The organism is Streptosporangium sp. NPDC050148, from assembly GCF_055586505.1.
In genome coordinates, this window is record NZ_JBVJIA010000014.1 from 10,834 (window position 1) to 64,800 (window position 53,967).

The 53,967-nt window shown below is 71.8% G+C and carries 61 protein-coding genes and 1 pseudogene (1 of these 62 only partly in view); 37 read left to right on the plus strand and 25 right to left on the minus strand.

Annotation, left to right across the window (positions count from 1 at the left end):
• Positions 1-128: 128 nt before the first annotated feature.
• The gene (locus ACZ6RT_RS17450; RefSeq protein WP_399194906.1) at positions 129-1,208 is read right to left on the minus strand and encodes a lytic polysaccharide monooxygenase auxiliary activity family 9 protein; all 1,080 of its coding nucleotides are present in this window, start codon (positions 1,206-1,208) and stop codon (positions 129-131) included.
• A 376-nt stretch (positions 1,209-1,584) separates the two neighbouring features.
• Positions 1,585-2,073 (minus strand): GNAT family N-acetyltransferase, encoded by a 489-nt coding sequence (locus ACZ6RT_RS17455; protein ID WP_399194904.1) that lies wholly within the window; start codon positions 2,071-2,073, stop codon positions 1,585-1,587.
• A gap of 150 nt (positions 2,074-2,223) precedes the next feature.
• On the opposite strand from ACZ6RT_RS17455, the gene ACZ6RT_RS17460 reads away from it, so the two are divergent.
• The gene (locus tag ACZ6RT_RS17460; RefSeq protein WP_470154652.1) at positions 2,224-2,442 is read left to right on the plus strand and encodes an EF-hand domain-containing protein; all 219 of its coding nucleotides are present in this window, start codon (positions 2,224-2,226) and stop codon (positions 2,440-2,442) included.
• On the opposite strand, the gene ACZ6RT_RS17465 is transcribed toward ACZ6RT_RS17460, so the two are convergent.
• Positions 2,443-5,688: a SpoIIE family protein phosphatase gene (locus tag ACZ6RT_RS17465; RefSeq protein WP_470154653.1), complete on the minus strand. Its 3,246-nt coding sequence runs from the start codon at positions 5,686-5,688 to the stop codon at positions 2,443-2,445.
• Between the two features lie 65 nt (positions 5,689-5,753).
• Between ACZ6RT_RS17465 and ACZ6RT_RS17470 the strand changes: the two genes are divergently transcribed.
• Both ACZ6RT_RS17470 and ACZ6RT_RS17475 read left to right on the plus strand, forming a co-directional pair.
• Positions 5,754-6,080 (plus strand): STAS domain-containing protein, encoded by a 327-nt coding sequence (locus ACZ6RT_RS17470; protein WP_399194898.1) that lies wholly within the window; start codon positions 5,754-5,756, stop codon positions 6,078-6,080.
• Positions 6,073-6,477, plus strand: coding sequence for an ATP-binding protein (locus ACZ6RT_RS17475; protein ID WP_470154654.1), 405 nt, complete (start codon positions 6,073-6,075; stop codon positions 6,475-6,477). Before ACZ6RT_RS17470 ends, ACZ6RT_RS17475 begins: the two co-directional genes overlap by 8 nt.
• Positions 6,478-6,639: 162 nt before the next feature.
• On the opposite strand, the gene ACZ6RT_RS17480 is transcribed toward ACZ6RT_RS17475, so the two are convergent.
• Complete coding sequence (locus ACZ6RT_RS17480; RefSeq protein WP_399194894.1) at positions 6,640-6,987, minus strand: STAS domain-containing protein; 348 nt, start codon at positions 6,985-6,987, stop codon at positions 6,640-6,642.
• Between the two features lie 404 nt (positions 6,988-7,391).
• Here ACZ6RT_RS17480 and ACZ6RT_RS17485 point away from each other — a divergent pair, with 404 nt between their 5' ends.
• Positions 7,392-7,871, plus strand: coding sequence for a DUF6789 family protein (locus ACZ6RT_RS17485; RefSeq protein WP_399194892.1), 480 nt, complete (start codon positions 7,392-7,394; stop codon positions 7,869-7,871).
• A 72-nt stretch (positions 7,872-7,943) separates the two neighbouring features.
• Here ACZ6RT_RS17485 and ACZ6RT_RS17490 read toward each other — a convergent pair whose 3' ends face one another.
• Entirely contained in the window at positions 7,944-8,333 is a 390-nt protein-coding gene (locus ACZ6RT_RS17490; RefSeq protein WP_399194890.1) for an isoamylase early set domain-containing protein, read from the minus strand.
• 348 nt (positions 8,334-8,681) lie between these two features.
• On the opposite strand from ACZ6RT_RS17490, the gene ACZ6RT_RS17495 reads away from it, so the two are divergent.
• Complete coding sequence (locus ACZ6RT_RS17495) at positions 8,682-9,314, plus strand: uridine kinase (protein ID WP_399194888.1); 633 nt, start codon at positions 8,682-8,684, stop codon at positions 9,312-9,314.
• 90 nt (positions 9,315-9,404) lie between these two features.
• Here the strand turns inward: ACZ6RT_RS17495 and ACZ6RT_RS17500 are convergent, their stop codons facing one another.
• The 3 genes from ACZ6RT_RS17500 to ACZ6RT_RS17510 form a co-directional block, all read right to left on the minus strand.
• Positions 9,405-9,698 carry a hypothetical protein gene (locus ACZ6RT_RS17500; RefSeq protein ID WP_470154656.1) on the minus strand — a complete coding sequence of 98 codons (294 nt, stop codon included), beginning with the start codon at positions 9,696-9,698 and terminating at the stop codon, positions 9,405-9,407.
• 113 nt (positions 9,699-9,811) lie between these two features.
• Positions 9,812-9,997 carry a hypothetical protein gene (locus tag ACZ6RT_RS17505; protein ID WP_399194884.1) on the minus strand — a complete coding sequence of 62 codons (186 nt, stop codon included), beginning with the start codon at positions 9,995-9,997 and terminating at the stop codon, positions 9,812-9,814.
• A 357-nt stretch (positions 9,998-10,354) separates the two neighbouring features.
• A complete protein-coding gene (locus ACZ6RT_RS17510) occupies positions 10,355-10,879 on the minus strand; it encodes a PepSY domain-containing protein (RefSeq protein ID WP_470154658.1) in 525 nt (174 codons plus the stop codon).
• 275 nt (positions 10,880-11,154) lie between these two features.
• Here ACZ6RT_RS17510 and ACZ6RT_RS17515 point away from each other — a divergent pair, with 275 nt between their 5' ends.
• From ACZ6RT_RS17515 to ACZ6RT_RS17545, 7 genes are all read left to right on the plus strand, one after another.
• Positions 11,155-11,904 (plus strand): hypothetical protein, encoded by a 750-nt coding sequence (locus ACZ6RT_RS17515; protein ID WP_470154660.1) that lies wholly within the window; start codon positions 11,155-11,157, stop codon positions 11,902-11,904.
• Between the two features lie 178 nt (positions 11,905-12,082).
• Positions 12,083-12,997: a helix-turn-helix domain-containing protein gene (locus ACZ6RT_RS17520; protein WP_399194878.1), complete on the plus strand. Its 915-nt coding sequence runs from the start codon at positions 12,083-12,085 to the stop codon at positions 12,995-12,997.
• A gap of 63 nt (positions 12,998-13,060) precedes the next feature.
• On the plus strand, positions 13,061-13,525 hold the full coding sequence (locus ACZ6RT_RS17525; protein WP_399194876.1) for a hypothetical protein: 465 nt from the start codon (positions 13,061-13,063) through the stop codon (positions 13,523-13,525).
• A gap of 267 nt (positions 13,526-13,792) precedes the next feature.
• Entirely contained in the window at positions 13,793-14,017 is a 225-nt protein-coding gene (locus ACZ6RT_RS17530; RefSeq protein WP_344895312.1) for a hypothetical protein, read from the plus strand.
• Positions 14,018-14,131: 114 nt separating this feature from the next.
• Positions 14,132-15,490, plus strand: a complete 1,359-nt coding sequence (locus ACZ6RT_RS17535) for an SMI1/KNR4 family protein (RefSeq protein WP_470154663.1) — start codon at positions 14,132-14,134, stop codon at positions 15,488-15,490.
• A 437-nt stretch (positions 15,491-15,927) separates the two neighbouring features.
• A complete protein-coding gene (locus ACZ6RT_RS17540) occupies positions 15,928-18,177 on the plus strand; it encodes a family 2 encapsulin nanocompartment cargo protein terpene cyclase (protein WP_470154665.1) in 2,250 nt (749 codons plus the stop codon).
• 423 nt (positions 18,178-18,600) lie between these two features.
• Positions 18,601-20,490, plus strand: coding sequence for an RICIN domain-containing protein (locus tag ACZ6RT_RS17545; protein WP_470154666.1), 1,890 nt, complete (start codon positions 18,601-18,603; stop codon positions 20,488-20,490).
• Between the two features lie 70 nt (positions 20,491-20,560).
• Here the strand turns inward: ACZ6RT_RS17545 and ACZ6RT_RS17550 are convergent, their stop codons facing one another.
• The gene (locus ACZ6RT_RS17550; RefSeq protein WP_470154668.1) at positions 20,561-21,808 is read right to left on the minus strand and encodes a YihY/virulence factor BrkB family protein; all 1,248 of its coding nucleotides are present in this window, start codon (positions 21,806-21,808) and stop codon (positions 20,561-20,563) included.
• A gap of 180 nt (positions 21,809-21,988) precedes the next feature.
• Between ACZ6RT_RS17550 and ACZ6RT_RS17555 the strand changes: the two are divergent.
• A pseudogene (locus ACZ6RT_RS17555) lies at positions 21,989-22,153 on the plus strand (siderophore-interacting protein); the annotation flags it as partial.
• Here the strand turns inward: ACZ6RT_RS17555 and ACZ6RT_RS17560 are convergent.
• Entirely contained in the window at positions 22,129-22,383 is a 255-nt protein-coding gene (locus ACZ6RT_RS17560) for a hypothetical protein (protein ID WP_470154670.1), read from the minus strand. The pseudogene ACZ6RT_RS17555 and the gene ACZ6RT_RS17560 overlap by 25 nt on opposite strands.
• A 27-nt stretch (positions 22,384-22,410) precedes the next feature.
• Between ACZ6RT_RS17560 and ACZ6RT_RS17565 the strand changes: the two genes are divergently transcribed.
• The 11 genes from ACZ6RT_RS17565 to ACZ6RT_RS17615 all read left to right on the plus strand — a co-directional run bounded on the left by ACZ6RT_RS17565 (position 22,411) and on the right by ACZ6RT_RS17615 (position 32,746).
• Positions 22,411-22,605 (plus strand): SIP domain-containing protein, encoded by a 195-nt coding sequence (locus ACZ6RT_RS17565; RefSeq protein ID WP_470154671.1) that lies wholly within the window; start codon positions 22,411-22,413, stop codon positions 22,603-22,605.
• Positions 22,606-22,875: 270 nt separating this feature from the next.
• Positions 22,876-23,766 carry a hypothetical protein gene (locus ACZ6RT_RS17570; protein WP_470154673.1) on the plus strand — a complete coding sequence of 297 codons (891 nt, stop codon included), beginning with the start codon at positions 22,876-22,878 and terminating at the stop codon, positions 23,764-23,766.
• A 187-nt stretch (positions 23,767-23,953) separates the two neighbouring features.
• A complete protein-coding gene (locus ACZ6RT_RS17575; RefSeq protein ID WP_470154675.1) occupies positions 23,954-25,342 on the plus strand; it encodes an alpha/beta hydrolase family protein in 1,389 nt (462 codons plus the stop codon).
• A 95-nt stretch (positions 25,343-25,437) separates the two neighbouring features.
• Positions 25,438-26,616 carry a sensor histidine kinase gene (locus ACZ6RT_RS17580; protein WP_470154677.1) on the plus strand — a complete coding sequence of 393 codons (1,179 nt, stop codon included), beginning with the start codon at positions 25,438-25,440 and terminating at the stop codon, positions 26,614-26,616.
• A gap of 205 nt (positions 26,617-26,821) precedes the next feature.
• The gene (locus tag ACZ6RT_RS17585) at positions 26,822-27,490 is read left to right on the plus strand and encodes a response regulator (protein WP_399194856.1); all 669 of its coding nucleotides are present in this window, start codon (positions 26,822-26,824) and stop codon (positions 27,488-27,490) included.
• 88 nt (positions 27,491-27,578) lie between these two features.
• On the plus strand, positions 27,579-27,656 hold the full coding sequence (locus ACZ6RT_RS17590) for a putative leader peptide (protein WP_470154831.1): 78 nt from the start codon (positions 27,579-27,581) through the stop codon (positions 27,654-27,656).
• 251 nt (positions 27,657-27,907) lie between these two features.
• On the plus strand, positions 27,908-28,666 hold the full coding sequence (locus ACZ6RT_RS17595; protein ID WP_470154678.1) for an ABC transporter permease: 759 nt from the start codon (positions 27,908-27,910) through the stop codon (positions 28,664-28,666).
• Between the two features lie 197 nt (positions 28,667-28,863).
• Positions 28,864-29,922 carry a taurine ABC transporter substrate-binding protein gene (locus ACZ6RT_RS17600; RefSeq protein ID WP_470154679.1) on the plus strand — a complete coding sequence of 353 codons (1,059 nt, stop codon included), beginning with the start codon at positions 28,864-28,866 and terminating at the stop codon, positions 29,920-29,922.
• Complete coding sequence (locus tag ACZ6RT_RS17605; protein WP_470154681.1) at positions 29,906-30,919, plus strand: ABC transporter ATP-binding protein; 1,014 nt, start codon at positions 29,906-29,908, stop codon at positions 30,917-30,919. The genes ACZ6RT_RS17600 and ACZ6RT_RS17605 overlap by 17 nt, the downstream gene beginning before the upstream one ends.
• 28 nt (positions 30,920-30,947) lie before the next feature.
• Positions 30,948-31,868 carry a TauD/TfdA dioxygenase family protein gene (locus ACZ6RT_RS17610; protein WP_399194848.1) on the plus strand — a complete coding sequence of 307 codons (921 nt, stop codon included), beginning with the start codon at positions 30,948-30,950 and terminating at the stop codon, positions 31,866-31,868.
• A gap of 59 nt (positions 31,869-31,927) precedes the next feature.
• On the plus strand, positions 31,928-32,746 hold the full coding sequence (locus ACZ6RT_RS17615; protein WP_470154683.1) for an AraC family transcriptional regulator: 819 nt from the start codon (positions 31,928-31,930) through the stop codon (positions 32,744-32,746).
• A gap of 21 nt (positions 32,747-32,767) precedes the next feature.
• On the opposite strand, the gene ACZ6RT_RS17620 is transcribed toward ACZ6RT_RS17615, so the two are convergent.
• Positions 32,768-33,655 carry an NAD(P)-dependent oxidoreductase gene (locus ACZ6RT_RS17620; RefSeq protein WP_470154685.1) on the minus strand — a complete coding sequence of 296 codons (888 nt, stop codon included), beginning with the start codon at positions 33,653-33,655 and terminating at the stop codon, positions 32,768-32,770.
• Between the two features lie 153 nt (positions 33,656-33,808).
• Between ACZ6RT_RS17620 and ACZ6RT_RS17625 the strand changes: the two genes are divergently transcribed.
• Positions 33,809-34,375 (plus strand): NADAR family protein, encoded by a 567-nt coding sequence (locus tag ACZ6RT_RS17625; RefSeq protein WP_470154686.1) that lies wholly within the window; start codon positions 33,809-33,811, stop codon positions 34,373-34,375.
• 127 nt (positions 34,376-34,502) lie between these two features.
• On the opposite strand, the gene ACZ6RT_RS17630 is transcribed toward ACZ6RT_RS17625, so the two are convergent.
• The gene (locus tag ACZ6RT_RS17630; RefSeq protein ID WP_470154688.1) at positions 34,503-35,063 is read right to left on the minus strand and encodes a TetR/AcrR family transcriptional regulator; all 561 of its coding nucleotides are present in this window, start codon (positions 35,061-35,063) and stop codon (positions 34,503-34,505) included.
• 87 nt (positions 35,064-35,150) lie between these two features.
• On the opposite strand from ACZ6RT_RS17630, the gene ACZ6RT_RS17635 reads away from it, so the two are divergent.
• Both ACZ6RT_RS17635 and ACZ6RT_RS17640 read left to right on the plus strand, forming a co-directional pair.
• Positions 35,151-35,795: an FMN-dependent NADH-azoreductase gene (locus ACZ6RT_RS17635; RefSeq protein ID WP_470154689.1), complete on the plus strand. Its 645-nt coding sequence runs from the start codon at positions 35,151-35,153 to the stop codon at positions 35,793-35,795.
• On the plus strand, positions 35,792-36,103 hold the full coding sequence (locus ACZ6RT_RS17640; protein WP_470154690.1) for a DMT family transporter: 312 nt from the start codon (positions 35,792-35,794) through the stop codon (positions 36,101-36,103). Before ACZ6RT_RS17635 ends, ACZ6RT_RS17640 begins: the two co-directional genes overlap by 4 nt.
• Positions 36,104-36,312: 209 nt before the next feature.
• Here ACZ6RT_RS17640 and ACZ6RT_RS17645 read toward each other — a convergent pair whose 3' ends face one another.
• The gene (locus ACZ6RT_RS17645) at positions 36,313-36,858 is read right to left on the minus strand and encodes a GNAT family N-acetyltransferase (RefSeq protein ID WP_470154692.1); all 546 of its coding nucleotides are present in this window, start codon (positions 36,856-36,858) and stop codon (positions 36,313-36,315) included.
• 256 nt (positions 36,859-37,114) lie between these two features.
• Here ACZ6RT_RS17645 and ACZ6RT_RS17650 point away from each other — a divergent pair, with 256 nt between their 5' ends.
• Both ACZ6RT_RS17650 and ACZ6RT_RS17655 read left to right on the plus strand, forming a co-directional pair.
• Positions 37,115-38,143: a DNA-processing protein DprA gene (locus tag ACZ6RT_RS17650; RefSeq protein WP_470154694.1), complete on the plus strand. Its 1,029-nt coding sequence runs from the start codon at positions 37,115-37,117 to the stop codon at positions 38,141-38,143.
• 440 nt (positions 38,144-38,583) lie between these two features.
• Positions 38,584-38,934 (plus strand): hypothetical protein, encoded by a 351-nt coding sequence (locus ACZ6RT_RS17655; protein ID WP_399194832.1) that lies wholly within the window; start codon positions 38,584-38,586, stop codon positions 38,932-38,934.
• A 54-nt stretch (positions 38,935-38,988) separates the two neighbouring features.
• Here ACZ6RT_RS17655 and ACZ6RT_RS17660 read toward each other — a convergent pair whose 3' ends face one another.
• A complete protein-coding gene (locus tag ACZ6RT_RS17660) occupies positions 38,989-39,918 on the minus strand; it encodes a LysR family transcriptional regulator (RefSeq protein ID WP_470154696.1) in 930 nt (309 codons plus the stop codon).
• 105 nt (positions 39,919-40,023) lie between these two features.
• Here ACZ6RT_RS17660 and ACZ6RT_RS17665 point away from each other — a divergent pair, with 105 nt between their 5' ends.
• The 3 genes from ACZ6RT_RS17665 to ACZ6RT_RS17675 all read left to right on the plus strand — a co-directional run bounded on the left by ACZ6RT_RS17665 (position 40,024) and on the right by ACZ6RT_RS17675 (position 41,904).
• On the plus strand, positions 40,024-40,329 hold the full coding sequence (locus ACZ6RT_RS17665; protein WP_470154698.1) for a hypothetical protein: 306 nt from the start codon (positions 40,024-40,026) through the stop codon (positions 40,327-40,329).
• 15 nt (positions 40,330-40,344) lie between these two features.
• Positions 40,345-40,695, plus strand: coding sequence for a DoxX family protein (locus tag ACZ6RT_RS17670; protein ID WP_470154699.1), 351 nt, complete (start codon positions 40,345-40,347; stop codon positions 40,693-40,695).
• 303 nt (positions 40,696-40,998) lie between these two features.
• Positions 40,999-41,904, plus strand: a complete 906-nt coding sequence (locus ACZ6RT_RS17675; RefSeq protein ID WP_399194823.1) for an aminoglycoside phosphotransferase family protein — start codon at positions 40,999-41,001, stop codon at positions 41,902-41,904.
• A 106-nt stretch (positions 41,905-42,010) separates the two neighbouring features.
• On the opposite strand, the gene ACZ6RT_RS17680 is transcribed toward ACZ6RT_RS17675, so the two are convergent.
• Entirely contained in the window at positions 42,011-42,871 is an 861-nt protein-coding gene (locus ACZ6RT_RS17680) for an NAD(P)H-binding protein (protein WP_470154701.1), read from the minus strand.
• A gap of 132 nt (positions 42,872-43,003) precedes the next feature.
• Here ACZ6RT_RS17680 and ACZ6RT_RS17685 point away from each other — a divergent pair, with 132 nt between their 5' ends.
• Both ACZ6RT_RS17685 and ACZ6RT_RS17690 read left to right on the plus strand, forming a co-directional pair.
• On the plus strand, positions 43,004-44,032 hold the full coding sequence (locus ACZ6RT_RS17685; RefSeq protein WP_470154702.1) for an AraC family transcriptional regulator: 1,029 nt from the start codon (positions 43,004-43,006) through the stop codon (positions 44,030-44,032).
• The gene (locus ACZ6RT_RS17690) at positions 44,029-44,172 is read left to right on the plus strand and encodes a hypothetical protein (RefSeq protein ID WP_470154704.1); all 144 of its coding nucleotides are present in this window, start codon (positions 44,029-44,031) and stop codon (positions 44,170-44,172) included. The genes ACZ6RT_RS17685 and ACZ6RT_RS17690 overlap by 4 nt, the downstream gene beginning before the upstream one ends.
• Before the next feature lie 201 nt (positions 44,173-44,373).
• On the opposite strand, the gene ACZ6RT_RS17695 is transcribed toward ACZ6RT_RS17690, so the two are convergent.
• The 6 genes from ACZ6RT_RS17695 to ACZ6RT_RS17720 all read right to left on the minus strand — a co-directional run bounded on the left by ACZ6RT_RS17695 (position 44,374) and on the right by ACZ6RT_RS17720 (position 48,451).
• Positions 44,374-44,895 (minus strand): pyridoxamine 5'-phosphate oxidase family protein, encoded by a 522-nt coding sequence (locus tag ACZ6RT_RS17695; protein WP_470154705.1) that lies wholly within the window; start codon positions 44,893-44,895, stop codon positions 44,374-44,376.
• On the minus strand, positions 44,892-45,554 hold the full coding sequence (locus tag ACZ6RT_RS17700; protein WP_399194813.1) for a DUF899 domain-containing protein: 663 nt from the start codon (positions 45,552-45,554) through the stop codon (positions 44,892-44,894). Before ACZ6RT_RS17700 ends, ACZ6RT_RS17695 begins: the two co-directional genes overlap by 4 nt.
• Positions 45,555-45,718: 164 nt before the next feature.
• Positions 45,719-46,336: a restriction endonuclease gene (locus ACZ6RT_RS17705; protein WP_399194811.1), complete on the minus strand. Its 618-nt coding sequence runs from the start codon at positions 46,334-46,336 to the stop codon at positions 45,719-45,721.
• Between the two features lie 176 nt (positions 46,337-46,512).
• A complete protein-coding gene (locus tag ACZ6RT_RS17710; RefSeq protein WP_399194809.1) occupies positions 46,513-46,776 on the minus strand; it encodes a hypothetical protein in 264 nt (87 codons plus the stop codon).
• A gap of 357 nt (positions 46,777-47,133) precedes the next feature.
• Positions 47,134-47,973, minus strand: coding sequence for an MOSC domain-containing protein (locus ACZ6RT_RS17715; protein WP_399194807.1), 840 nt, complete (start codon positions 47,971-47,973; stop codon positions 47,134-47,136).
• Positions 47,974-48,196: 223 nt separating this feature from the next.
• Entirely contained in the window at positions 48,197-48,451 is a 255-nt protein-coding gene (locus tag ACZ6RT_RS17720) for a hypothetical protein (RefSeq protein ID WP_470154708.1), read from the minus strand.
• 316 nt (positions 48,452-48,767) lie between these two features.
• On the opposite strand from ACZ6RT_RS17720, the gene ACZ6RT_RS17725 reads away from it, so the two are divergent.
• A complete protein-coding gene (locus tag ACZ6RT_RS17725; protein WP_470154710.1) occupies positions 48,768-49,589 on the plus strand; it encodes an SDR family oxidoreductase in 822 nt (273 codons plus the stop codon).
• 102 nt (positions 49,590-49,691) lie between these two features.
• Positions 49,692-50,282, plus strand: a complete 591-nt coding sequence (locus ACZ6RT_RS17730) for a DUF1707 SHOCT-like domain-containing protein (RefSeq protein WP_470154712.1) — start codon at positions 49,692-49,694, stop codon at positions 50,280-50,282.
• 11 nt (positions 50,283-50,293) lie between these two features.
• On the opposite strand, the gene ACZ6RT_RS17735 is transcribed toward ACZ6RT_RS17730, so the two are convergent.
• Positions 50,294-51,334, minus strand: coding sequence for a hypothetical protein (locus ACZ6RT_RS17735; RefSeq protein ID WP_470154714.1), 1,041 nt, complete (start codon positions 51,332-51,334; stop codon positions 50,294-50,296).
• 59 nt (positions 51,335-51,393) lie between these two features.
• On the opposite strand from ACZ6RT_RS17735, the gene ACZ6RT_RS17740 reads away from it, so the two are divergent.
• A complete protein-coding gene (locus ACZ6RT_RS17740) occupies positions 51,394-51,966 on the plus strand; it encodes a TetR/AcrR family transcriptional regulator (RefSeq protein WP_470154716.1) in 573 nt (190 codons plus the stop codon).
• 136 nt (positions 51,967-52,102) lie between these two features.
• Here ACZ6RT_RS17740 and ACZ6RT_RS17745 read toward each other — a convergent pair whose 3' ends face one another.
• The 3 genes from ACZ6RT_RS17745 to ACZ6RT_RS17755 form a co-directional block, all read right to left on the minus strand.
• On the minus strand, positions 52,103-52,279 hold the full coding sequence (locus ACZ6RT_RS17745; RefSeq protein ID WP_470154718.1) for a hypothetical protein: 177 nt from the start codon (positions 52,277-52,279) through the stop codon (positions 52,103-52,105).
• 357 nt (positions 52,280-52,636) lie between these two features.
• Positions 52,637-52,807 (minus strand): hypothetical protein, encoded by a 171-nt coding sequence (locus ACZ6RT_RS17750; RefSeq protein WP_470154720.1) that lies wholly within the window; start codon positions 52,805-52,807, stop codon positions 52,637-52,639.
• 749 nt (positions 52,808-53,556) lie between these two features.
• Positions 53,557-53,967, minus strand: partial view of an NUDIX domain-containing protein gene (locus ACZ6RT_RS17755; RefSeq protein ID WP_399194794.1) — the 3' portion only. Its footprint extends 90 nt past the window's final position; only the last 411 of its 501 coding nucleotides appear in the window; its start codon lies off the right edge, out of view — the gene reads right to left on this strand; its stop codon occupies positions 53,557-53,559.

The following is a 53,967-nucleotide window of genomic DNA, read 5'->3' on the forward strand; positions in this document are numbered from 1 at the left end:
CCACCTCCTCCTCACTCATCCCGTTGTCACCCTTCTATTTGGTGGGGGGGGGTCGGGGGGGGGGGGGGGGGGGGGGGAGCCGCTCCCTCCCCCCCCCCCCCCCCCCCCCCCCCGGGACCCCTCTCCCGTTATGGACTGGTGCAGGTCACGGCAGGGGTGCCGCTGCTGCCCGACGCGGTGAACCCGAAGGTCGTCGAACCGCCGCCGGCCAGTGTCCGGTTCCAGTCGACGTTCCTCACCGTGACGGTCGATCCCGATGTCGTGTGCGTGCCGTTCCACACACTGTTGACGGTGCTGCCGGAGCCGAGCGTCCACCTGGCCGTCCAGCCGTTGAGGGCCGCCGAACCGGTGTTCTTCACGGTCACCTCACCCTGGAAACCACCCGACCAGGAGCTGACGGTCTTGTAGGTGGCGGTGCAGGGGCCGCCCGGGTCGGGCGTCGGCGTGACGGTCGGGGTGACCGTCGGGGTCGGGTCCGGGGTGGGGGTGACCGTCGGCGTCGGGCCGGGGGTGGAGCCGGGCCTTCCGACACCGGTCACCTCGCCCCTGCCGCCGTCGAAGACCACGTCGGAGCAGTTGTAGAACGTCTCCGCGGAGTCGGAACGCTTCCACACCGAGTAGATGATGTGGCGGCCCGTCTTGTTCGAGGGGAGCGTGGCGTTCCAGTAGTAGTTGGCGTCGTTGGTGCCCGGCGAGCCGACGCTCTGCGGGTGGTCGGCCGTGTGGAAGGGCTCACTCTCCAGGTCGTCCCAGGTCAGCGCCCGGTTGGGGTTCCAGCCGTCCTTGGTGATGTAGAGGTAGAACCAGCCGGGGTGGGCGGCCCACTTGTTGTACTTGAACTGCAGGGTCGAGCCCGCGGTCAGGTGCGTGACCGGCCAGTCGGCGCTCGGCAGGTCGAACCCGCTGTAACCGGGGTTGCCGCCGCTGCACACCTTGCCGTCGGGGATGAAGCCCCGGGTCCGCCCCGCTCCGTCGGAGCGCAGCAGGCTGAACCAGTTGTAGAGCGAGTTGTCCCCGCTCTGGGCCACCGCGGCCTTGCACGCCGGGTTGATGGGCACGATGTTCCCCTGCGGGGAGAGGCCGTCCTGCCAGCAGAAGAAGGTCCGGCTGCCTGGCACCATCATGGCGCCGTGCGCCGATGCCGACTGGGGAACGAGAACGACGGCGAGAAGCGCGGTCATCAATGTGACCACACCGGCGACAGCCATGCTTCGCCATTTACTCACAGGATTACCCTCCCTTTCGAGGGATGAAGGGTCGCTGATCGACGGCGGTGAGCGCTCACGCGAGACGGACTCTAGGTGGCTGTTTCCGGGGTGTAAACGCGACCCCTCCGCCGCGCCGTGACGACGTGTCGTCCTGCGAGGTCAGAGGGGTCGCGGGGCGGTCCGGCGGGATGAAAGATTCACGGTGGCCGGAACGCGCTTTCACCGCTCTTTCCCGCGTCCTGGCGGTCCCGTCCCGTGTCCTGGCGGTCCCTTCTCGTCTCCTGGCGGTCCGTGCCCGCGTTCTGGCGGTCCGTGCCCGAGGACGTGCGGGAAACGCCGCGACGGGAGGGCGGGAGAGGGACGGGCGCGCCCGCGGTCACCCCCGTCGTTCCCCCGCGGTCGCGGCGAGCCGCTCCAGCGCGGGGCCGGTGAGGCGGTACTGGTCCCACTCCTCCAGCGGTTCGGCGCCGAGCGAGCGGTAGAAGGCGATGCTGGGGGTGTTCCAGTCGAGCACCGACCACTCGAAGCGGCCGTAGCCGCGCTCCACGCAGATGCGGGCGAGTTCCGCCAGCAGGTCCCTGCCGTGGCCGCCCCCGCGCCGGTCCGGGTGGACGTAGAGATCCTCCAGGTAGATCCCGTGCCTGCCGAGCCAGGTCGAGTAGGACACGAACCAGAGGGCGAACCCCGCGACCTGCTCGCCGTCGGCGGCGATGTGGCAGAACACGCTGGGCGAAGGGCCGAAGAGCGCCTCGTGAAGCCGGTCGGCGGTGGTCTCGACCTTGTCCAGCGCCTTCTCGTACTCCGCGAGTCCGCGGACCATGTCGATGATCGCCGGGATGTCGTCCGGCGTTGCGGGGCGAATCATGTCCGAAGTCTAGGGGGAGGCCACCGGCGTCCCCGAAAGAGGATTTTCGGTGATAAATCCTCTTATATGGGGTCGTGTGGTCGTGCCGGTCGCTCCTCCCGTAAGTTGTCTGCTGATCGAAGCACGGGTCGTTGAGAAAGGCGGGTCACCATGTCGACAGAGCCCAGCGGGGAGCGGTTGGCGGAGCTCAGGCAGGCGTTCACCGCCATCGACACCGACGGCGACGGTTTCATCACCGAACGGGAGTTCGCCGAGCACTTCCCGGCCCTGCCCCCCGAGGCCCTGGGCTCGCTGAACCGCGACGGCGACTCCGACGGCGACGGCCGGTTCTCGTTCGAGGAGTTCGTCCGCCTGGTCGCCGCCGACTGATCAGGCGCGGGCGAAACCGAGCAGGGCCACGTCGTCGCGGTTCTCCCCGTCCTCGACCAGGGTGAGCAGCGACTCCATCATGACGCCGAGATCGAGCCGCGAGGCCGTGGCCATCTCCCCGCGCAACCGGTCCATGCCCTCCAGGATGCTCCACGACCGGCTCTCCACGATGCCGTCGGTGTAGAGGAGCAGCCGGTCACCGTGTCCCAGCCGCGCCGTCCCGGTCGAGAAGACGGTCGAGGGCATGGCGCCGATCAGCGGGGAGAGGGCCCCGCCGAGGAAGTCCGCCTGCCCGCCCGCGGTGCAGAGCAGCGCGGGCGGGTGGCCCGCGCTGGCGTACTCCAGCCGCCCGTCCGCCAGGGAGAGCCGCACGCACAGCACGGTGGCGTGCATGCGGTCGTGCCGCCCGGCGGTCATCCGGTTGAGCCGGCCGAGGGTACGCCCGGGGTCGGGATCCTCCAGCGCGTACGCCCTGAGCGCGTTGCGCATCCGGCCCATCGAGGCCGCGGCCCGCAGCCCCTTGCCGACGATGTCGCCGATGACCAGCACCACCTCCTCGTCGGAGATCCGGACGACGTCGTACCAGTCCCCGCCGACCCCGGCCTCGTCGCTGCCGGGCACGTACCGGCCGACGATCACGGTGCCGCCGATCTCGGGGACGTCCGGGAGCAGGGCCAGCTGCAACGTGGTCGCGATCCGGTGCTCCTGCTCGAACTGCTCCAGGTCCCGCAGCCGGGCCGAGGTGAGCTGGGCGAGCTGGCGCAGCACGGTGTCGTCCGCCACCTCCTCGGGGGGAGCACCGGAGACCGCGATCCGCACCGTCCCGGCCCGCCCGGCCCCGTCGCCACCGGGCGCGTCACCGGTGACCGTCACCCGCACCCCGGAGGTCTCGGCCAGCAGTTCCCCGTACCTCCCGGCCACCCTCAGCACGTCCGCCGCGCTGGAGGCGCCGTTGAGCGCGAGCGCCGCCTCGGTCAGCTCCCGCAGCCGGCGGTTGTGCCGGGACCGGATGGCCGACAGCCGCAGCACGCCCCGCACGCGGGTGAGCAGCTCGCGCGCGGAGAAGGGTTTCACCAGGTACTCGTCGGCGCCCGCGATCAGGCCGGTCAGCGACTCCTCCTGCCCGGCCCTGGCCGACAGGAGCATGATCGGGACGCTCCGGGTGACCGCGTCGGCGCGGAGCCTGCGGACCATCTCCAGGCCGTCCATGCCGGGCATCATCACGTCCGCGACGATCATGTCGGGGAGCCGCTCCCGGGCCGCCCGCAGTGCGGCGGCCCCGTCGGCCACGGCCGTCACCTCCCAGTGCGGGCTGAGCAGCCTCACCAGGTAGCGGCGCAGGTCCTCGTTGTCGTCGGCGACCAGGATGTGCTCCGTCCCGCTCGGCTCCACCGGCGGCGCGGCCCCGTCCGAGGACGGCCGCCCCGAGGACTCGCCGGGCAGCGGCAGCCAGTGCGAGACGTGGTCGGAGCCGGACTCGTACGGGTTCGCCGCCTCGCCCACCTGCGCCGGGGGAAGGTGCGCGGACCCGTACGGCAGCCTGATCGTGAACGTCGTCCCCCCGCCGACGAGACTGCTCGCCTCGATGCGCCCGCCGTGCAGGGTGACCAGCTCGTGAACCAGGGCCAGGCCGATGCCGGTGCCCTCGTCGCTGCGCGCCGGGGAGCCGGGGACCCGGTGGAAACGGTCGAAGAGGTGGGGGATCTCCTCGCCGGCGATGCCGATGCCGGTGTCGGAGACCGTGACCACCGCGTGGTCGCCGCCCGAGCGCACGCCGACCGTGATCCCCCCGGCGAAGGTGTGCTTGACCGCGTTGGAGAGCAGGTTGAAGATGATCCGCTCCCACATCCGCCGGTCGAGGAAGACCGGTTCGGGCAGCGGCTCGGACTCGACGTCCAGGGTGAGCCCGACGCTCTCGGTCGCCGAGCGGAACACGCTCACCAGCTCACCGGTCTGCGCCACCAGGTCGGTCGGCCGGTGGTAGGCGCGGGTCCGGCCCGCGTCGATGCTGGTGACGTCCAGCACGTCGTCCAGGAGGGTGAGCAGCCGCACCGCGTTGCGGCGGGCGGTCCGCAGCACCGCGCTCTGCTCCGGGGCGACGGAGGGGTCCTCCAGCAGCTCCTCCAGCGGCCCCAGGATCAACGTCAGCGGGGTGCGGAGCTCGTGGCTGATGTTGGCGAAGAACGCGGTCTTGTCGGCGTCGAGCCGGGCGAGCCTGCGCGCCTGGACGCGCTCCCGCTCGTGGGCCGCCGCCGCGGCCAGCGCCCGCGACACGCTCGCCGCGATCGTCTCGAAGAAGTCGTCGTACGGCTGCAGCCGGGGGTTCACCCCGCACACCAGCAGTCCCAGCGTCTCGTCGCCGGAGGTGAGCGGCAGGGCGACGGCCGGTCCCCGCGCGCCGAACCGCTCGGCGGGCACGGGAATGACGCCTCGCGCGGGGCGCGTGACCCCCCCGTCACCGCCGGCGACACCGTCGAGGGTGACGGGGATCCGCTCGGGGGCCGTCCCGTCCGGTACGACGATCCGCAGCCCGCTCGTGCCGCCGTCCCCGGCCGGGCCGTTCCCGTCCCCGCCGGGACCCACAAGACCCGTGAGACCCGTGAGACCCGTGAGACCGGCGGGATCGGCGGGACCGGTCTCCTCGGCGAGGTAGGCGAAGGCGAACGGGACGTCGTCGTGCGCCTCGGCCAGGGCCGACAGCGCCGCCCGCGCCACCTCCTCGCGGGTGCCGCCGGTGGCCGCCTCGCCCACCCGGCTCATCGTGCGCATCCTGCGCTCCCCGAGCACCCGCCCGGTCGTCTCGCTGACCAGGCACATCACCCCGCCGACCGTTCCGTCCTCGACCCGGATCGGGCCGTAGGAGACGTCGAAGTAGGTCTCCTCCAGGAAACCGTGGCGTTCCAGCAGGAAGAGGTGGTCCTGGGCCCAGAAGGGCTCGCCGGTCTCCCGTACGTCGTCGAGCAGGGGCTTGAGGACGTCCCAGGTCTCGGACCAGTTCTCCTCGGCGGGCCGGCCGAGCGCCGCCGGGTGCTTCGCGCCGATGGTGGGGATGTACGGATCGTTGTAGAGCGCGACGTAGTCCGGACCGGCGAAGATGACGATCTGGGCGCGGGAGGAGAGCGCGATGTCGACGGCGGCTCTCAGCGCCGCGGGCCAGCTCTCCATCGGGCCCAGCGGTGTGGCGGCCCAGTCGTGGGCCCCGATCCGCCGTCCCATCTCCCCGCCGGCGGGGCTCACCTGCTGCATCTCACTCCCTGACCGTCAGGTACTGTGACGATACCTGGTGGAGCGACGGCTTTCGCGGTGAGGATATGGCCATTCGTCTGGAGCGAAGGATCGACCCCGACGGCTCTCCCGTGCTCGTCCCGATCGGCGAGCTGGATCGGGACTCCGCCGAGCCACTGGCCGCCGCGGTGGACGCGGACCTGCGGAAATCTCCCGCCCTGCTGGTCGTCGAGCTGACGCGCGTGCCGTTCTGCGACTCCTCGGGGATCGTCGCCCTGCTCGACGCCCACGCCGACGCCGAGCGCGCCGGGGTGGAGTTCGTCCTGACCGGGGTGGGCGAGCATCTGCGGCAGCTCTTCCGGGTCTCCGCCCTCGACCAGGTGATCCGGATCGTCGAGGAGTCCCATGGGTGACGGGAGCGGTGCAGAGATCGCTCGCGTGATCTTCCCGATCTCCGGGGACCTCGCCTCCCTCAGGGCGAAGGTCCGCACCTTCCTGGTCCGGGCGGAGTTCGACGAGCTCACCGAGAAGAACTTCGTCCTCGCCCTGAGCGAGGCGGCCAACAACGTGCTCGACCACTCCGGCGGAACCGGCACCCTCACGATGCGCCACCTGGAGGGACGGGTCGTCGCGGAGATCCACGACGACGCCGGTCTGCTGATCGATCCCCACGCGGGCATGAAGCAGCCCCCCGTGGGATCCCGCCGCGGCTACGGGATCTGGCTGATGCGCACGCTGTGCGACTCGGTGGAGATCCTGCACGACCCAGGGGGATCGACGGTACGGCTCACGATGCTGCTTCCGCACTGACCGCTCCGCGCCGACCGTTTCGCGCCGGCCGCTCCGCACTGACCGTTTCGCGCCGGCCGCTCCGCACTGACCGTTTCGCGCCGGCCGCTCCGCACTGACCGTTTCGCGCCGGCCGCTCCGCACTGACCGTTTCGTGACGGCCGCGTGCGCGGCCCGCCGGGATCAGCGCGCGACCGGGACGCCTCCGCCGGACACCTCGCGCAGGGACTCCTCAAGGGTGGAGTCGATGGGGAACGCGTCGCGCAGCCGGGTCAGTTCGAGCAGGCGGCCGAGGAAGCCGTGCACGCCGACCAGGCGCAGCCATCCCTTCCGCTCGTACGCGCGCCGAAGGCTCGTCAGCAGCACCCAGATGCCCGTGGAGTCGCAGAACTCCAGGTCCGTGGTGTCGATGACCAGGTAGACATGACCTCGCCCGATGAACTCCGCGAGCCTCTCCTCCAGCCGCGGTGCCGAGGACTTGTCCAGATCTCCGGTCAGGGTCACCACGGAGAAGTGCGGACGTGTGTCCACGGTGACGGAAAGTCGAGTCATATCGCCCCGCTGTCTACGGCAGATTGGGGACAGCGCCCGGTCGGGAGCCGTACAAGGACGGGTGCCATTCGCCTCCACCGTACGCCCGTGGCTCGTGACAGTTCAACGCCTGATGGCATACCACCGGTGATCAGAAGGCATGGGCGCCGTCGTCCGCCCGCCCGTCCGCAGCCTCGCCGTACCGCCGCCGACGGCCGGTCCGACCTGCCGGGGAGGCCGCCGTTTGCCCGCTCCGGTCCCGGGCACGGCGAGGGAGCGGTCCACCGGTCCGGCGGGGACGCGCGGACCGCGACAGATGGCCGAAAACGGTCAGGAGTGGCAGGGAACGGGGGAGACCGTGAAAACGAAGTCCTGCGAACCGGACACGGCGAAAGGGAACGGTCATGTTTCGTGATCTCGTCAAGGGAGCCGCGGGTGGCGTCCTCGCCACCGCGGCGATGAGCGCGGTGATGCTCGCCGGCGACCGCGCGGGCCTGATGGGCGACCAGCCGCCCAAGAAGATCGTCCGTGCCTTCATGCCCGGGTACCGGCACCGTCCCAAGCGTGGCGAGGGAGTGCTCGGCGCCCTCACGCACTTCGCCTTCGGGAGCGCGTGCGGGGCCGCGTTCGGCGCGTTCTTCGGGAAGGAACGCGCCCCGCTGCCGGTCGGGGTGGGGTACGGGCTGGCGATCTGGGTGGTCAGCTACCAGGGCTGGGTGCCGATGCTGGGGATCATGCCGCCGATCTCCGACGACCGGCCGGGACGCCCGGCGGTGATGGCCGCGGCTCACGTCGTGTACGGCGCGACGCTCACCCTCGCCGTGAACGGCATGAGCCGCTCCACCGGCCCTGCCGGACCGGGGAGCGGCGATCCGCGCGGATGAGCGCGGGGTTCGCGGGGACCGCGGATCCGGCCGTCCCCGCGAACGAGGTCCCGTCCGAGGACGGGCTCCCGTCTACGAGGCGGGGACCGAGGCCGAGGCGGACTGCCCGGCCGAGAGGGTCTGCCGCATCGGCTTGCCCACGGTATGCGCCGCGGTCATGTCAGGCATCTCCGGTACGTCCACCGGGTTGATCCGGCCGCCGTGCTCGTCGTGGTGGTCGGCGTCGGCGTCGTCGAACCACACGCCGCCGTCCGCGAGATAGCGGAAGCGAATGGGCTGCCGGGCGGGAACGACGACGCTCACCTGGTAGGCGCCGTTCTCCTTACGCTCCATGGGGTGGGCGTAGGGGTCCCAGTCGTTGAAGTCGCCGACCAGGGAGACCCCGCCATGGCCCGGGTTCTCCGTTACGGTGAAAGTCAGCTTGACCTGGCCGTTCTTGGTCGGCTTACCGCGCTTGATCACTGAAATCCTCCTGACATCACTGTCTCTGTACGTAATGCGCCGTGATCTCGATTGCGGAAAGCGTGAAGATCACGCCAACTACCGGATCGCGCCGACAGAGACGTGACGCGATCAGAGGCCGACGCCCGGTCACGGCCGAGCCGTCGATCCATATGGTTCGTTACCGCCCATAGCGGCTGGACAACCGGGACACGCCAAGTTTTGAGCGCCATCACGTCCGACCTTGACCAGGTCATGGGGGGCGACCGGCCCGCGACCGTGATCCGGCGCCCGTACCGGCGGGTAGGAACGCGCGAGGTGCCCGCGCCCGCGGGTCCGCCACGGCCGCGCGTCGGCGAGGATGGTGGGGTGCAGCAGATACGGCCGATATCCCCGTCGTCACTGGTGGAGGAACTCGCCGACCGGGTGGCCGCGCGGCCCCGCGGGGAGTGGGTGCGCGTCGCGCTCGACGGAGCCCCGGCGGCACGGCCGGGCGACCTCGCCGACGCGCTCGCCGGCCCGCTCAGGATCCGCGGCCGGGAGGTGTTCCGCGTCTCGGCCGCCGACTTCCTGCGCCCGGCCTCGCTCCGCTTCGAGTTCGGCCGCACCGACCCCGATTCCTTCTACACCGACTGGTTCGACCACGGAGGGCTGACCCGCGAGGTCCTGGGGCCGCTGGACGCGGGAGGGTCGGGCAAGGTGCTCCCCACCCTCTGGAACAGCGTCACCGACCGCGCCACCCGCGCGCCCTACGTCACCGTGCCGGCGGGCGGGGTGCTGCTGCTGGACGGCCCACTGCTGCTGGGCCGGGGGCTGCCGTTCGAGCTGACCGTGCACCTGCGGCTCTCGCCGGGCGCGCTCGCCCGGCGTACCCCCGACGACGAGCGCTGGACGCTGCCCGCCTACGCCCGCTACGAGGAGGAGGTCGGGCCCGCGGAGATCGCCGACGTGGTGGTCCGGGTCGACGACCCCCGGCATCCCGCCCTGGTCACCCCGGCCTGACCCGGCCCGGGGGGACGGGGAACATCAGGGGACATGACGGCGGGGCGCGTCCCTCGACGCGCCCCGCCGTCCGATCATCCGGTGGTGCCGCTAGACACCCGCCCGTGAGGGCATCCTGCCCTCGGAGTAGGAGCTGTGGAGCTGCTCCGGCTCGGAGGGCTGTGCCTCGTCGCGGACCTCCTCCATGCGCAGCGCGACCCCCATCGCGAAGAAGGTGGGCGCCCACTCTCCGATGAAGATCCCCCATCGGTCCGCGCGGTCGATACCCGCCTTCTCCGACGCGTGCGACGTCGCCCAGACCGCGATCGACACGCCGATCGAGGCGATACCGGCGACGTACATCGCGCCGGACTTCACGCCCATCTTGTGAAGCATTTTGATCATTTCGTCCCCCCGATGATGGTTCGTTCTTATGGTTACCCCCTGGGATGATGGATAACCGAATGTCACGAACCGCAGGCGAGGGCTTCACCCGGGACGGGGTCGCGCGGCCCGGGTCACTCCTCGCGGAGGCGTTTGAGCAGTTCCTCGCGTCTGGCGTCGAGCGAGGCGATGAGGACCTCCTGCTCGTCCGCCTGGTTGATCATCATCGACTGCTCCGTGGGGTCGGTGGGACCGACGTCCCCGACCTGACGGCGCATCTCGGCGACCTCGGCGCGCATTCTCTCCAAATCTGCTTCCACTTGACGCAGTTCTTCTTGAAGGCTCATGCGCTCCCCATACCCCTGCTTCGGGCTTCGACTCCACGACCTCGCCCGTGACGGCGCCCTCCGCGGGCCGCGGGTCCCGGGGACGGCCGCCACCGGGGTCGGACGGCACGGCAGCGCGCGGTACGGCAGGGCAGGGCAGGGTGCGGCACCGGGGGCAGGCACGGCAGCGCGCGGCAGGGCACGGTCGCGGGGTTCGGGGCACGCTCGCCGGACGCGGAGCGGCCCCCGAGGTCACGTGGACCCGGGGGCCGGTCGCGCCGGGGGCGAGGTGTGATCGTCCCCGGCCCTTCACGCTCCCCGTCGCGGGGGCGTCAGGGCGGTCCGGTGGTGTCAGTCGTCCTGGCCGCCGGCCTGCTCGTTCTGGTCGTCCTGCTCGGCCGGTTCGGCCTGCTCGTTCTGGTCGTCGTCCTGGCCCGCCTGCTCGGCCTGGTCCTCGGCCTGGTCGGCGGCCCGCTCGGCGGCCGTGCTGGTCTCCTGGTCCTGCTCCAGGATCGCGCCGCTGGTGGCGTCGATGTCGAACTCGTGCTCGACGTCGCCCTGGAGGAGCTCGACCTCCCAGGTGGTGGGGGTCTCCTCGCCGTCGAACTCGGCGTTGACGAGCTTGGCGCCGGGCACCTTGTCCTGGGCGATCTTGACGGCCGCGTCCCGCTTGATCTTGGCCTCGGCCTCACCGGGCTGCGGGGTGGCGGGGGCGGTCTCGGCACCGGGGGTCGTGTTCACCGGGGCGGGGGAGGTCGCCGTGCCGCTCGGAGCCGGGGTGGGCGTCGCGGTTCCGGCGAAGGCCGCGGCGCCGCCTCCGGCGACGACGGCGAGAAGTCCGGCACCGGCAATGGTGATCTTCGTCGTGTTTCGCATGTCCACCACTGTGCCGGGGACCCCGTTAGCGTCACGCTGCGGCAACCCTAAAGGCAGGTTAAGGCCGGCCGGAGCACCGGATCGCGGTGCGAAGGACCGGTGAAGTGCCGGTGCGGGGCCGGGATGAACCCGGCGCGCCGTTCCTGCGTACCTGCGGATGAAAGCGACCCTGGAACCGGCGGTGCGGGCCGGGGCGGCGCTCCCCGGCCCGTGGCCGGACGCGGGCCGCCGTCCCTCGTGCCGCCGTCGCGGATCCGCGCGCTGGAAGGATTGGGATGGACGACATCACGGCCTCCGTCGGCACTCTTCGTCTCCGGGACGGGGTCTCGTGCCCGTCGTGGTGCGAGCGGGAGCACCCCACCACCTACATCACCCACGCGGCCGACATCGCCGAGCTGCGCAACCCGGACGGGTCGACGGTCACAGTCACCCTCTCCCAGCACGTCCAGCCGGGGTACGTGGGGGAGAGGGTGGTGCGGGTCTACACCTGCCTGGGCGAGGAGACCGGCATCGCGGACCTTCCGGCGGAGGCGGCGGAGGCGGTCGGCAGGTCGATCGTGGCGTTCTCCCCCGAGGGGCCGATGCGCGCCTACGGCAGGGCCCTGCAGCGGGCCGCCGCGCACCTGCTGCTCCCCGGGCTGAAGGTGTCCCGTCACCGGGAGGGGGACGCGCCGCAGAGGTCGGCCCGTGACCGGGCCGAGTCGCCCTCGCAGGAGAAGCTGTTCCGGATCGCGTTCCTGTCCGGCTACCTCAACGTGACGAGGGCCCCGGGGCCGCTGAGCGGGGGCGTGGTCGAGCGACGTCTCAGCCAGGTGCTCTCGCCGCGCGAGACGAGCGAGCTCTGCGACATCGTGCGCGGGATGCTCTCCCGGCGTACCGCCAAGAACCGGGGCGTCCCTCCCGGAAAGGCCGACGGGTCCGACGGGTCCGACGGGACCGGCACGGCGGGCTCGGCGGGTGCCGCAGGCTCGGTGGGCTCGACGGGCGGTGTCCGTGGCGCGTACGGGCTCGCGGTGGGACAGTGACCCCGGGGTTTTCGGACGCCGTGACGTTGTCCTGGAATATGTCTTTAAATGACAATTCGATGGCGTATGCACATGCTGTTGCAAGTGCATCGGGCACGTGCGGGCGCGTAGGGCCGTGCAAATCTCACAGTAGTATGGAAAGGTATGACATCGCAGAAAGGTGAGACAGGGAGCCGACATGGCCGGACAGACCGCCGAGGACAGTGACGCGCAGAGCGGCGTCCTCGCCTACTCGGGCGGTGGCGGCCCCACCATCCTGCGCATTCTGCTCGGTTCCCAGTTGCGGCGGCTGCGCGTCGCCAAGAACATCACCCGCGAGCAGGCCGGTTACGCCATCCGCGCCTCCCACGCCAAGATCAGCCGTCTGGAGCTCGGGCGGGTCGGCTTCAAGGAACGCGACGTCGCCGACCTGCTGACGATGTACGGGGTGACCGATACCGAGGAAAGGGCCCCGCTGCTCGCCCTGGCCCGCCAGGCCAACGCCCCCGGCTGGTGGCACAAGTACGGCGACCTCCTGCCCAGCTGGTTCGAGGTCTACGTGGGCCTGGAGGAGGCCGCCTCGGTCATCCGCACCTACGAGGTGCAGTTCATCCCCGGTCTGCTGCAGAGTCCCGAGTACGCGCGCGCCGTCATCATGCTGGTGCACGGCGCCGCCTCGGCGGAGGAGGTCGACCGCCGCGTCTCGCTGCGGCTGGCCCGCCAGGAGCGCCTGAGCAGGCCGCACGCGCCGACCCTGTGGGCCGTGATGGACGAGGCCGTGCTGCGCAGGCCCATCGGCGGGCCCGAGGTGCTGCGCGCGCAGATCGACCACCTGCTCGAGGTCGTCGAGATGCCCAACATCAAGCTGCAGATCATGCCGTTCGAGCACGGCGGTCACGCCGCGGCCGGAGGACCCTTCTCCATCCTGCGCTTCGCCGACCGGGACCTGCCCGACGTGGTCTACATGGAGCAGCTCACCAGCGCCCTGTACGTGGACAAGCTCGAGGAGACCGACCACTACATGCAGGTCATGGACCGCCTGTGCGTCCAGGCGTACTCCCTCTCCGAGAGCAAGCGGTTCCTGCGCGAGCTGCGCGACGAGCTCGCGGGCTGACGCCTCTCACGAGCGGGTGCCGGATGCGGTGAACCCGGCGGGGCCGGTGAGCGTATCTGAAGGATGTTGACACATTCGCGCCGGATCGGTGTCGCCAGGAACATCCGCGTGGTCGCCACCGTGACCCTCGCCCTCTCGTTCTCCCTCGCCTGCAGCGCGGAGCAGCCCCCCGCGGCCCCGGCGGCGGCCGCGGCCGGCAACGCCGCTCCCGCGGGGCCGCCGCTCACCGTGGAGCAGCTGGCCGAGAAGGTCGGCTGCAAGCCCGAGATTCAGGTCGACGCGGTCGACATCCGGACGGGGGCCTGCAAGACCGCCACGGGACGGTTCTTCATCAGCACCTTCGTCACCCAGTCCGGCAAGGACCAGTGGATGGACCAGGCGCCGGAGTACAACCCGCACCTCGTGGGGGACCTGTGGACCGTGCTCGGCGCGCGGAAGGTCCTGGACGAGCTGCGTCAGGAGCTGGGCGGCGACCTGCACCTGACCGACCACCGGGTGAGCCCGACCCCGGCCCCGCCCGCGGGATGAGCGCGACCCCGGAACCACGCACCGGATGAACACGACCCCGAAGGCGCGTGCCGGGTGGACGCGGCTCCGGCGCGCCGGGTGAAGGCGGCTCCTCATACCGCGTGCCGGATGAGCGCGGCCCCGCCGCCGGTCACCGGGTGAGGGACGGGGCCCTCCCGATCCCTGCCGGGCATTCCGCCCTTCCGGATTTCCCGGGAGGGCGGAATATCCCTTAATGAAATGGATACGGCATTGCCTGGTGATTCGGCGATCCGTAGCATCCGTCCCATGTCCATCACACGTGAGTTCGCCTATGCCTCGCCCTCGCGTCCCGCCGACGCCGAGTGCGTGTGGTACCGCTCCAAGGGCGACCTCTACGACCTGATCCGTACGGGCAGCGACGGGGAGTTCCGCTACCACGCCTTCCACGCCCGTGACGGCCGCTACCTGCAGGCCTTCGCCTCCTGGGAGGACGGTCTGGAGTGGATCAGGGAGCGCGTCGGGGACGAGTGAGGGGGACGCCGGCCCGTTCCGCAGGGCCGGGTACGCCGCCGCGCGGGTGAGGTCGCGCCGGTGAGGTCGCGGAACGCCGATCCGGCATGACTGATTCGAGATACTCTGCCGGACGTGCGGCGATTGATCACTTCCCGAGGAGTACGGCTCGCGCTCGCGGTCGGCGCGACGGCGATGGTGGTCATCGCGATCGTCACGCGTCTCCACCGGAGCCGGAGCCCGATCCCGATCCGGGCACACCGGGATTCCGGCCCCCTCCGTCACGACGTCCCGCCCGCCGGGGCCTCGTCTCCGGCGCAGGCCGGGTCCCCGGCCAGGGCGGTGAGCGGGCCCGTCCCGCCGTGGCCCCCGGTCCCGGTCCTCGGCGCCCCCACCGCCGAGGATCTCAAGCGCCACGACGCCGGACCCTCCGCTCTCCGTTCCGCCGTCGAGGGCTTTCTCGCCCGATCGCCGCGAGAGCCGCGAGAGCCGCTGGACGAGACCACCCGGCGCCGGCTGCGCCGCTGGGGCGCCGCCGGGCTCGCGTTCCTCCTGCTGGCGGGCGCCACGCAGGCCCTCGAGTCCGCGGTCTTCCCCTCCGGGACGCCGATCGAGGATTCCGGCCGGTACGCGAGATCGTGCACCCAGGGCCGGGATCCCCTCGCCCTCACCTACGCCTGTACGGATAACGGGCCGAGGGCCGACGCGGTCCTCGGTGAGGAGCCGTCCTCTCCGTCCACGGGGCCGCCGGAACAGTCGGAGTCGCCGGTGCCGGACGTGACGCCGGAGACGCCCGAGCCGGACCACGGGCCGGTTACCGACGCGGACTGCCGGCCCGCCCCCGCCGTCCCTCGCGTGCGGCCGGTCGATCCGAGGGTGACGCGGGCGGTGAACCGGCAGTGGCGGCGGATCGAGAGGTGGTTGAGGACCAACGCCCCCGCGAGCCGTCGCACGCTCGGCAGGCCCGGGAGGGCCCGGACGATCGCGGTGGCGGAGGCGCAGACGGGCCTGCGCTTCCCCGACTCCCTGCGGGCCTCGCTGCTGAGACACGACGGGACCGTCTTCGTGGAGGGCGTCTGGCGATTCGGTTTCCAGGGGGACATGAACCTGAGCGTCCGGGAGATCCGGGACACGTGGCGGATGCTGTGCGGGATCGATTCCGGCGACGGGGGCGAAGGAGCTCTCTCCGATCCGCGATCGGAGTGGTGGGACGGGCGGATGATCCCCATCACCGCCGACGGATCGGGGAACCATCTGGTGGTCGACTCGGTGAGACGCGACGTCGGAGGGACCGATCACGAGGGGAACATGCGCTTCACCGTCGGAGGAATCGCGATCCGCTCGTACTACGCCCTGCTGAAGGCCACCGCGGACGCCCTGGAGACCGGCGGCTCCATCGGGCACATGAGGCCCCGGGCGGTCGACGGTCGGCTGGAGTGGGAGGTCGCCGAGTCGTCACCGGCCACGGACCCGGGCACCTCCGGCTCCCCCTGACGCGACCCTGACGACCCTGACGACCCTGACGGGGCGAACAGACCGGACGAGACCGGGGAACGGGCCGGGTCGAGGGAACGGGCCGTCGAGGGAACGGGCCGTCGCGCCGACCCGCGGGAGCGTCCCCGCGACGGTCGTCACACCCCGGTCGTCGCGGGATCCCCGGCAGCGTGCTCAGGACCGTCGTGCGCGGTCGTGGTCGGCCGGCCCGGGACCCCCGGAACGCGGCGGGGACGCCCTGCCCGAGAGTGACACGGGGATTCGCGGAGAAGGCTTTCACTCTCCGTGGCCATTGCGTAACGTTCTGCGTGTCGAGGGCCCCCGAGGGCGGCCGTCTCGTCGATCCGCCGAGCGTGACCACCTCCCGCTCCGCCGCGTGTCCCGGTGTCCGGCCCGGTCGTCCGCGAGCGGGCCGGGGCAGACCGGAAGGACAGCGCGTGCCCCCCTTCGAGCTCCCCGACTTCTACGTGCCGTACCCGGCCAGGCTCAACCCGCACGTGCAGACCGCGCGCGAGCACACCCGCGGCTGGGCCCACGACATGGGCATCCTCGACGAGGAGCTCGGGATCTGGGACGAGGCCAGGCTGGAGGCCATGGACTACGGCCTGCTCTGCGCCTACACCCACCCCGACGCCCCGGCCGCCGAGCTCGACCTGATCACCGACTGGTACGTCTGGGTGTTCTTCTTCGACGACCACTTCCTGGAGACCTTCAAGCGCAGCGGCGACCTGGCCGGGGCCCGGGAGTACCTCGACAGGCTGGCCGCCTTCATGCCGGTGCACCCCACGGGCACGCCCGGCGAGCCGCGCAACCCGGTGGAGCGCGGCCTGGCCGACCTGTGGGCCCGCACCGTCCCGGCGAGGTCCGACGGCTGGCGTGCCCGGTTCGCCGAGAGCACGAGGAACCTGCTCGACGAGTCGCTGTGGGAGCTGGCCAACATCAACGAGGGCCGGGTCGCCAACCCGATCGAGTACGTCGAGATGCGGCGCAAGGTGGGCGGTGCTCCCTGGTCGGCCAACCTGGTCGAGCACGCCGCCGGGGCCGAGGTCCCGGACGCCGTCGCCGCGAGCCGGCCGATGCGCGTGCTGCGTGACACGTTCTCCGACGCGGTGCACCTGCGCAACGACCTCTTCTCCTACGAGCGCGAGGTCGGCGACGAGGGCGAGCTCAGCAACGGCGTGCTGGTCTTCGAGCGCTTCCTGGGCTACGACACCCAGCAGGCCGCCGACGCCGTCAACGACCTGATCACCTCCCGGCTGCACCAGTTCGAGAACACCGCGCTGACCGAGCTGCCCGCGCTGTTCGAGGAGCACGGCCTGGACCTGAGGTCCCGCCTGGACGTGCTGGCCTACGTCAAGGGGCTGCAGGACTGGCAGTCGGGCGGCCACGAGTGGCACCTGCGCTCCAGCCGCTACATGAACGATGCCTCGCGCGACTCCCCGGTCGCCGCCCCGGCCCTGCTGGGCGGCCCGACCGGCCTGGGCGTCGCGGCGTCGCGGATCAGGCTGGCACCGGGCCTCACCGGGCCGGGCGGGATCAGGAGTCACACGCACGTCCCGCTGCGGAAGGTCGGGCCGATGCCGCTGCCCGAGATCTACATGCCGTACACCGCCCGGATGAACCCCCACATGGACCGCTCGCGCCGCAACGCCGTCGAGTGGGCCCGCGAGATGGGGATGTTCGAGCAGCTTCCCGGCTTTCCCGGGCTGGCCGTGTGGACCGAGCACAAGCTCGTCTCCTACGACTTCGCCGTCTGCGCCGGGGCGATCGCTCCGGACGCGACCGGCCCCGAGCTGGACGTGTCGACGTTCTGGCTCACCTGGGGCACCTACGCCGACGACTACGTCCCGGTGGTCTTCGGGTCCCGCCGCGACCTGGCGGGGGCGAAGCTGTTCGACGCGCGGCTGGCGGCGTTCATGCCGCTCGACCTCTCCGCCGTCCCACCGCCGGCCAACCCGGTCGAACGCGGCCTGGCCGACCTGTGGGTCCGTACCGCCGCCCCGATGTCGCGGGACGCGCGCGCCACGTTCCGCCGGGCCGTACGGGACATGACCGACAGCTGGCTGTGGGAGCTGGCCAACCAGGCCCAGAACCGGGTCCCCGACCCGGTCGACTACATCGAGATGCGCCGCAGGACGTTCGGCTCCGACCTCACGATGAGCCTGTCCCGGCTGGCGCACGGCCGGTCGGTCCCGCCCGAGATCTACCGCACCCGGACGATGCGCGCCCTGGACGACTCGGCCGCCGACTACGCCTGCCTGGTCAACGACCTGTGCTCGTACCGCAAGGAGGTCGAGTTCGAGGGCGAGCTGCACAACTGCGTGCTGGTCGTGCAGGACTTCCTCGGCTGCGACCGGCGGCGGGCCGCCGACATCGTCAACGACCTGATGACCTCCCGGATGCGGCAGTTCCAGCACATCGTCGCGACCGAGCTGCCCGTCCTGTACGACGAGCACGACCTGGACTCCGCCTCCCGGGCGACGCTCGACGCTCACGTACGGGAGTTGCAGGACTGGATGGCCGGGGTCCTGCTCTGGCACCTGCGGACCCGCCGCTACGACGACTCCGAGCTGCACCACCCGCCCGCGCGGGTGCGGCCGGTCACCGGTCCCACCGGGCTGGGCACCGCGCTCGCCCGTCCGGGATCGCGGGCCCGCGCCGGGGCGGTGCCGGTCCGGCCCCGCTGACGCCGGACGGACACGGGCGGGGTCTCCGGGCCGGACCCCGCCCGTGTCCACGGGGCCACACGCCGCGCCGTTCGGGATGAAACGTACATCGAGGCTCGTCTCCATACGGCGCGTTCCGCGGGACGAAGTCCCAGGCAAGCGCTTTCCTAAAGCCTCGCCGGTCGGTCCGGACGGTCGGCGCTCCCTTGACGACGGCAGGGGCCGCCCCGACACTTGCCCGGAACCCGTGAAAGATCTCCGTGACCCCGGCCGCTTCTCGCCCCGTTTTGTTAACGCTAACACCGATCAAGGAGGCACCGCATGCCGAGTCCCACCCTCGGCGCGGTGCGCGGTGTCGTCCGGACCGGGCACCGGTGACCCCGCTCCCGTGCCACCGGCCGATCGTCCGGAGTTCCATCCCTCCACCTTCCAGGAGTACCCCTCATGTCCCGAAGAAAGGGCATCGTCGGCGCGATCTGCGCGCTTCTCCTCAGCCTCGGCTGCCTGGTCGCGGTCACGGCACCCGCCCAGGCGGTGGGCGAGACCACCTTCCGCAACCCGCTGCTGCCCAACGGCGCCGATCCGTGGCTGCGGTACCACGCGGGCAACTACTACCTGGCCACCACCACGTGGAACTCCCAGCTGGTGATGCGCAAGTCGCCCACCCTGGCCGGTCTGCGCACCGCCGCCCCGCAGCACGTCTGGTCGGAGACCGCAGCCGACAGCTGCTGCAACTTCTGGGCCTTCGAGTTCCACCGGCTCAACGGCCCCAACGGCACCCGCTGGTACATGATGTACACCTCCGGGGTGAGCGCCGACCTCGACCGCCAGCACCTGACCGTGCTGGAGAGCGCCGGTGACGACCCGATGGGGCCGTACACCCTCAAGGGCTCGCCGATGCCGGACACCTGGAACATCGACGGCTCCTACCTGCAGCTCAACGGACAGCTCTACCTGCTGTGGTCGGAGTGGCAGGGGGCCGACCAGAGCCTGTGGATCGCCCGGATGAGCGACCCCTGGACGGTCACCGGTTCCAGGGTCCTCATCTCCAGGCCCACCCACTCCTGGGAGACCGTGGGCGGGCGCACCAACGAGGCGCCCGAGGTGCTGCAGCGCAACGGGAAGACCTTCATCGTGTACTCGGCCAGCTCCTGCAACACGCCGGACTACAAGCTCGGCATGCTCACCCTGACCGGGAGCGACCCGCTCAGCGCCTCCTCCTGGACCAAGGCGCCCAACCCGGTCTTCCAGCGCGCCAACGGCGTGTACGGCCCCGGCCACCACGGCTTCTTCACCTCTCCGGACGGCACCGAGGACTGGATCGTCTACCACGGCAACGCCTCCACCGGCGAGGGCTGCGGCAGCACCCGGTCCACCCGGGCACAGAAGTTCACCTGGAACTCCGACGGCACCCCGAACTTCGGCGCGCCCGTCTCCACGAGCACCGACCTGCCGGTGCCCTCCGGTGAGCTGGGCCCGATCACCACGGCGGTGAAGGGCGCCGCGTACACGCTCGTCAACCGCAACAGCGGCCTGTGCCTGGCCACCACCGGCGGATCGGCCGCCGACGGGGCGAACGTCGCCCAGCACTCCTGCTCCGGTACGGCCGCCCAGTGGGTGCTGGACTCCACCGCCGACGGCCACCACCGCCTGGTCAACAAGCAGAGCAACAAGGCCCTGGACGTGGCCGACTGCGGCACCGCCGACGGCACCGACGTCCGGCAGTGGGCGTGGCTGGACAACACCTGCCAGCAGTGGCAGCCGATCACCACCTCCGACGGCTGGCTGCGGCTGCAGAGCCGCAGCAGCGGCAAGGTGCTCGACGTGGCCGACTGCGGCACCGCCGACGGCGTCGACGTCCGGCTGTGGACCTGGTCGAACACCACCTGCCAGCAGTGGCGGCTGCAGCCGGTCGGGAACGTCGCGATCACCAGCCTGCAGAGCGGCAAGGTGCTCGACGTGGCCGACTGCTCGACCGGCAACGGCGCGAACGTCCGTCAGTGGCCCTGGCTCGACACCGACTGCCAGAAGTGGACCTTCGGCCACACCGACAACGGCCACTACCGGATCCGTCCCGCCCACAGCACCGGGAGCTGCCTGATCGTGAACGCCGCCTCCACCGCCGACGGCGCCGACGTGACGCAGGGGGCCTGCTCCGGCAACAACTCCCAGTGGCGGATCGAGGTGCTCACCGACGGCTCGGTCCGGTTCACGGCCCGGCACAGCGGCAAGGCCCTCGACCTCGCCTCCTGCGGGCTGGCGGCCGGTGCCGAGATCGCGCAGTGGGCCTGGCTGGACAACATCTGCCAGCGGTTCGCCATCAGGGCCACCTGAGCGATCGGCCCGGGGCCCCGCCGTCACCGGTCGGCGAATCGGCGAATCGGCGAATCGGCGAATCGGCGGGTCAGCGGGTCGGCGGGTCGGCGGGGCGGGGGGACCGGCGTGAACGGAGATCGTACCGGCGCGGCCTGACCCGCGGTGCCGGCCGTTCCGGCGCCGGACCCGTCCCGTTATCCGGGCCCGTCCCGTTATCCGGGCCCTTCCCGTTCCCCGTCCCGGGCCCGGGTTCGCTCCCGGGTCCGTTCTCCGTCCCGTTCCCGTTCCCGTTCCCGTTCCCGGGCCCGGTCTCCGGCTCGGGGGAGGGGGAGGGGGAGGCCGGTGCGGGAGGCTGCTCCGGGTTCGGGGCCGCCCTGCCGGGCTCGGCGACCTCGGGGATCACCGGGGCGGTGACGACCTCCGTGCGGGGCTCCTCGACCGGCTGGCCGGTGGACAGGTCGACGGCCGTGCCGTGGTGGCTGGTCGCGGCGTGCGAGGCGGCGAACAGGATGAGCACGTTGACCAGCTTCAGGAACAGCAGCATGCCCACCGCGCCCGCGACGACCTGGTACGCCGGGTTGGCCGAGCTCGCGTTGAAGTAGGCCTGCCCGAGGTTCTTGATCAGCTCCAGCCCGATCGTGATGATCAGGGCCGGGCCGATGACCCGGCGCGGGGAGAGGCGCATCCGGGGGGTGAGCGTCAGCAGCGCCGTCGACAGCAGCAGGTTCACGCCGATGCCGAGCACGAAGGCCGCGGCCGAGAGCGTCCAGCGCGCCGGGGTCGCCTCGGTCCCGATCGTCTCCCCGATCAGCCAGGTCAGCGCGGTCTGGGCGCCGAAGGAGAGGGTCAGCGAGACCGACAGCAGCAGCCCGAGCATGACCATCACGGCCAGGTCGATCAGCCAGCGCAGGAAGAAGTTGCCCGGGTACTGCACCAGCCCCCAGACGGCCCGGATGGAGGAGCGCATGGAGTCGATCCAGAACAGGCCGGTCAGCGGCAGGCCGAAGGAGGCGATCACCCCGGCCGTGTCCCGCGCGTCGCGCAGCGCCTGCACGTTCAGGCGCGGCAGCGTCTCGCTCAGGTAGTTCTCCACCTGGGAGATCGCGGCCGGTGTGTCCATCACATGGCCGATGATCACGAAGCCCAGCAGGACCAGCGCGAAGGTGGCGTAGAACGCGTGATAGGTCATGCCCGCCGAGAGACGGCCCGCGTCGGTGCGGTCGTAGTGGATGGCGGCGCGGACGAGATGGTCGAGCCAGTCGTACCGCTGCCGTAGGTCGTTCCATCCCCTGGTGAGCCGGTCGGTCCACCGGCTTGCCCTCGCGGTGGCCGTCATGAGGCCAGACCCTACCCGCAGGAACGCGTTTCACCGCCGCTGACCACCGTCGGGATGCGCGGGAGTGTCCCTCAGGGCGCCGGACGGGGCTGGGCGGCCGGTGGGGGCTCGTAGGTCAGGGCGAACATCCCGCAGAGATCGCGCAGGATCCACTGCCGGGAGCTGAACGAGCGCCCCTACGTGCTGGGGCAGCACGTCAGGATCGAGATCAACGACCCGCTCTCGCTGTACGGGATCCTCCGTCCCGTCGAGACGCTCCGGACCTACACGATCTGGGAGCACTCGCCCGAGTCGCGGGAGTTCGAGCTCCGTGCCCACCTCTACGACGGTGAGGGGATCGGCCTGACCTGGGCGCGCAACGTGACGGTCGGCGACCCGGTGAGGTTCTGGGGGCCGATGGGGGACTTCGCGACGCGGCCCGCGCCGTACCACCTGTTCGTCGGGGAGGAGACCGCGACGGCGGCGTTCGGCCCGATGATCCGCGCCCTCGGGCCGCAGGCGGCGGTGTTCGCGGTGCTGGAGAGCGACACCGAGGAGGACGAGGTCCCGGTGCCCGGCGGACCCACAGGCTGCACCGCGTCCACCGGAACGGTGCCTGGGCCGTGGCCTCCGAGGCGCTGCTCGCCGGGGTGGCGGAGCTCGACCTCCCCGGCGACGCCGGGACGGCGTACGTCGCGGGGGAGGCCCGGACGTGCCGGTTCGTCCGCGACCACCTGGTCCATAAGCACGACTGGCCCCGCACGTCGATCAGGGTCAAGCCGTTCTGGACGCCGGACAGGCGGGGCCTGCACCACTGAGGTGATCCCGGCGGGACGGTTCGGAGACCGGATCACAGGGTGGAGGTGAGCCCTTCTCCGATCCTCTTCAGTTCGGCCTCATGCGGCCACGAAAGCGCCGAAGTCATGTTCCAGTTCCAGGTCACTCACGGCTGTCCGTCCACTTTCACGCCTCCTAACACACTTCGGCCCTCGCGACGGTTGCCCGCTCGTGCGGAGAACTCCGCGGGCAACCCTTCGGAGGGCTCAGGTGTGTGGATGAGTGTGACTTCGAATCGATGGAGCAGTCCGATGACGTTCGCGACCACGCCGACCCGGCGGTCGATCATTCTCGGTGTCGCCCTGGCCGTGGGCGCCACCGTCCTGGGCGCGCCGTCCGCCACCGCGGGCGCTCCCCCGGAGGGTGCCTACTGGCACACCAGGACGCTGACGACGTCCACCCACTTCTGGCGGTTCGGTACGGACTCGAACCCCTATTCGCTGGTCGAGCGGTATGTCTCCGAACGGTGGAGCACTCCCGACGGCAGGGCCTGGTACGGCGGCCGGGACCTGGGGACACGGCCCAGGACCGCGGCGGACAGGAAGGCGTGGCAACGCGACGGCTCCCCCTCCAGGTGGAGTGAATCGATCGACGACAAGACGGTGAAGCTGTCCACCGAGCCCGCCCGGGGTTCCCTGAGCCCCGTACCGAGGGAACAGGACTGGTTCGAGTTCGCGGGGCAGCGGCTGACGTACGACGAGGTTCAGCGACTGCCCGCCGACGTGGGCCGTCTGAAGGACTGGCTCACGAGGGCGGGCCAGGTAGGCCGGGAGATGAACCCGGTCGGCTGGCTCAAGGAAACCCCGCCTGTGCTCCTGCACGACGTTCCCGCCCCGAGGGAGGTTCGCGCCGCGGCCTACCGGGCCCTGCTGACGCTGCCGGGCGTCCGCGCCGACGGTGACGCAGAGGACGACCTGGGCAGACCCGGTGCCGCCGTCGTGATCGACATGTCCGTCAAGGCGGCGAGGAAGGCGTCCTCGACCACGGTGAGGGTGATCGTCGACACCGGCAGGATGGTGTTGCTGTCGCAGAGCCACACGGGCACGGTCGACGGCAAGGCGTCCGCGGAGCGGTCCTACGAGCAGACGCTGATCGAGGTCGGCTGGACGAACTCCCCGCCCGCCGTGCCGGCTCTGCCCTGACGCGCGATCTCTCGAAGGCGGCGACCGGCTCTCCGCCGCTCGCGTCGCCGTGTCATCCCGGCGGATGATGATCCTTTCCGGCCCACCCGCCGCGTCACTCCGGGTTCGTCCCCGAGGACGAAGGACGGGCCGGACATCGCTGGAAGGCTCCTGGGAGGACACCGGAACGGCCACCAGGAGATCACCGATGACAGCTTCCGCACGAACCGCCCGAGCCCGCCGTACCGGATGGGCGATCGCCGGGCTGGGGGTCGCCGCCGCGCTGACGGTGCAGGCCGCGCCCCCGGCGGCGGCCGGACCCGTGCCGTACGAGAAGGGCCCGGCCGCCGAGGGGAGCCCGTGGGGATCATCTGCGTCCGCCCTCACCGGCACGCCGGGATCACCTGCGGTCCCCACCGGTACGCCGGGATCACCCGCGTCGGTCCTGGCCGGCGCGTCCGGTACGTCCGCGAAGGCCCTCGGGGTGTCGCTGCCGGCGCCCACCGGGCGGCACCCGATCGGCACGGTCTCCCTGCACCTGGTGGACCGGTCGCGCCCGGACTCCCTGGTGCCCTCCCAGCCCTACCGGGAGCTCATGGTGAGCCTCTGGTATCCGGCCCGCCGGTCGGGGAACCTCCCCCTGGCGCCGCAGATGCCGCCGCTGGCCGCGGCCGACTTCGACCGGGACACGGCCTCCGACCTGGGCATAAGGCCCGGCGAGGTGGACTGGGCGGCGACCAGGACGCACGCCCGCGCCGGTGCCCCGGTGGACCGCGGCGCGGGCGGCCTGCCGGTCGTGCTGTTCTCACCGGGGTACGAGGCCCCGCGCACGCTCAGCACCGTCCTGGTCGAGGAGCTGGCCGGCCGCGGCTACCTCGTCGTCACGGTCGACCACACCCACCAGCTGGACCAGGTGGAGTTCCCCGGCGGCCGGGTCGAGAGGTCCAAGCTCCCGCCGGTGCGGACCGAGCAGGAGCAGGCGAGGCTGTTCGACATCCTGATGCCGACCCGGGTCGCGGACATGCGGTTCGTCCTGGACCGGCTGGCGCACCTGGACCGAGGGCGGAACCCCGACGCGGCGCGCACGAGGCTGCCGTCCGGGCTGCGCGGCGCCCCGGACCTGTCCCGTGTCGGCGTCTTCGGCCACTCCATGGGCGGGGCCACGGCCGCCCAGCTCGTGCACGACGACCGGCGCGTCGACGCGGGGGTCAACCTCGACGGCGTCCTACTGGGGCCGGTCGCAAAAAGCGGCGTGTCCAGGCCGTTCCTGCAGGTGGCGGGGGAGACCACCACCCGGCGGACCGAGCCCACCTGGAAGTCCTTCTGGGAGAACTCCACCGGCTGGAAGCGCGAGGTGCGGTTCACCGGGGCGCGGCACTTCTCGTTCTTCGACCTCCAGGCGATGTTCCCGCAGATCGCCGGGGAGCTGAAGGACGTGCCCGTCGCCGAGACCATCGGGACGATCGACCCCGCGCGCTCGGTCGCGGCCCAGCGCGCCCACCTGGCCGCCTTCTTCGACCTGCACCTGCGGGGACGGCACACCCGCCTCTTCGACCGTCCTTCCACGGCCTACCCCGAGGTGAAGCCGATCCCGTAGTCCGATGCCCGTGCCGGGAGTGCAACCTGGGGTGTAGCCGGATCTCCGTCCGGAGGGGGAACCCGGCAAAACGGATGATACGTATCGTTGGGCCCGTGTTCAGCAGACCGCGCGCCTGGGTGGCGCGCCACGGCGTCCTCGGGGACGCCCTCGTCGTCGCGCCGCTGGTCCCGTTCTGCCTGATCCAGGTGATCCACCCGGGCGGGCCGGGGATGCGCACGGGTGGCCCGTGGGCCGGCCTCGTCCTGGTCGCGGCCCTGCTGATCCCGCTGTTCTGGCGGCGCCGGTACCCGCTCGCGGTCTTCGCGGTCGTCGCGTCGGTGAGCTTCGTCCAGTGGGCGACGGGCCTGGGCATGATCGCCGGGAACGTCGCGGTGCTGGTCGCCATGTACGGGGTGGCCTCCCGGTGCCGGACGCGCTGGGCGATCGCGGCCGGGGCGGTCGCCGAGCTCGGCATCCTGCTCGTGGTGTTCCGGCCGGACGACACGGTGTCCGTACTGGTCAAGGAGTACGCCGCGTTCTCGGTGTTCGTCGTGGCGGTCTGGATCGCCGGGATCAACGCCGGCACCCGCCGCCGGTACGTGGAGAGCCTGGTGGGACGGGCGGAGCAGGCGGAGAGGGAGCGGGACCAGCGGTCCCTCATCGCGGCCGCGGCCGAGCGGGTGCGCATCGCCCGCGAGCTCCACGACGTGGTCGCGCACAACATGAGCGTGATCGTCATCCACGCGGACGGCGCCGGGTACGCCCTCGACAGCGACCCCGAACTGGCCCGCCAGGCCCTGCGGACCATCTCGACGACGGGCCGCAGGGGGCTCGCAGAGATGCGCCGGCTGGTGGGCGTGCTGCGCGACGACACGGGGACCGCGGAACCGCACGCCCCCCAGCCGGGCCTGGCGCGGCTCGGCGAGCTCGTCGACCAGGCGCGGGCCTCCGGCCTGCCGACCGAGCTCGCCGTCCGCGGGACCCCCCGGGACCTGCCCGAGGGGGAGCAGCTGGTGATCTACCGGATCGTCCAGGAGGCGCTGACGAACACCCTCAGGCACGCCGGGCCGGGTACCCGGGCCGTCGTCGAGCTCGGGTTCGGCCGCGACGAGGTCGAGCTGGAGATCGCCGACGACGGCCGGGGGCCGGCCGGGCGCGGGAGCACCGGTGGCCACGGGCTGGTCGGCATGCGCGAGAGGGCGGCGGTGTACGGCGGGACGGTCAGGGCGGCTCCCCGTTCCGGCGGCGGCTTCCAGGTGCTCGCCCGCATCCCCGTGGGCCGGGACGAATGAGTCCCCACGGCGCAGGGCGGGGTGCCGTCCACCGGGACACACCGGAACCGGACGCCACGGAACGGGCGCCGTTCGGACGGGTGTCGCTGGAACGGGACCCGTCGCGACGGGATCTGCCGGGGAGGGGACCGAGGGGACCGAGGGGACGCGGGCCGGAAGGACGGGCGCCGGGAGCGCGGACATCGCCGGAGCGGGGTGGGACACCATGATCCGAGTCGTGCTGGTCGACGACCAGGAACTCGTACGGGCGGGGTTCCGGCTGGTCCTGCGCTCCCAGCCGGACATCGAGCTGGTCGGCGAGGCCGCGGACGGCGCGGCGGCGATCGAGGTGCTGCGCGCGATCGAGGCCGACGTGGTGCTCATGGACGCGCGGATGCCGCGGATGGGCGGCGTCGAGGCGACCGGCCTCATCCGCGACGGCGCCACCGACGGGACGCCGAAGGTGCTCATCCTCACCACGTTCGACCTGGACGAGTACGCCTTCGCCGCTATCAAGGCGGGGGCGTCGGGCTTCCTGCTCAAGGACGTGCCCCCGGCCGACCTGTTCGGCGCCGTCAGGTCGGTGCACGCGGGGGACGCCGTGGTCGCGCCGAGCACGACCCGGCGCCTGCTGGAGCGCTTCGCCGTCCACCTGCCGGACGACATCCCGAGGAGGGACGCGCACGGGCTCACCGCGCGGGAGCGGGAGGTGCTCCTGCACGTGGCGCGCGGCCTGTCGAACACCGAGATCGCCGAACGGCTCCGGCTGGCCGAGGCGACGGTGAAGACGCACCTCAACCGGATCCTCGCCAAGCTGGACCTGCGCGGCCGTGCCCAGGCCGTGGTCTACGCCTACGAGAGCGGCCTCGTCACCCCGGACCGTCCCGGGGACTGACGTCCCGATCCCTCTCGGTACCGGCCCGATCGGACCCGAGAACGAAGCCACGATTGCCTAATCCACTATTTATTGGTAGGGAATAGGCATGTTCGCGACCGTGCGCCTGGTCCGGCGCCTCCACCTCGACCTGTGCCGGGTGGCCGGCTCGACCTGTCGCTCCTGACCGCCGCCTTCCGTCCGCGGCCACCCGCCTTCCTTTTTCGTGTCATGCCGCGCCCGGCTCCCGGTGGCGCGGACCGATGACCTCCCGGAGTGACAGCCGTGACCCCTTCCGCACCCACCTCCCTCTCCCCGGACCCCGTCTCCCCGGGCCCCGACGCCGGTTCCGTCCGCCCTCCGGGCCCGCGTGCCCCGGAAGGGACGCGCCCCGGCCGGGAACCGGCCCGGTACGCCCGGACGGCCCGGCGGTTCGGCGTGCGCGCGCTGTCGCTGCTCGTCCTGCTCGGGCTCTGGCAGCTCGCCGCGGTCGCGGCGGACAACCCGTCGTTCGTGCCCGCTCCGGGCGCGGTGTGGGACCAGCTGGCGCTGCTGTCCAGCACCCATGACGGGATCCGCGGCTACAGCGGCCACCTTCTCGTCGAGCACCTGGGCATCAGCCTGCGTCGCATCCTCATCGGCTCGGCGCTCGGGGTGGCGGGCGGCCTGGTGCTGGGCGTCGTGCTGGGTGTCGTGCCGTGGATCCGCTTCGTGGCCGAACCGGTGGTGACCTTCGTCCGTGCCCTTCCCCCGCTCGCGTACTTCAGCCTGCTGATCATCTGGTTCGGCATCGACGAGACCCCCAAGCTGTGGCTGCTCGCCATCGCGGCGCTTCCCCCGGTCGCGGTGGCCACGGCGGCCGCGGTGCACGGCGCCCCCGCCGGCCTGGTGGAGGCGGCCCGCGCGCTGGGCGCGTCCCGGTGGAGCACGATCAAGGACGTGGTGCTGCCCAGCGCCCTGCCGGAGATCTTCACCGGTGTACGGCTGGCCGTGGGCGTCGCCTACTCCTCGGTGGTCGCCGCCGAGACCGTGAACGGCGTGCCGGGCATCGGCGGCATGGTCCGCGACGCCCAGCGCTACCTGCAGACCGACGTCGTGGTCCTCGGGCTGTTCGCCATCGGCATCTCCGGGTTGCTCCTCGACGGCCTGCTGCGCGTCGCCGAGAACCGGCTCATCCCGTGGAGGGGTCGCGTCTGAGCCGTCCCGCCCGCCGTCCCCGCTCCCGCCGATCCCCGCACCACCCGGTGCCCGCCACGCACCATCCCGTGCCGATCCCCGCACCACCCGGTGCCCGTCCAGGCGCCACCCCATGCCGATCCCCGCATCACTCGATGCCGATCCCCGCACCACCCGGCACCGATCCACGTACCACCCAGCCCAGAAAGAAGCCGATCATGTCACGGCCGCGTCCGACACACCTGCTCTCGCTCCTCCTGGCCGTCGCCACGGCCCTCGCCCTGACCGGATGCGGTAACGGCACGGCCTCCGCCGGAGGCGGTGGCGGCGACAAGGCGGCCAAGACCATCCGCATCGCCTACCAGGCGTTCCCCAGCGGCGACCTCATCGTGAAGAACAAGGGATGGCTGGAGAAGGCGCTCCCCGACTACGCCATCACCTGGACGAAGTTCGACTCCGGCGCCAGCATCAACACCGCCTTCGTCGCCGGGAGCGTCGACATCGCGGCCATCGGGTCGAGCCCGGTCGCGCGCGGGCTGTCCGCGCCGCTGAACATCCCCTACCAGGTGGCGTTCGTGCTGGACGTGGCCGGTGACAACGAGGCGCTGGTCGTCAGGAACGACGCCGGGATCTCGGACGTGCCCGGCCTGAAGGGCAAGAAGGTGGCCACCTCCTTCGCCTCCACCGCCCACTACAGCCTGCTCGCCGCCCTGGACCGGGCCGGAGTGGCCGAGTCCGAGGTGAAGATCGTGGACCTGGAGCCTCAGGACATCCTGGCGTCGTGGACGCGGGGCGACATCGACGCGGCCTACACCTGGCTGCCCACCCTGGAGGAGCTCAAGAAGAACGGCAAGGTGCTCGTCGCCAGCCGGGAGCTGGCGACCGCGGGCAAGCCCACCCTGGACCTCGGCGTGGTGTCCACCGCGTTCGTCGGCGCGCACCCCGGGGCGGTCGACGCCTGGCGCAAGGCCGAGGCCCAGGCGCTCGACCTGATCGCCAAGGATCCCGACGCCGCGGCGCAGGCGGTGGGCGCGGAGCTGAACCTGAGCAAGGAGGACGCCAAGTCCCAGCTCAGCCAGGGGGTCTTCCTGAAGCCGGCCGACCTGGCCTCGCCCGAGTGGCTCGGCACGCCGGACAAGGTCGGCGGCCTGGCGAAGAACCTGGTCAGCGCGGCCCAGTTCCTCAAGGACCAGCAGAAGATCGACTCCGTGCCCGACCTGGCGACGGTCGAACGCGCCATCTACAACAAGGGACTCCCCGGTGTTCTCGGCCTCTGACCTCCCGGCCTCGGGGAGCCCGGCGTCCTCGGGGGGTCTCCCGGCCTCCGGGAGTCTCCCGGTCTCGGGGAGGCTCGCGGTCTCGGGGAGGCTCGCGGGCGGCGGAAGGCTCGCGGGCGGCGCGCACCCCGCGGCCACCGAGGTCCTCACCGCCGCCGGAACCACCGGGACCACCGGAACCACCGGAACCGTCGGGACCACCACCGGGACCGGTGTCGCGACCGCCGCCGCCGACGCCGCCGTCCAGGTGAGCGACGTCGAACACGTCTACGGTACGGCCGGTGGCGCCGTGACCGCCCTGGGCCCGGTCTCGCTGACCGTCCCCAGGGGATCGTTCCTCGTGATCGTCGGCGCCTCCGGATGCGGCAAGAGCACGCTGCTGCGGCTCATCGCCGGCTTCGAGCGGCCCACCTTCGGTGTCGTCCGCAGCGGCGGCACCGAACCGGTCCCCGGCCGGGGCGCCGGGGTCGTGTTCCAGCAGCCCCGGCTCTTCCCCTGGAAGAGCGTGGGCAGCAACGTCGAGCTCGCCCTGCGGTACGCGGGCGTACCCCGCGCCGAGCGCGCCCGCAGGGTGCCGGAACTGCTGGAGCGGGTGGGCCTGCACGACGTGGCGGAACGCCGGATCTGGCAGATATCCGGGGGCCAGCAGCAGCGCGTCGCCATCGCCAGGGCGCTGGCGGGCGACGACCCGCTGCTGCTGCTCGACGAGCCGTTCGCCGCCCTGGACGCGCTCACCCGCGAACGGCTCCAGGAGGACCTGCGCCGGGTGAGCGCCGAGACCGGCCGCACCTGCGTGTTCGTCACCCACAGCGTCGAGGAGGCGGTGTTCCTGGGCAGCCGCGTCGTGGTGCTCACCCGGCGTCCGGGCCGGATCGCGCTGGACCTCGACATCACCCTGCCGCGCACCGGGCCCGGCCCCGACGAGCTGCGCGCCCTTCCCGAGTACGCCGCGTTCCGCGCCACGGTCGGCCAGGCCGTACGCGCCGCCGCCGCGTGAGAACGCCCACCCGCGAGGAGAGAACCCGATGACCGTCCGGACCGTCGACGCACCGGCCGCCACCACCCCCGCCACCCCCGTCACGCTGACCCTGACCCCCCTCGGACCGCACTTCGGGGCCCGCGTCGAGGGACTTGGCCTGGCGACGGCCACCGACGAGGAACTGCTCGCGGTCCGCGCCGCCCTGGTCGACCGCAAGGTGCTGTTCTTCTCCGGCCAGGACCTCGACGAGGACACCCAGGTGGCGCTCGGCCGCCGCATCGGCGAGCTGACCGTCTCCCACCCCGTCATCGAGGGCGTGGACGAGGCGCACCCCGAGATCTACGCCCTGGACAGCGCGGACAACGGCTTCGCCGACGTCTGGCACACCGACGTCACGTTCATGCCCCGCCCGCCGCTCGGGTCGATCCTGCGGGCCGTCGTCCTGCCTCCCACCGGGGGCGACACGAGCTGGGCGGACTCCCAGCTCGCCTACGACTCCCTCTCCGCCCCGGTACGGGACCTGGTGGACCGGCTCACCGCGGTGCACGACGGCACCCGCGAGTTCGGCTACTACCTGGCGCAGCGGCGCGGCGGCCGGGGCAACGTCTGGGAGGACGAGGCCGTCACCCGGCTGGAGCCGGTGGAGCACCCCGTCGTGCGGGTCCACCCCGAGACCGGCCGCAAGGGGATCTTCGTCAACCCCGGGTTCACCTCGCACATCGTGGGGGTGTCGGAGGCCGAGAGCCGGGCGATCCTGGACCTGCTCTACGCCCACCTGACCAAGCCCGAGCACATCGTCCGCCACCGCTGGAGCGTCGGCGACGTCGCCATGTGGGACAACCGCTCCACCTCCCACTACGCCAACCGCGACTACGGCACCGCCCGCCGCGTGATGCACCGCATCACCCTGCGCGGCGACCGTCCCTTCGGCCCCGCTCACCCGTTCCAGGTCGCCGGGAGCGCCTGACCCGGCCTGCCGCGCGCGGGGTGGTGCCGACCGGCCCCGCGCGTAGTAGCGTCCGGGAGATGGAGCGGGTGAGCGGGCCCGGTTACCGGCTGCGGTTCGGCTCGGGCGCGGCCGGGATGGAGCGGCTGGAGGCGTCGCTGGTCGGCACGGCGTTCGCGCCGCACCGCCACGACACGTACGCGATCGGCATGACGCTCAGGGGCGTGCAGACCTTCCGCTACCGCGGTGAGCTGCGGCACTGCCTGCCCGGCGAGTGGCACGTGCTGCACCCGGACGAGGTCCACGACGGCGCGGCCGGCACCGACGAGGGGTTCGGCTACCGGATCGTCTACCTCGACCCGTCCCTGGTGCAGGAGGCGCTGGGCGGCAGGCCGCTGCCGTTCGTCGCCGACCCCGTGGTCAGGCCCGGCGGGATGCCCGCATCACTGGCCGCCTGCCTGGCCGACATCGACCGTCCGCTGGAGGAGGCCGAACGCCTGGAGATCGCGCTGCTCGTCGCGGACGCGCTGGAGCGGCACTCCGGGACGAGGGCCGCCAGGCGGGAGCCGCTCGCGCTGGAGGCGCTCTCCCGGGTACGGGAGCTGATCGTCGCCGACCCGGCGGTCAGGCACTCGCTCGCCGAGTTCGAGGCCGTCTCGGGCCTGGACCGGTGGACGATCGCGCGCCAGTTCCGCGCCGCGTACGGCACCAGCCCGACCCGGTTCCGTACCATGCGGCAGCTCGACCGGGCGCGGCTGCTGATGGCGGGCGGGACGCCGCCGGGCGCCGCCGCGCAGGCCGCGGGCTTCGCCGATCAGAGCCACCTGACCAGGATGTTCAAGCGCGCCTACGGGCTGACACCCGCCCGCTGGACCACCGCGCTCACGGCCCGGCGTTGACGGTCGTGGTCGCGGCGATGGCTACGACCGGTCCCGCACGGCCCGCGTCCTGGCCTCGATGGCGTGGACGACGGCCGCCATGTCGTCGTCGGCGTGCCCCAGCGCGAGCGTCTCCCCGAACAGGGCGTGGCAGACGTCCAGCAGCGGCGAGGCCACATCGGCCTTCCGCGCCGCCTCGGCGATGAGCCGGTTGTTCTTCAGCACGTCGGCGATCGCCGCCTGGGGGGCGAAGTCCTGCCCGATCAGCTTGCCGAGCTTGATCCGGGAGATGTCGCTGGCCATCTGGCCGGAGTCCAGCACCTCCCGGAGCCGTTCGAGGTCGAGGCCGTGCCGGTCGGCGAAGTGGAAGGACTCGGCCAGGCCGGTCACCGTCGTGATCAGGAACACGTTGACCGCGAGCTTCATCAGCAGCCCGTTGGGCACCGGGCCGCAGTCCACGGCCTGGTGGCACATCGGCCCCAGCAGCGGGCGGACCTCCTCGACGGCCGCGGGCGCGCCCGCCAGCATCGCCACGAGCCGTCCGGCCTTCGCGGGCGCGCGCGACCCCGAGACGGGCGCCTCGACGTAGCGGCCACCCGCGGCCAGGACGTCGGCCTCCAGGCCCGCGGAGAAGACGGGCGTGGTGGTGCCCATGTGGACGATCGTGCGCCCGGCCACGGTCGCGGCGAACCCGGGGGTTCCGCGCCCGAGGACGGAGTCGATCGCGGCCTCGTCGGCCAGCATCAGGAAGGTCACGCGCGCCCGTTCGAACACCTCGGCCGCGCTCGCCGCCACCGTCGCCCCGGCCTCGCGCAGCGGCCCGGTCCGTTCCGCGGTGCGGTTCCACACGACGAGCGGTGTCCCCGCGCGTACCAGGTTGAGCGCCATGGGCCGCCCCATGAGCCCGAGACCGACGAAGCCGACGTCCATGTTGCCCTCCCGAGTGGGGCACCGTTCTAACCCGTGACGTCCTCGGCGGTCTTGAACGATTGTGCGGGCGGACACGGCCGGAGGCGGGGGACGACCGGGAACGCGGGGAAATCCGCTGGCCGCCGGCGGTGGTGGTCTGCCAGGGTGGCGCGCATGACGGAGGTGGCGGGCGTGCGTGACGTGGCGAGTCTGATCGCGGCCGTGGAGCGGGGTGAGCGCGTCAGGTACCTGATGTTCTGGGGGCACCGGCCGCCGCGCTCCGGCGGGGTCGGGACCGGGTGCCTGTCGCAGTGGTGGCCGGCGGACTTCACCGTGGACGGGGTGGTCTACCGCACCGCCGAGCACTTCATGATGGCGGGCAAGGCCCGGCTGTTCGGCGACGAGGAGACCGCGGCGGAGATCGTGGCGGCGGAGCACCCGAAGCGGGCCAAGGACCTGGGGCGGCGGGTGCGCGGCTTCGACGAGCGGGCCTGGGAGGATGCCCGCTTCGGCCTGGTGGTCCGGGGCAACCTCGCCAAGTTCGCCCAGCACCCGGAGCTGCGGGAGTTCCTGCTGGGGACGGGGGAGCGGGTGCTGGTCGAGGCGAGCCCGGTGGACAGGGTCTGGGGGATCGGCCTGGCCGCCGACGACGAGCGCGCCGGGCGGCCCGAGCAGTGGCTCGGGCCGAACCTGCTGGGGTTCGCGCTGATGGAGGTACGGAGGGCACTGCGGCAGGGGTGAGGACCGGTCCCCGTACCGGGTGAGACCGCAGGGTCACCGGGTCACCGGGTCACCGGGGTCACCCGGGCACGCCGGACGCGGGCCGCCGAGCCCCTCGGTCCGCCGGGGAGGCCGGTCGCCGTCCGGGTCACCCGGGCCCGCCGAGGACGCCGTTCGCCAGCCGGGTCAGGGCGGCCGCGATCTGCTCGGGGGTCAGCCCGCGGTCGGTGCGCTGGAAGCCGTACACCTCGGGGGCGAGCGGGGCGAGCAGGGAGTCCGTGAGCGCGTCCGGGTCCGGCACCCCCGCGGCGACGAGCAGGGACCGTACGTGCGCCCGCCAGAAGCCGTACGCCCCGGTCGCGAACCGGGAACGGCCGGTCTCGGCGCCGAGGACCAGGTGGGCGTGGTCCTCCAGCAGCCGCACCATGGCGGTGTAGAAGGCCGACAGCCGGGCCGCGGGCGGCGCGCCAGGACCCAGGGGAGGGGAGCCGCGCAGCAGTTTCTCCTGCAGGACCCGCTCGTGCTCGTCGAGCAGGGCGAGGGCGATCGACGCCCGGTCCGGATAGCGCCGGTACAGGGTGCCGCGTCCCACCCCGGCGGCGCGCGCGATGTCCTCCATGGTGACGTTCGGCGCACCCTCGGCCGCGAACAGGCGTTCCGCCGCCTCGAGGATCCGGGCGCGGTTGCGAGCGGCGTCGGCTCTCTCCATGCCCCAGAGCATATCTGGACGCCTTGTCCACTTATCGCGTACGATCCTCTAAGTGGACATCATGTCCGCTTATTTGGAGGGACCCCCATGAGCCATCTGCTCCACCTGGACGCCAGCGCCCGCAGGAACTCGGTCTCCCGGGACCTCTCGCGCAGGTTCGCCGAGACCTGGCGCGCGGCGCATCCGGACGGGCGCTACACCTACCGGGACCTGGCGGCCGATCCCGTACCGCATATCAGTGAGGCGTGGACCGAGTTGTGCGACCACGTGCTGGCGCACGGGATCACCGACATCGGCCGCTACCGGGAGGCCGTGAGCACCCCCGCGCAGCGGGAGGCGTGGGCGGTCCTCGCCCCGCTGCTGGACGAGCTGGTGGCCGCCGACGTGGTGCTCATCGGCACGCCGATGTACAACTACTCGGTCCCCTCGGCGCTCAAGGCATGGCTCGACCAGGTGACGTTCCCCAGGATGTCGCTGGCCGGGCGGCGGTTCGTGGTGACCGGGGCCCGCGGCGGCGCCTACGGCCCCGGAACCCCGCGCGAGCCGGTCGACCACGAGGAGCGCTACCTGCGGGACTTCTTCAGGGGACACTTCGGCGTCGAGGACGTGGTGTTCGTCCACGCGGAGCTGACCAACGCCCTGATCGACCCGGGACTTTCCCACCTGCGGGACGGGCAGGCCGAGTCGCGGGCCGCGGCCGAGCTGCGGGTCCTGGAGGAGGCGAAGAGATGAGCTGGCCGATCCTGGTGCTCGCCGGGCTGGTCGAGATCGCCTGGTCGCAGAGCATCAAACCGACGGAGAACTTCACCAGGCCGCTGCCCACCCTGGTCTGCTTCGCCCTGGCGGCCGGTGCGGTCTGGCTGCTTTCCAGGGCGATGAACGACATCCCGGTCGGCACCGCCTACGCCGTCTTCACCGGCATCGGCGCGGTCGGCGCGGTCACCTTCGGCGTCGTGCTGCACGACGACCCGCTCAGCGCCGGCCGGATCGCCGCCATCGCGCTGATCGTCGGCGGCATCGTGCTCGCCAGGCTCGCCTGACCCGTCCGGTCCCGACGGCCGGGGCGGATCACGCGTCGGCGCGCGAGCCGCCCGCCGCCGACACCGAGGCCGCCTCACCCCCGGCCGGGCTCGACACCCGAACCCGCCACGGCGGCCCTCCGCCCGCGCGGTCGTCGATCACGTGTCCGATCGCCGTCCGAGCGGGAACGCGGTGACGGTGTGCCGGGCGCCCGGCTCCGACGATCCGCTCAGCCGCCGTGGCCGGCGTCGAACTCAGCGCGGGTGATCGCCATGACCCGCACCGGCCGCCCCTGGCCGGGGACCACCGTCTCCCGCTCCTGGCGCATGCCCAGCTTCGTCATCACGCGGGCCGACGCGGAGTGGTCGACGCGGCAGATGCTGATGATCCGATCCAGGCCCACCTCGACGAACCCGAAGCGCAGCGCCTGCCGGGCCGCCTCGGTGGCGATGCCCCGCCCCCAGAAACGCCGGCCCAGCCGCCAGCCGATCTCCACCGCCGGTAGCACCTCGGGCAGGAAGGCGGGGATCGCCAGCCCTGCCCAACCGGCCAACTCCCCGGTCTCGCGCAGCTCCACGGCGAACAGCCCGAAGCCGCGGTCCTCCCAGCCCTGCTCCATGAACGCGAGCGTGGCCGCGGTCTGCTCCCTGGTACGGACCGAGCCGTCGCCGATGAAGCGCATGACCTCCGGATCCCCGTCCATCGCCGCCAACGGTTCCAGGTCCTCCGTACGCCAGCGACGCAGCACCAGCCGCTCGGTCACCACTTCGACCACGGTCGCCTTCCCCTCGGTCGGGCCACCTCGCGGCGTCCGGTCCCGTGGACACGGCGAGGGCGCTCAGGGATCGTGCCGTGACGCACGACCCGATCCTCCTGACCGCACCGTACGGGAAACCGGTTCAACGACTTCGCCGATGCCGTGGCGGCCTTCGCCTTGGACGCCTGAACCGGCCATGTCCACCGCGTGACCCGGCAGGTGGCCGCCTCGGCGTCGGGGCCGTCAAGTCCCCAACACGGTATAGGTCACCTCCGTGAAACCGCACATCCGCGCACCGGTCCCGGCACGATGGGAATCCACTCCTCAACGCATCACCTGCGTCTGTCCCCTGTCGGTCCCCGAACTCATGTTCATTCCTGAATCCGCATTCGAGATGGTGATCAGCATGTCATCGATCAAGGAAAAGGCTGCGGTACTCGCCTTGACCAAGGCCACCGCCGGGCGGTGGCATCACACCGCTCGCGTCATTCGGGCCGGATGCGGCGCCCTACGCCTGGTGGACGGTGACTTCATCGGCCTGGACGAAGACGATCGGGCCCATATCGCAGATGTCGTCCGTAACCTCCGGCCGGGGGACCTGGCCTGGGCCGAGCGGCTCATCGCGGACGCCCGAACTCGTGGTGCTCAACTGATCACTGTGCTGGAGAAAGAATATCCGGGCAACCTCGAATTGGCCTATGACCTCCAGCCTTTCCTGTGGATTCGTGGCCGATTGCTCGCGAACGACTACCGGGCGGTCGCCGTCATCGGCGAACATGACATCGACCAGGCCGTACAAGCGGCTCGCGCGCTGGCCGGGGCCGGTCTGACCATCGTCGCGGGTCTCAGGTCCGAGATCGATGTAGCGATCCACAAGGCCGCCCTTTCTGCTGGCGGGCGTACGCTCGCCGTCCTGGCCTCTGGCATCAATGAGCCGGCAACCGTCGATAAGTACGCCAGTATGGCCAAGGAGATAGCCGCCGACGGCGCGCTGGTCTCCCAGTTCTGGCCCGATACCGCTTTCACGCAGCGGACGGTGGAATTGACACGTATCGTGACCTGCGGCTTGGCGGCTGCCGTCCATGTGGTCGACGGCCGCGAAAACGGCTTCTCCTTCAGGTGCGTCGAAGGCGCCCTGAAAACGGGAAAACATGTATTCGTGCATCAGAGGCTTCACCAGGAACAACCATGGATCGCTCAAGCGGGTTTCCGGGGAGGCATCACTACCGTTCAAGATATTGACGCCCTATGTCGGCAGGCGGTCAATATCGTAGATATGACCTCCCAGCCGACCGTGTACTGAACATGGGTGACGACAAGGCGATAACCGATCGCGTCCTCCCGCTCTACAGGAACGTTCCGGCAGTACGTCCCGGGGTCTGCCGGATCTGCCGTACAGGACCGAACGACGATCGCTTCACAGGAGAGCCGTACGACATCTGCGCCAGTTGCGACCTCACTACAAGGAGTGTTCGCCGGCACGCCGAGCATGTAGTGCCCATCTCGCTCGCCGTAAAGAAAGGAGACGAAAGCCAGCTCTACAGGATCGTGACCTACAGATCCATCAATCCTTCTCAGGCCCGGAAAAGGTCGGAAAAGTTGATGGCCGCGACGCTGGCGCGTTTCTACCGGGCACATGCCGGCTGCCTGGCAGGAGTCGCAGGCGGTCCTTTCACACGGGTGACCACGATTCCCAGTACCCGGCCGAGCCGGTGCACCGAGACGTCCTCCACGATGTCGCGGGTGATCTCCATGGTTGGTGCGCTGAAGGGCCTGTACAAGCCGCTCCTGCTGCCCGACACCGAAAACGCACGCGCGCTCGCGGAGCGCTGTTCGCACCCGGATGCCTTTCGGGTGTCGGGCGAGCGGATCGACGGTGAGCGGGTGCTCGTGGTGGACGACCTGGTCGTGTCCGGTGCTCATGTGCAAAGTGCCGCTTCCGCCCTGTACGAGGCCGGTGCCCATGCAGTGGTCGCTCTCGTGATCGTTCGATTGATCACGTTCGACTCCTGGAGTCCCCACCGGGAGCGGATCTGGGAGGAGGCGTCAGCGGAGCCTTTCGACTTCGACCGCTGCTGTCTGTGCAGAGCGTGAAGGCCGCTCCCCTCGGTGGGCAATTACCGGACCAGACTCGTGTGACCCGCTCGTTCACGGTCGGAACGTGGCGGTGCCGGTCTCGTCGTGGCGGGAAGCCGCAGCGGCCAGGCAGCAGCGGACGAAGTCTCCGACGACGGGGTCGGAGTCGTCGGCGGGCGCCCAGGCCACGCCGACCCGGCTGGGGCCGACCCCGCTGAGGGGCCGGTAGACGACGCCGGGACGCGCGTAGAAGCGGGCGGCGGATTCGGGGGCCAGGGCGATGCCGTAACCGTTGGCGATCGCGTTGAGCCAGTCGTCGGGCCGGTCGGTGACGGCGCCGACGCGGACCGGACGGCCGTCACGCTCGTCGGCCGCCAGCCAGTGGTCCCGCCACCAGCCCGACTCGGCCGGTGCCGCCACGAACGGCTCGTCCCACAGCTCGCGGAAGGAGATCAGGTCGCGCGTGGCGAGCGGGTGCGCCGAGGGGAGCGCGATGCAGCGGGGTTCGGTGAACAGCATCTCCACCCGCAGGGTCTCCTGGCCGGGGAAGGGGAGCCGCAGCAGGGCGACGTCGACGTCCCCGGCGGCGAGCCCGGCGGTCGGGTTCGACCACGCGGCCTGCCGCATGTCGGCCCTCCACCCCGGCCGTCGGCGGGCGAACGCCGCGACGATGTGCCGGGTGGCCTCGTTGGCGGCACTGGCCAGGAAACCGACCCGCAGCACCCGGGCCACCCTGCTGGTCGTGCTCCTGGTCTCCCGCAGCGCCTGGTCCCAGCCGGCCAGCAGGGCGGGCACCCGTTCGGCCAGGGCCCGGCCCGGTTCGGTGAGGGCCATGCCGGTCCGCGACCGGGTGAACAGCCGCACCCCGAGCCGGGTCTCCAGCTGCCGGATCTGCTTGGTCAGCGCCGGTTGCGACACGAACAGCCGCCCGGCGGCGTTGGTGAGGTTCCCCTCTTCCGCCACGGCGAGGAAGTACCGCAGCAACCGCGTGTCGACGTCCATGCCTCCAGGTTATGGATACGGATATTGGACGCGTTCCCGGCCCTCGTCGAGGCTTGACGCGGCGAGCGGCGGCTCGCCACCGTCCACGACCGGCGAGGAGACGCCATGCCCGTTCTGATGATCCGTTACCAGGTGGCCGACGAGGGTGCGCAGGAGGTCGCCGACGCCGTCCGGGCGGCCTTCGCCGAGGTGGAGGAGCGGCGGCCGGACGGCATCCGGTACACCTACCTGCGCCGCGCCGGCGGCACCGAGTTCGTCGCCCTGCTGGAGCTCGACGAGGGCGCCGAGAACCCGCTGCCCGGCATGGAGGCGGCGCGGCGACTGCAGGCGACGGTGGCCAGGTGGGTCGTGGGACCCGCCCCGGAGCCCCGGCCGTTCGAGGTCCTCGGGGCCTACCGGGCCCTCGGCTGAACCGGGGCCGCGCGAATGTTCACCTCCTACGTGGTCGTCACCGTCGTCACGATCGTGGTCAACGCCGGGATCGCCGTGGCCGACCTGGCGCGGGCCGGGTTCGTCCTGGCCAACGGGGCCGAGGTGGGGGTCCCGCCGTCGTGGCTCCCGGTGCTCGCCACGCTGAAGGCCGCCGGGGCCACGGGGCTCCTGCTCGGCCTGCTGGGCGTCCGGCCCGTCGGCGTCGCGGCCGCCGCCGGGCTCTGCCTGTTCTTCGTCGGCGCCGTCGTCGTCCACGTCCGCGCCCGCGTGTTCCACAACATCGCCTTCCCGGGGGTCTACCTCGCGCTGGCCGTCGCCTCCCTGGTCCTGGCGGTCGCGCGATGAACACCGGGATCGTCGCCCGCACGGATGGGACACGGCGCCGTCGTGCGGGGGCCGTCGTGGGCCGTCACCGGGACGGGTCCTCCGGTCTCCGGCCCTGACGGCCACCGCGGTCACCGGGACGGGCTCACCGGTCTCCGGCCTGACGGCCAGCGCCGTCACCGGCCGGGGCCCGTCCGGTGCCTTCAAAAGCCGTGGCGGCGACGCGGCGCCGGTGGCTAGGCTCCGCCCCGGTGATGTGCCGTCGAGCCCGTGTCGCCGTCGAGCCCGTGCCGACGTCGAGCACGGTCCAGGCCGAGGAGATCCGTGTCCGGTACGAAGATGCACGCCGACGAGCTCGACATCGACACCTCGCTCGTCGCCCGGCTGGTCGCGGCGCAGTTCCCGTGGTGGGCGGACCTGCCCGTGGTGAAGGTCCGCTCCGCCGGTACCGACAACGCCATGTACCGGCTGGGGGACACCATGGTCGTCCGCCTGCCGAGGCTTCCCGGCGCGGCCCGGCAGGTCGGCACGGAGCAGCGCTGGCTGCCGTACCTGGCCCCGCACCTCCCGCTGGCCGTGCCCGAGGTCCTCGGCAGGGGCGTTCCCGGCGAGGGCTACGAGCTGCCCTGGTCGGTGTGCCGCTGGCTCGACGGCGAGAACGCCTACGACGCGCCCATCGCGGACCTGGAACGGGCGGCGGCCGAACTGGGCCGTTTCGGGACGGCCCTGCGGCGTCTCGACGCCACCGGCGGGCCGCTCTCCTTCCGCGGAGGGCCGGTGAGCGCGCGCGACGACGACGTCCGGGCCGCCGTCCGCGGACTGGCCGCGGACGGTGCGGTGGACGCCGACGCCGCGACCGCGGCGTGGGAGGACGTCCTGCGGTCTCCGTCCTGGGACGGCGACCCCGTCTGGGTGCACAGCGACCTGCTCCCGGGAAACCTGCTGGTCCGCGACGGAGCGCTCAGCGCCGTCATCGACTTCGGCGGGCTGGGCGTCGGCGATCCCGCCTGCGACATGATGGCCGCCTGGACCCTGTTCTCGGCCGGGACGCGCGACGCGTTCCGCGAGGCGTCCGCCGTCGACGACGCGACGTGGGCGCGGGGGCGTGGCTGGGCCCTGTGCTTCGGGCTCACGGCCGAGAACTACTACCGCGCCAGGAACCACGTGCTCGCCGACGTGGGGCGGCGTGCGACGTCCGAGGTCCTCGCCGACCACCGGCGCGAGGGATGACGGACGCGTCACCCCTGGCGTCCCCCGCCGCCCCCCCGCCGCCCCCCCGCCGCCCCCGTCTCCCCTCGCCGCCCTGCCCGTGGCCGGGTCAGGGACGTGGGCCGGCTCACGGGGGAGTGAAGGCGTCCGCGTGGTCGGTCACCCAGGTGCGGAACGTGCGGGCCGGGGTGCCGGTGATCTCCTCCACCGTGGCCGTGGCGGCCCTCGGCTCGGTCACCAGCGCGGCCTGGGCCGCCAGGACGCCGTCCGCGACCGGGGGCGGCCAGCCCAGGTCGAGCATCCGCCGGCGCGCGTCCCGCGGTGAGACCTCCTCCCAGCGCACCGGGCGGCCGGTCACCTCCCCGATGACGCGTACCTGCTCGGCCTGGGTCAGGGTCTCGGGCCCGGTCGGCTCGTAGGTCGCGCCGTCGTGCCCGTCGCCGAGCAGGGCGTGCACCGCGACCGCCGCGAGGTCCCGCTCGTGCAGCGGGGGCATGGCGGCCGCGCCGTACGGCTCGCGCACGACCGCCTCGGCGCGGATCTGCCCGGCCCAGCGCAGGGCGTTGGCCGCGAAGGCGTGCGGCCGCAGGACCGTCCACTCCAGCCCGGACCGCTCGATCATCCGCTCGATGTGCCGCTCGTGCTCGCGTACGGCCGCCGAGGACAGGTAGACGACGCGGCGGGCATGTTCGGCGACGGCGTCCAGGAGCGGGGGCACCCCCTCGGCCGTGGCGAACGGCCACAGCAGGAACACGGCCTCGACCCCGTCCAGGGACGCCCGCAGGGCACCCGGGGCACCCGGGTCACCCGGGTCACCGAGGTCGCCGAGGTCGCCGCGTACCACCTGCACGTCGTCCGGCAGGCCGGCCGTGCCGGGGTCACGGGCCAGGGCGCGGACCTCGGCGCCCGTCTCCAGGAGCCGCGCCACGACCTGCCGGCCGACCGTGCCGGTCGCTCCGAGCACCAGGGTCCTGCGTCGCCGCGTCATCGAAAGGCTCCCAACGGTCGAGTCGTTTCACCTGCGCCCAACCGTACGAGGGGACGAAGAGACGGCCAATGCGGATGAGTCTCGTTCTCATACGTGTCCGTCTTCGGGGAGCCCCCTGTCTAGACTCCCGCCATGGACGTGCTCAGCGACGTGGTCGCCGCGACCCGGGCCGGGGAGCCCCGTTCGGCGTGCGTCCGCTGGTACGCGCCCTGGGGGCAGCGCTTCCCCGCCGTGCGCGGCTCGGCCGGTTTCCACGTGGTCCTGCAGGGATCGTGCCTGCTGATCCCCACCCCCGGCGACGCCTCCGACGCCTGCGACGGCGCTGACGGCACCCCCGTCGTGCTGAACGCGGGCGACGTGGTGTTCCTGCCGCACGGAGGCGGGTACGCGCTGGCGGACGGCCCCGGCACCCCGCTGAACGGGCCTGCCTGCGACCCGCTGAGCGACTCCCGGTCCGAGGACCGCTACGCCTCGGCGTCCGTGGGGAGGACCGGGCCGGACGGGTCGCAGGCGGTCACCGTGACCCTTTGCGGCGGGTACCGGCTCGACGCCCGCCGCGCCCACCCGCTCCTGGGCGACCTGCCGGAGATCGTCCACCTGCCCGCCCGCCTTGGGCACCGTCCCGAACTGCGCGCCGCCGTCGACCTCCTCGGCGGAGAGCTGGACGATCCGCGTCCCGGCGTGGGCACCGTCGTCCCCGCCCTGCTCGACATGCTGCTGCTCTACATCCTGCGTGCCTGGTTCGACGAGCAGGCCGCGCGCGGCACGGCCACCGGCTGGGCGGCGGCCCTGGGCGACCCGGCGATCGGTGCCGCGCTGCACGCCCTGCACCGCGATCCCGCCCGTCCCTGGACGGTCCAGACGCTCGGGGCGCGGGCCGGGCTGTCCAGGGCGGCCTTCTCCCGGCGCTTCACCTCGCTGATCGGCCGGCCGCCCCTGACCTACCTGACCTGGTGGCGCATGACCGTCGCGGCCCGGCTGCTGCGCGAGACCGACGCCGTGCTCGGCGAGGTGGCCGGCCGGGTCGGGTACGCCTCGGAGTTCGCCTTCGCCGCCGCCTTCAAACGGGAGTACGGCATCGCGCCCGGCGCCTACCGGCGGGGCCGGGCCGGGACCCGGAGCGGTGACCCACGGCCCACCGGCCGGGAGGCGCCGGTGTGACGCGCGCCCTGCTCGGCCGCGACCCGCGGGCCAAGACGTCGACGGCCTGCTGCTCGGCCGACGGGACGGCGACGTCGGCGGCCGAGATCGTGATCCCGTACCGGTCGATCGTGTGGGAGAGCACGGCGGGCGGGATGTGACCGCACCGCCCGCCCCTGAGGGCGGTGCGGTCACACCCACGCCGCGGTCGCCTTTTCGCCGGGGAACGCCGCGTCACACGAACGCGGGAGCGCCGCGCTGCCCGAGCCGGGGAATGCTGCGTCACACGAACGGGGGAACGCCGCACTGCCCGAGCCGGGGAGCGCTGTACTGCGCGAACGCGGGAACGCGGGAACGCCGCGCTACGAGAACCGCCAGCGCGTCGCCGTCAGGCCGTCCGCGCCGTAGCCGAAGGCGCGCACGGGCGTGATCCGGTAGAAGCCGTACTCGGGCGAGCCGGGAAGGTGGTCCTCGTGCACGGAGCCGTCGCGTACCGCCAGCTCCCAGCCGTACTTCGCCTCGAAGGCGGCGGCCACCCGCCGGAGCGTGGCCTCGTCCCGCGCCCGGACGGCCTCGCCCTCGACCACCAGGTCGAGGGTCTCGGAGGAGACCGTGACGACGCACGAGGGGTTGGCGGCAAGGTTCCGTCCCTTGCGGGACGTCGGGCGGGTCGTGATCCAGGGGGCGTCGTCGGCCCAGACCGGCATCACGGGCATGGCGTGCGCGCGGCCGTCGGGCCGCACGGTCGAGAGCCACACCTTCGGGGCCGTCCGCAGGCACTCCCGCGCCAGCTCCCACGGCTTCACCGTCGCCTCGTCCGTGCTGATCGGCGTCGCGTCGGCCTCGCCGAACAGGAGCTCGGCGACGGGGAGGGCGGTGCTCACGCCTCGCGCCCGGCGTACTCGTCGTGCAGGCGCCACCACTCGTAGGGCTCGGTCTGCGGCCGGCCCTCGGGCGAGTCCTCCCAGGTCTCCTGCCTGCCGAGCGGGGTCAGGTCGAGGAAGGTCCAGTTGCTGCCGAGCCGTTCGACGCCCCGCCCGGTGGTGAAGTAGGTGCGGTAGACCTCGTCGCCGTCGCGGAGGAAGACGTTCAGCGCGAACCCGTCACCCGCCCCCATGTCCTCGTTGAAGCCGGTGCCCAGCGACGAGAACCACGGGATCGTCCAGCCCATCCTCTCCTTGAACGGCGTGATCTCGTCCAGCGGGCCGCGGGAGGCCAGCACCAGGGTGGTGTCACGCGCGTGGAGATGGGCCAGGTGGCCGATGTTGTCGGTGAACATCGAGCATCCCGAGCAGAAGTGCTCGCCGTCGTTCCACATGAAGCTGTAGACGATGAGCTGACGCCGCCCGTCGAACAGGTCGAGCAGGCTCGCCGGCCCGTCCGGGCCCTGGAAGACGTAGTCCTTGTCGACGCGGACCATCGGCATCCTGCGCCGCTCGGCGGCGAGCGCGTCCAGGGCGCGGGTGTGCTCCTTCTCCTTGACCAGCAGTGCCTCCCACGCGGCCTGCCACTCCTGCTCCGAGACGACCTCGGGACGGTTCACGATGGACTCCCCTCCGTACGTTCCCTAAGGGAACTCATGGGGAAGAACCTAACAGGTACCGTCTCCTGAAGGAACCTCTTCGGCCGGACCGGGCGGGTGTCATGGTCCCGGTCCTGGTCCCGGTCCTGGTCCCGGTCCTGGTCCCGGTTCTTGAGCGCGCCCGGTCAGGGACGGGTGGAGGGCAGGCGCGGGCGCCGCCACCGGCGCAGCGGGTTCGACGGGCCCGCGAAGTGCTGGAACGGTGTCCCGTCCGCCGCCCAGCGGTCGAGTTCCTCCCTGCCGAGAAGGCGGAGGCGGAAAAGCTCCGCCATCTGCCGGGCGTCACGGGTGAAGGAGCCGTTGGTGACCACCACCGCGTAGTCGGCCCCGTGGACCGAGACGGCGGTTCCGTTGACCTCGTACATGACCCGCGCCCCCACCCTGGCGCCGGTGGTGGTGTGCTTGCACTGCACCACGACGACGTTCCCGAGACGGTCGCGGCCGATGACGTCGGCCGCCCTGTCCCCTCGCCGGCCGACGTGCTCGGCGCGGAGACCGTCACGGATCATGAGATCGCGTACGGCCAGCTCGAACTCGGTGGGGGACATGGCGTCCAGGTCGGCCAGGGTCAGGCGCAGGGCCCGCAGGCGTTCGGCCCGGCGCCGGTGGGAGACGACCCTCCCTCGCGTCCAGACGGCGATCGTCGCGACGGCGCCCACCCCCACCGGGACGCCCACGTACCAGGTGCCGAGAACCAGGCCGATGACCGCCTGAATTCCTTTGACCGCGAAGAAACCGGTCACCAGTACGACGACGGCGGCGGCACACCATTCCGTAGGCCCGGCGGGCATCCGCGGCCGGAAAAGCCGCGAGAACCATGGGAAACGCGAGGACCGCAAGGGCCGCGGGAAACGCGAGGGCCGCGAGGGCCGCGAGGACCGCGGGAAACGCGAGGAACGTGAGAACCGGGGCCGGGATCTCACGGCTCTCCGGTCGGCTCGGGGGGCGGAGGCTCGTCCGCCGGATCCGTGGTCGGTTCGGGAGGCGGGACCTCGTCAGGCCCGGCCGTCTCCACGGCCGGCGGCGACGGCGGGGGTGCCTCCTGCCCGCCGTCGAACACCTGTGACCACAGGAACACCGCTCCGGCCAGCAGGGCCAGCATCAGCCACCCCGAACCGGTCCTTCCTTTCGAGCCGCGTTTCCTGACCCAATGGCCTCGCCGGTAGAACCTGCCTTCGGGCATGGTCCCCTCCTTGGGGGCGGGTGGATTCATGGGCACGGTGGACCACATGAGATGTAAACACGCGCCACCGAAGAACGGCATCCGAATGGCAGGGATTCGTCAAGGACGGACGATGAGAAATGCGTATCCGCGTGGTGAGAGGAATGTTCCGGTTTCGGCGAGCGATAGGGGAGACCGCCGTCAGCGCTGAAATGAAAGGCCCCCAAGAATGTCCGTCCCCGCCGCCCCGCCGCTACTATCGCCACCGCCGTACGGCCGGGCCACCGCCGTACGGCCGGACCGGGGCCGTATGAGCCGTGACGGGATCCTACGGACCGTGACGGGACCCTACGGGCCGGGCCGCGACGGGGACCGCGGTCAGACGGGCAGTGGCTCGCCGTGCCGGGACTCGGCCCAGACGGGCACGGTCAGCGTGTCACCGACGGCGAGCCGCCCCGGGCGCAGGACGGAGAACTTGGCGCCGAACACCACGACGCCCTTGGCGGTACGGCGATAGGTGGCCAGGGTCCTGAGGGGCTCGGGCCCGGCACCTTCGCCGCTGTCCTGGTCGACCAGCGTGACGGCGCAGCGGACCGCGAGCTTGGCGTATCCGAGTTCCGCGTCGCCGACGACCACCCGGTGGGCGAGGTCCTCCCGATGGGGCTCGTCCCACCCGTCGATCACGATGTTCGGGCGGAACCTGGACATCGGTACCGCGGGCCCGCTCACCCGCCGGTTCAGCTCGTCCAGCGTGGCCCGGGAGAGGATGTGGGCGGCGTGGCTGTCGGCGTACCCGGAGGTTCCAGGTGTCAGGCCGTCGGCGGCCCTGTCGTGCTCCGGTGGCACCCGTACCAGTCTGCTCGGCGAGCCGAGCACCGACGACAGCCACTCGGCGGGCGCCTCGCCCTGGTCGATCCCCCGGTACTTCTGGCCGAACAGGTCCACCTCCCGGCGGGGGGCGTCCAGGTCGATGGCGACGTGCAGGTCCTCGAAACCGGGGGCGCGGAGCGTGAGCCGTTCGCCACGGGCGTCGACGGACGGCCGGATCACCGCCAGCCGGGGGTCCCGGCGCTGGCTGCGGAACGTCGCGTCCTTGTCGACGACCATGAAGCTGCGGTCGTGGGCCAGGCCCGCACGGGTCAGCACCGTCTCGCCCAGCGGGACACCCGCACAGCCTTTGATCGGATACGAGATCAGTTCGCTGATCACGGCCGTCATCGTCTCTCCCGTCGTGTCGCCCGCACGTCGCGACACTACGGGGACTCCGCACACGACGCCAGACTCGGCGGCCGTATCTGACACCGTTTTGTGAGATTCACCCCGTCCCGCCGGCCCGGGGCGGGGGAACGAGCCCCGGGCCGCGGGGCGGTGACGACGCTCCGGCCGATGTCGTACCAAGCGGCGTATCCGGCCGATGTCGCACCCGGCGGTGCAGCGCCCCCTACTCGGCGTCCGATCGCTTCGCGAGTGCCGGCGTCCGCTTGTGCCGGATGTCCAGGAAGGCGATCACGGCGAAGGCGACGATCATCGCGCCCACGGCCGCGACGTAGCACCAGGGGGCGGGCAGGTAGTTCGCGGCGGTCAGCACGTTCGGTCTCTTGTCGGTGAAGAGGCGGAAGACGATCGCCATCGGCCCCTCCCAGACACCCGCGATGAGGACCAGGAGCATCCCCAGCCGGTACCACGCCTCATCCATCGTCGTTCTCCTTTTTGCGGTCGTGGACGTTACGAACGTATCAATAGCTGTCCCTTTTCTAGCTGATTTAACAGGGGATATCACGACTTACATCACAGAACATCCGCGCCTTTCCGCAGAAACGCGTGACGAAAGAACGAGGGCGGCCCTGGCCGTGACGGCCTCGAAGGACGTGCACCCGTACGGATCCGGCGGTCCGCCAATGATCGTTCCCGTGCCACGGCACACCGAGCCCCCGCACGGGGTCGCACATCTCGTCCCGTGTCGCGTCGAAACGAGGACAGGAACCGGCCGCGATTGTTCGTAGCGTTCCGCCATGACCAACAGCAACCCCATCCTCGTCTTGGGCGGCACCGGCACGGTCGGAAGCCGGGTCGCCGACCGGCTGCGCGACGCCGGCCATGACGTCCGGGTCGCCACCAGGCACGCCGAGTTCCGGTTCGACTGGTCGGCCCCCGAGACCTGGAGGCCCGCCCTCGAAGGCGTGCGCACCATGTACGTCCTCCTGCCCGAGCGGACCGGCATGCCGGAGTCCTTCATGCCGGAGGCGTACCGGACCGGAGTGCGCAGGGTGGTCCTCCACTCGGACCGCGGCGTCGACATCATGAACGTCACCCCCCTGCAGGAGGCGGAACGACAGGTACGCGAATCCAGGTGTGACTGGACGATCGTGCGTCCCGACTGGTTCGACCAGAACTTCGAGACCTTCTTCCGCGACTCCGTCATCGACGGGCGCCTGTGCGTGCCCATCGGCTCGGCACGCCAGGGCTTCGTGGACGCCGGCGACATCGCCGCCGTCACGGCCCGGGTCCTGACCGGGGAGGACCACATCGGACGGGTCCTGCCGCTGACCGGCCCGGAGGCGCTGTCGTTCCCGGAGGCCCTCGACCGCATCCGGGACGCGGGCGGGCCCGCGGTCCACTTCGACGGCACCCCGGACGCGTACCGCGAGTCCCTTGGCGCCGAGGGCGTACCGGAGGAGGTGATCGACACCATGATCGAGAACTTCGCGTCCCTCGCGGCGCAGGGTGACACCGAGCCCACCGGGGTCGTGGAGGAGATCCTCGGGCGTCCCGGGAAGGACTTCGCCACCTACGCGCGGGAGGCCGTGGCCGCCGGGGTGTGGAAGAGGCCCTGAGCGCACGCCCGCGGTGACCGTCTTCCTTCCGGTCCCGGGACCGGAAGGAAGCGCGGTACCGATCGCTGGCAGTGCAAGGCGCTGATCATTACGCTTTTCGCCATGGAGATGCAGCCGGAGTTACGAGCGGGTGACCATGATCGGGACCGGATCGCCGAGATGCTGCGTGTCGCGGCGGGTGACGGGCGCATCAGCATCAACGAGCTGACGGAACGGCTCGACCGGGTGTACGCGTCCCGCACCTTCCGTGAGCTGGACGCCGTCGTCGCCGACCTGCCCCAGGGCAGGCTTGAGGTACGACCGGACGCCCAGGACGCCCAGGACGCCCAGGACGTCCTGCGGTTGCACACCTACACGCGCACGGTCAGGCAGACCGGGCGGTGGACGGTGCCCGCGCGGATCGACGTCGACTGCACCTGGCGCACCGCGGTGATCGACTTCAGGGAGGCGATCTGCCCGCACCGCGAGATCACCATGCACATGCAGTGCCTTTCGCCCTTCGGGGACATCGTCATCCGCGTCCCTGCCGGCTGGCAGGTGCTCTCCGACGAGGTGACGTCCGGTGGGTGGCTGCCGTTCCGGCGAGTCCACAACAGGCCGCCCGGGCCCCCCTCGCCGGGCGGGACGGTGTTGCGGCTGTCCGGCCACACCAGAGGGGACGTCTGGGTGCGGTACCACCGCCCGACCGCCTGACGGTCACCGTTTCAGCGGCCGCTCGGCACGTCGACGAAGGTGGCGCCGATCTCCGTCATCCGCTCGACCGCGTAGGAGGGGTCGATCAGGCCCTCGGGAGTGTGGATCCCCGGCGCCGCGGGTTCGCCGCGCAGGCCGAGGAGCCGTTCGACACCGAGGGCGATGCCGAGCGAGGTCAGGGGGCGCTGACCCTCGGGGTGGAGGAGGTGGTGACCGGTGCGGCGCGGCGCACCGGTGAGATCCAGGCCCTCGAGGTCGATCCTGACCTCTGTGGAGGCGGGTCCGCCGCGGCGCCTGCTCGCGGACTCGCCGACGGCGAAGTCGAGGCGGACGTTCGGTGCCCCCGTCGCGAGGGCGAGGCTCGGGACGTCCAGGGTGGGGATGGCCTGGCCGGGCAGGAGGACGCCGTCCACGCCGGGGACCTCCGCCTGCGCGTCGGGGCCGGTGAGCCAGGTGAAGACACCGTCGCGGCGGACGAACCCCGCCGAGGTGGCGGCCATCAGGCGCTGAAGGTCCGCCGTCCCGGCGGGCCCACCGCTGTCCGTCTCGTCGAGCACGGCGCCGATCCGGATGGTGTCGACCCGGTCGAACCCCCTGGCGAGTTCCAGCACGGCGAGGACGAGGAACCCGGCGTACAGGTGGCCGGCCAGCAGGATCGGTGCGGCGCCGGCCCGCAGGCCGCCCGCGACCACCTCGGGTGCGACCTCCACCAGGCCGCTGGAGATGCCGATGTACGGCAATCCGTGGTCCTGCGCGTAACGGAGCCCGTTCAGACGGTCGTCCCACACGGCCGCGACGACCGCCGAGTGGTCGTGGCCGGACGGAAGGCCGAGGTCGCCGCGTCGCAGATCGATGGTCGTGGCCGTCGCGGTGCCGAGCCGGTCGGCGACACGCCGCGCGCGATCGAGGTCGCGGCCCGCGATCGTCAGCGGCAGCGTCGGGTGCCAGCGGCGCAGCACGGCGGCGGCCCCCGAGCCCGCCTGGCCGGATCCACCCATGATCAGTACGGATTTCGCGTGTTCCACGACGACGTCCTCTCGCTCGACCAGCAACCTACATTCTGTAGCTTACATTTTGTAGCTTATGCTGGGTGTCGACGCAAGGGAGGACGATGGCCCCAGGATCGACCCGCCTGTCCAAGCAGGCCAGACGGGAACAGCTGCTCGACACCGCCATGACGATCGTGCGCACCCAGGGCGCCGACGGCCTGACGCTGGTCACCCTCGCCGACGCTGCGGGGGTGAGCAGACCGGTCGTCTACGACCACTTCGGCACCCGCTCCGGCCTGCTGCTGGCCCTCTACCGCAGGCTCGACGAACGGCACCGGGCCGCGTCGGCCCAGGCGTTGCGGGAGGCCGCGCCCTCCGTCGGGGAGATCGCCCGCGTCATGAGCACCGCGTACTTCGCCTGTGCCACCGACATGCCGGAGTGGCACGCCGTTTCCGCCGCGCTGAAGGGCAACCCGGAGATGGAGGAGATCCAGCACGAGATGCTCGACGGCTACAGGGACTGGATGGCCGCCGCGCTGCTGCCCCACTCGAACCTGACCCCCGAAGTGCTCCGGCTGCGCTGCACCGGGGCGCTGGGCGCGGCCGAAGCGATCGCCGGTGAGCTGAACCGTGGCCAGGCGACCGCCGCGGAGGCGGTCACGGCGCTGACCGACCTGATCGTCGGCAGTGTCTGATCCCCGGCGGGTGGCCGAGGAGAACCCGGAAGAGACCCGGCCGTCCTCGATGGCCCGGTCTCGTCCGAAGGACTCCCCACCACCCCAGGCCAAGGGACAGGTGGCCCGGCAGGACCGCCGTCAACCCTCACGTCCGTCAATGCAACGCGCGCTCCAGGGCCCGCCGGTTGCGCATCATCCACGCCGCTGCCCGGACACGCCACGCCATGCCCCACAGTGGTCCGCAGTCCCTGCTGTCCGGCGTCACCCGCGCCTCGATCGCCTGGTCGGCGGCATCCCGTACGGCCACCTCGATGGTCGCGTCCAGCAGCACATCTGCGCCAGTTCCACCAGCGGATTCACCGGACCCGCCACCTCCCGGTCGATCAACCCCACCGGGTGACCCGCGCGCGACGATGTTCCACGGCCCGGTGTGTCGCAGTGTCCGACGACACGTTCCTCGCCCCCCATCGCCCGTCCGAACCAGGGTCGCCACACCGCCGCGGACGGAGGACTGAAGGAGGCGGCGGCCTCGTGAAGTTCACGGAGCAGAACACCCAGCCGCGTCACCCCGTCGTCACTCCAGGGCCCCGGATGCCCGAACTCACCCTCGATGTACGACACCGTCTCCCGGCCGGAACCGTCGAACCCGGTTCCCACCACCCGGGGTGCGCCGGTGAAGCCGCCCTCTTCACGGATCGACGCGTTCCAGCATCGGACACCGGCTGCGGCCACGTACCCGGTCGACGAGGCGGACGAAAACGTCACCGTGGTCGGGCGCGGTGGCGGCGGGCGTGAGCCCCCTGCGTTTGCCGCCGGTTCCCCGCTGCTCCAGCCGCATCAGTGTCGCGTCCACACCCATGGCCGCACTTTACCCAGGGCCCCGGCTCGCCATCGGGCCCCTTCGGTGTGTTCGCAAGCCGGAATCGTTCCGTAAGCCTTCGCGACTCCCGGCCTCACCTAGGGGAACGGGATCGCGTCCATCATGTGACCATCCTTGCTGCCGGTTGTCAGGGTGACGGGAATGAGCGAAGAACGGGCCACGGGACCAATGGGCTTCACGTAGCTCGCCAGGAAACACCTGGCGGTGTGACCAGGGAGTCCCATGTCCCGCACCGCTCACCATGTTCCCTTGTCGCGTTCCGGCAGCGGCAATGTCCTCGATCGTCCTGGTCCTTGGCGGTCGATCACCGTCATTGATCTGCGTTATAGCGACGTATGCCTGAAAGAAGCAGCTCGAAGCGGGCGTCGGCCGTACCCGACACCTGTCCGGCGTAGGACTGTCGTCTACTCCTGGGCGCGGGCCAATCCGCGGGACCGATTCGTAGCATGGTTCGCGGGGGTCGAGGAGCGTCGGGGGCGGCAGCGCCTTCGCCGTTCCACCGAGTCGATCCGCCAGGCGGTCAACGCCACATCCGACGGTTACAGCCTCGCCGAGACGGCCGAAGACTTCGACGTTCCGCCGTTGCGGCACCGCCGTAACGCGGTCTGGCAAGCGTGAACGTCAACCGGGCGCCATCCCCCTGGCGCCCCGGGTGGCCGATGACGACGACAGGTTCGCCGGGGTCCGCCGGTCGCCGTCTCCCGCACCGCACCGACGACGCTTCGTGCTCACCGGCGTTCACCCGACGGTGCGGACCACTTCGGCAACGACCGGCCGTTCTCCAGGTACAGCGGGTGGCCGATGCTGCGGGCGGTGACGGCGGCCATGACGCAGGTGGTGAGCCGTTCGATCAGGAGGCCGGGCAGTTCCTCGACGGGATGGAAGTCGTACCCGGCCAGCTCGTCGGCTCCGAGCCGGATGCTGTCGCGCATGGCCGGGCTGAGAACCCCGCCGTCGAAGAGGAACAGGATCTCGTCGCCCTCCTCGTGGCGGGACGGCCAGTCGACCACGAGAAGGCCGCCGATCGGCGGCCGGATGCCGAGTTCTTCCCGGACCTCGCGTACGCAGGCCTGGAACGGGGTCTCACCGGGCTCGATGTAACCGCCGGGGACGTCGTGACAGTCCTTGTAGTGGGGGTC

Coding starts and splice junctions, on each gene's coding strand:
- ACZ6RT_RS17450 (WP_399194906.1), bottom strand. CDS start 1,208: ATGGCTGTCGCCGGTGTGGTCACATTGATGACCGCGCTTCTCGCCGTC.
- ACZ6RT_RS17455 (WP_399194904.1), bottom strand. CDS start 2,073: ATGATTCGCCCCGCAACGCCGGACGACATCCCGGCGATCATCGACATG.
- ACZ6RT_RS17460 (WP_470154652.1), top strand. CDS start 2,224: ATGTCGACAGAGCCCAGCGGGGAGCGGTTGGCGGAGCTCAGGCAGGCG.
- ACZ6RT_RS17465 (WP_470154653.1), bottom strand. CDS start 5,688: ATGCAGCAGGTGAGCCCCGCCGGCGGGGAGATGGGACGGCGGATCGGG.
- ACZ6RT_RS17470 (WP_399194898.1), top strand. CDS start 5,754: ATGGCCATTCGTCTGGAGCGAAGGATCGACCCCGACGGCTCTCCCGTG.
- ACZ6RT_RS17475 (WP_470154654.1), top strand. CDS start 6,073: ATGGGTGACGGGAGCGGTGCAGAGATCGCTCGCGTGATCTTCCCGATC.
- ACZ6RT_RS17485 (WP_399194892.1), top strand. CDS start 7,392: ATGTTTCGTGATCTCGTCAAGGGAGCCGCGGGTGGCGTCCTCGCCACC.
- ACZ6RT_RS17500 (WP_470154656.1), bottom strand. CDS start 9,698: ATGATCAAAATGCTTCACAAGATGGGCGTGAAGTCCGGCGCGATGTAC.
- ACZ6RT_RS17510 (WP_470154658.1), bottom strand. CDS start 10,879: ATGCGAAACACGACGAAGATCACCATTGCCGGTGCCGGACTTCTCGCC.
- ACZ6RT_RS17515 (WP_470154660.1), top strand. CDS start 11,155: ATGGACGACATCACGGCCTCCGTCGGCACTCTTCGTCTCCGGGACGGG.
- ACZ6RT_RS17520 (WP_399194878.1), top strand. CDS start 12,083: ATGGCCGGACAGACCGCCGAGGACAGTGACGCGCAGAGCGGCGTCCTC.
- ACZ6RT_RS17525 (WP_399194876.1), top strand. CDS start 13,061: ATGTTGACACATTCGCGCCGGATCGGTGTCGCCAGGAACATCCGCGTG.
- ACZ6RT_RS17530 (WP_344895312.1), top strand. CDS start 13,793: ATGTCCATCACACGTGAGTTCGCCTATGCCTCGCCCTCGCGTCCCGCC.
- ACZ6RT_RS17545 (WP_470154666.1), top strand. CDS start 18,601: ATGTCCCGAAGAAAGGGCATCGTCGGCGCGATCTGCGCGCTTCTCCTC.
- ACZ6RT_RS17550 (WP_470154668.1), bottom strand. CDS start 21,808: ATGACGGCCACCGCGAGGGCAAGCCGGTGGACCGACCGGCTCACCAGG.
- ACZ6RT_RS17570 (WP_470154673.1), top strand. CDS start 22,876: ATGACGTTCGCGACCACGCCGACCCGGCGGTCGATCATTCTCGGTGTC.
- ACZ6RT_RS17575 (WP_470154675.1), top strand. CDS start 23,954: ATGACAGCTTCCGCACGAACCGCCCGAGCCCGCCGTACCGGATGGGCG.
- ACZ6RT_RS17585 (WP_399194856.1), top strand. CDS start 26,822: ATGATCCGAGTCGTGCTGGTCGACGACCAGGAACTCGTACGGGCGGGG.
- ACZ6RT_RS17590 (WP_470154831.1), top strand. CDS start 27,579: ATGTTCGCGACCGTGCGCCTGGTCCGGCGCCTCCACCTCGACCTGTGC.
- ACZ6RT_RS17600 (WP_470154679.1), top strand. CDS start 28,864: ATGTCACGGCCGCGTCCGACACACCTGCTCTCGCTCCTCCTGGCCGTC.
- ACZ6RT_RS17610 (WP_399194848.1), top strand. CDS start 30,948: ATGACCGTCCGGACCGTCGACGCACCGGCCGCCACCACCCCCGCCACC.
- ACZ6RT_RS17615 (WP_470154683.1), top strand. CDS start 31,928: ATGGAGCGGGTGAGCGGGCCCGGTTACCGGCTGCGGTTCGGCTCGGGC.
- ACZ6RT_RS17620 (WP_470154685.1), bottom strand. CDS start 33,655: ATGGACGTCGGCTTCGTCGGTCTCGGGCTCATGGGGCGGCCCATGGCG.
- ACZ6RT_RS17625 (WP_470154686.1), top strand. CDS start 33,809: ATGACGGAGGTGGCGGGCGTGCGTGACGTGGCGAGTCTGATCGCGGCC.
- ACZ6RT_RS17630 (WP_470154688.1), bottom strand. CDS start 35,063: ATGGAGAGAGCCGACGCCGCTCGCAACCGCGCCCGGATCCTCGAGGCG.
- ACZ6RT_RS17635 (WP_470154689.1), top strand. CDS start 35,151: ATGAGCCATCTGCTCCACCTGGACGCCAGCGCCCGCAGGAACTCGGTC.
- ACZ6RT_RS17640 (WP_470154690.1), top strand. CDS start 35,792: ATGAGCTGGCCGATCCTGGTGCTCGCCGGGCTGGTCGAGATCGCCTGG.
- ACZ6RT_RS17660 (WP_470154696.1), bottom strand. CDS start 39,918: ATGGACGTCGACACGCGGTTGCTGCGGTACTTCCTCGCCGTGGCGGAA.
- ACZ6RT_RS17665 (WP_470154698.1), top strand. CDS start 40,024: ATGCCCGTTCTGATGATCCGTTACCAGGTGGCCGACGAGGGTGCGCAG.
- ACZ6RT_RS17670 (WP_470154699.1), top strand. CDS start 40,345: ATGTTCACCTCCTACGTGGTCGTCACCGTCGTCACGATCGTGGTCAAC.
- ACZ6RT_RS17680 (WP_470154701.1), bottom strand. CDS start 42,871: ATGACGCGGCGACGCAGGACCCTGGTGCTCGGAGCGACCGGCACGGTC.
- ACZ6RT_RS17685 (WP_470154702.1), top strand. CDS start 43,004: ATGGACGTGCTCAGCGACGTGGTCGCCGCGACCCGGGCCGGGGAGCCC.
- ACZ6RT_RS17710 (WP_399194809.1), bottom strand. CDS start 46,776: ATGCCCGAAGGCAGGTTCTACCGGCGAGGCCATTGGGTCAGGAAACGC.
- ACZ6RT_RS17715 (WP_399194807.1), bottom strand. CDS start 47,973: ATGACGGCCGTGATCAGCGAACTGATCTCGTATCCGATCAAAGGCTGT.
- ACZ6RT_RS17720 (WP_470154708.1), bottom strand. CDS start 48,451: ATGGATGAGGCGTGGTACCGGCTGGGGATGCTCCTGGTCCTCATCGCG.
- ACZ6RT_RS17725 (WP_470154710.1), top strand. CDS start 48,768: ATGACCAACAGCAACCCCATCCTCGTCTTGGGCGGCACCGGCACGGTC.
- ACZ6RT_RS17730 (WP_470154712.1), top strand. CDS start 49,692: ATGGAGATGCAGCCGGAGTTACGAGCGGGTGACCATGATCGGGACCGG.
- ACZ6RT_RS17740 (WP_470154716.1), top strand. CDS start 51,394: ATGGCCCCAGGATCGACCCGCCTGTCCAAGCAGGCCAGACGGGAACAG.
- ACZ6RT_RS17750 (WP_470154720.1), bottom strand. CDS start 52,807: ATGGGTGTGGACGCGACACTGATGCGGCTGGAGCAGCGGGGAACCGGC.